This is a genomic window from Microbispora sp. NPDC046933 (assembly GCF_040644635.1).
Classification (GTDB): Bacteria; Actinomycetota; Actinomycetes; order Streptosporangiales; family Streptosporangiaceae; genus Microbispora.
In genome coordinates this window covers 171762-228865 of record NZ_JBEYWW010000010.1, presented here as the reverse complement: position 1 = coordinate 228865, position 57104 = coordinate 171762, and the positions used below count along the sequence as shown (strand labels likewise).

The 57104-nt window shown below is 70.2% G+C and carries 50 protein-coding genes and 1 tRNA gene (2 of these 51 cut by a window edge); 27 read left to right on the top strand and 24 right to left on the bottom strand.

Going from position 1 to position 57104, the window contains the following annotated elements; translation table 11 throughout:
* The 3 genes in view from ABZ857_RS16230 to ABZ857_RS16220 are tightly spaced (at most 15 nt apart) and all read right to left on the bottom strand, a layout consistent with a single transcriptional unit that may run on beyond the window.
* Positions 1–129, bottom strand: the beginning of a protein-coding gene (locus ABZ857_RS16230; protein ID WP_357043538.1) for a class I SAM-dependent methyltransferase. 609 nt of this gene lie to the left of the window's left edge; the window shows 129 of its 738 coding nt (coding positions 1–129); it begins with the start codon at positions 127–129; its stop codon lies beyond the left edge, outside the window.
* Positions 130–144: 15 nt separating this feature from the next.
* Positions 145–1056, bottom strand: a complete 912-nt coding sequence (locus tag ABZ857_RS16225) for an amidohydrolase family protein (protein WP_357043536.1) — start codon at positions 1054–1056, stop codon at positions 145–147.
* A gap of 11 nt (positions 1057–1067) precedes the next feature.
* On the bottom strand, positions 1068–2024 hold the full coding sequence (locus ABZ857_RS16220; protein WP_357043534.1) for a WYL domain-containing protein: 957 nt from the start codon (positions 2022–2024) through the stop codon (positions 1068–1070).
* Between the two features lie 79 nt (positions 2025–2103).
* On the opposite strand from ABZ857_RS16220, the gene ABZ857_RS16215 reads away from it, so the two are divergent.
* Positions 2104–2511 carry a VOC family protein gene (locus ABZ857_RS16215; RefSeq protein WP_357043532.1) on the top strand — a complete coding sequence of 136 codons (408 nt, stop codon included), beginning with the start codon at positions 2104–2106 and terminating at the stop codon, positions 2509–2511.
* Positions 2512–2516: 5 nt separating this feature from the next.
* On the opposite strand, the gene ABZ857_RS16210 is transcribed toward ABZ857_RS16215, so the two are convergent.
* Complete coding sequence (locus tag ABZ857_RS16210; RefSeq protein ID WP_357043530.1) at positions 2517–3875, bottom strand: hypothetical protein; 1359 nt, start codon at positions 3873–3875, stop codon at positions 2517–2519.
* A 116-nt stretch (positions 3876–3991) separates the two neighbouring features.
* Entirely contained in the window at positions 3992–5497 is a 1506-nt protein-coding gene (locus tag ABZ857_RS16205; RefSeq protein ID WP_357043611.1) for a phospholipid carrier-dependent glycosyltransferase, read from the bottom strand.
* Between the two features lie 208 nt (positions 5498–5705).
* On the opposite strand from ABZ857_RS16205, the gene rsmI reads away from it, so the two are divergent.
* Positions 5706–6527, top strand: a complete 822-nt coding sequence (gene rsmI, locus ABZ857_RS16200) for a 16S rRNA (cytidine(1402)-2'-O)-methyltransferase (RefSeq protein ID WP_357043528.1) — start codon at positions 5706–5708, stop codon at positions 6525–6527.
* A gap of 62 nt (positions 6528–6589) precedes the next feature.
* Here the strand turns inward: rsmI and ABZ857_RS16195 are convergent, their stop codons facing one another.
* A complete protein-coding gene (locus ABZ857_RS16195) occupies positions 6590–8071 on the bottom strand; it encodes a hypothetical protein (RefSeq protein ID WP_357043526.1) in 1482 nt (493 codons plus the stop codon).
* Positions 8072–8481: 410 nt separating this feature from the next.
* Here ABZ857_RS16195 and ABZ857_RS16190 point away from each other — a divergent pair, with 410 nt between their 5' ends.
* The 8 genes from ABZ857_RS16190 (at position 8482) to ABZ857_RS16155 (ending at position 19309) form a co-directional block, all read left to right on the top strand.
* Positions 8482–9720, top strand: a complete 1239-nt coding sequence (locus ABZ857_RS16190) for a glycosyltransferase (RefSeq protein WP_357043524.1) — start codon at positions 8482–8484, stop codon at positions 9718–9720.
* 108 nt (positions 9721–9828) lie between these two features.
* Positions 9829–11415 carry a methionine--tRNA ligase gene (gene metG / locus ABZ857_RS16185; RefSeq protein WP_357043522.1) on the top strand — a complete coding sequence of 529 codons (1587 nt, stop codon included), beginning with the start codon at positions 9829–9831 and terminating at the stop codon, positions 11413–11415.
* 2 nt (positions 11416–11417) lie between these two features.
* The gene (locus ABZ857_RS16180; protein WP_357043520.1) at positions 11418–12275 is read left to right on the top strand and encodes a TatD family hydrolase; all 858 of its coding nucleotides are present in this window, start codon (positions 11418–11420) and stop codon (positions 12273–12275) included.
* A 19-nt stretch (positions 12276–12294) separates the two neighbouring features.
* Positions 12295–13152 carry a 16S rRNA (adenine(1518)-N(6)/adenine(1519)-N(6))-dimethyltransferase RsmA gene (gene rsmA, locus ABZ857_RS16175; protein WP_357043518.1) on the top strand — a complete coding sequence of 286 codons (858 nt, stop codon included), beginning with the start codon at positions 12295–12297 and terminating at the stop codon, positions 13150–13152.
* Positions 13153–13354: 202 nt separating this feature from the next.
* Positions 13355–14404 (top strand): M4 family metallopeptidase, encoded by a 1050-nt coding sequence (locus tag ABZ857_RS16170; RefSeq protein WP_357043516.1) that lies wholly within the window; start codon positions 13355–13357, stop codon positions 14402–14404.
* A gap of 394 nt (positions 14405–14798) precedes the next feature.
* Positions 14799–16331, top strand: coding sequence for a hypothetical protein (locus tag ABZ857_RS16165; RefSeq protein ID WP_357043514.1), 1533 nt, complete (start codon positions 14799–14801; stop codon positions 16329–16331).
* Between the two features lie 230 nt (positions 16332–16561).
* Positions 16562–17488 (top strand): 4-(cytidine 5'-diphospho)-2-C-methyl-D-erythritol kinase, encoded by a 927-nt coding sequence (locus ABZ857_RS16160; RefSeq protein WP_357043512.1) that lies wholly within the window; start codon positions 16562–16564, stop codon positions 17486–17488.
* A 12-nt stretch (positions 17489–17500) separates the two neighbouring features.
* Positions 17501–19309, top strand: a complete 1809-nt coding sequence (locus ABZ857_RS16155; protein WP_357043511.1) for an ABC-F family ATP-binding cassette domain-containing protein — start codon at positions 17501–17503, stop codon at positions 19307–19309.
* Positions 19310–19448: 139 nt separating this feature from the next.
* Here ABZ857_RS16155 and ABZ857_RS16150 read toward each other — a convergent pair whose 3' ends face one another.
* From ABZ857_RS16150 to ABZ857_RS16125, 6 genes are all read right to left on the bottom strand, one after another.
* Positions 19449–21026 (bottom strand): hypothetical protein, encoded by a 1578-nt coding sequence (locus ABZ857_RS16150; protein WP_357043509.1) that lies wholly within the window; start codon positions 21024–21026, stop codon positions 19449–19451.
* 319 nt (positions 21027–21345) lie between these two features.
* Positions 21346–22875 (bottom strand): hypothetical protein, encoded by a 1530-nt coding sequence (locus ABZ857_RS16145; protein WP_357043507.1) that lies wholly within the window; start codon positions 22873–22875, stop codon positions 21346–21348.
* 1008 nt (positions 22876–23883) lie between these two features.
* Positions 23884–24138 (bottom strand): hypothetical protein, encoded by a 255-nt coding sequence (locus ABZ857_RS16140; protein ID WP_357043505.1) that lies wholly within the window; start codon positions 24136–24138, stop codon positions 23884–23886.
* Positions 24139–24510: a DUF6247 family protein gene (locus ABZ857_RS16135; protein ID WP_357043503.1), complete on the bottom strand. Its 372-nt coding sequence runs from the start codon at positions 24508–24510 to the stop codon at positions 24139–24141.
* Positions 24511–25010: 500 nt separating this feature from the next.
* The gene (locus ABZ857_RS16130; protein WP_357043501.1) at positions 25011–26972 is read right to left on the bottom strand and encodes a hypothetical protein; all 1962 of its coding nucleotides are present in this window, start codon (positions 26970–26972) and stop codon (positions 25011–25013) included.
* 414 nt (positions 26973–27386) lie between these two features.
* Positions 27387–27911 (bottom strand): MarR family transcriptional regulator, encoded by a 525-nt coding sequence (locus ABZ857_RS16125; RefSeq protein ID WP_357043499.1) that lies wholly within the window; start codon positions 27909–27911, stop codon positions 27387–27389.
* Between the two features lie 81 nt (positions 27912–27992).
* Between ABZ857_RS16125 and ABZ857_RS16120 the strand changes: the two genes are divergently transcribed.
* Both ABZ857_RS16120 and ABZ857_RS16115 read left to right on the top strand, forming a co-directional pair.
* Positions 27993–28751 carry a trans-aconitate 2-methyltransferase gene (locus ABZ857_RS16120; RefSeq protein ID WP_357043497.1) on the top strand — a complete coding sequence of 253 codons (759 nt, stop codon included), beginning with the start codon at positions 27993–27995 and terminating at the stop codon, positions 28749–28751.
* Between the two features lie 58 nt (positions 28752–28809).
* Positions 28810–30267 (top strand): CYTH and CHAD domain-containing protein, encoded by a 1458-nt coding sequence (locus ABZ857_RS16115; RefSeq protein WP_357043495.1) that lies wholly within the window; start codon positions 28810–28812, stop codon positions 30265–30267.
* Positions 30268–30462: 195 nt separating this feature from the next.
* Here the strand turns inward: ABZ857_RS16115 and ABZ857_RS16110 are convergent, their stop codons facing one another.
* The 5 genes from ABZ857_RS16110 to ABZ857_RS16090 all read right to left on the bottom strand — a co-directional run bounded on the left by ABZ857_RS16110 (position 30463) and on the right by ABZ857_RS16090 (position 36634).
* Positions 30463–31386 carry an NUDIX hydrolase gene (locus ABZ857_RS16110; protein ID WP_357043493.1) on the bottom strand — a complete coding sequence of 308 codons (924 nt, stop codon included), beginning with the start codon at positions 31384–31386 and terminating at the stop codon, positions 30463–30465.
* Positions 31387–31409: 23 nt separating this feature from the next.
* Positions 31410–33506: an RNA degradosome polyphosphate kinase gene (locus ABZ857_RS16105; RefSeq protein ID WP_357043491.1), complete on the bottom strand. Its 2097-nt coding sequence runs from the start codon at positions 33504–33506 to the stop codon at positions 31410–31412.
* 292 nt (positions 33507–33798) lie between these two features.
* Positions 33799–34806, bottom strand: a complete 1008-nt coding sequence (locus ABZ857_RS16100; protein WP_357043489.1) for a TetR family transcriptional regulator — start codon at positions 34804–34806, stop codon at positions 33799–33801.
* Between the two features lie 271 nt (positions 34807–35077).
* A complete protein-coding gene (locus ABZ857_RS16095; RefSeq protein ID WP_357043487.1) occupies positions 35078–36016 on the bottom strand; it encodes an acyl-CoA desaturase in 939 nt (312 codons plus the stop codon).
* 288 nt (positions 36017–36304) lie between these two features.
* Positions 36305–36634, bottom strand: a complete 330-nt coding sequence (locus ABZ857_RS16090) for a WYL domain-containing protein (RefSeq protein WP_357043485.1) — start codon at positions 36632–36634, stop codon at positions 36305–36307.
* On the opposite strand from ABZ857_RS16090, the gene ABZ857_RS16085 reads away from it, so the two are divergent.
* The 4 genes from ABZ857_RS16085 to ABZ857_RS16070 all read left to right on the top strand — a co-directional run bounded on the left by ABZ857_RS16085 (position 36621) and on the right by ABZ857_RS16070 (position 39824).
* Entirely contained in the window at positions 36621–36824 is a 204-nt protein-coding gene (locus ABZ857_RS16085; RefSeq protein ID WP_357043483.1) for a hypothetical protein, read from the top strand. The genes ABZ857_RS16090 and ABZ857_RS16085 overlap by 14 nt on opposite strands.
* Positions 36825–36877: 53 nt before the next feature.
* Positions 36878–36948: transfer RNA gene (locus tag ABZ857_RS16080), tRNA-Gln, on the top strand.
* Between the two features lie 182 nt (positions 36949–37130).
* A complete protein-coding gene (gene glmU / locus ABZ857_RS16075) occupies positions 37131–38600 on the top strand; it encodes a bifunctional UDP-N-acetylglucosamine diphosphorylase/glucosamine-1-phosphate N-acetyltransferase GlmU (protein ID WP_357043481.1) in 1470 nt (489 codons plus the stop codon).
* A gap of 246 nt (positions 38601–38846) precedes the next feature.
* Positions 38847–39824 carry a ribose-phosphate diphosphokinase gene (locus ABZ857_RS16070; protein WP_357043479.1) on the top strand — a complete coding sequence of 326 codons (978 nt, stop codon included), beginning with the start codon at positions 38847–38849 and terminating at the stop codon, positions 39822–39824.
* 42 nt (positions 39825–39866) lie between these two features.
* Here the strand turns inward: ABZ857_RS16070 and trpS are convergent, their stop codons facing one another.
* From trpS to ABZ857_RS16055, 3 genes are all read right to left on the bottom strand, one after another.
* Positions 39867–40955 (bottom strand): tryptophan--tRNA ligase, encoded by a 1089-nt coding sequence (gene trpS, locus ABZ857_RS16065; protein WP_357043477.1) that lies wholly within the window; start codon positions 40953–40955, stop codon positions 39867–39869.
* A 308-nt stretch (positions 40956–41263) separates the two neighbouring features.
* Positions 41264–41554 carry a hypothetical protein gene (locus ABZ857_RS16060; protein WP_357043475.1) on the bottom strand — a complete coding sequence of 97 codons (291 nt, stop codon included), beginning with the start codon at positions 41552–41554 and terminating at the stop codon, positions 41264–41266.
* 96 nt (positions 41555–41650) lie between these two features.
* Entirely contained in the window at positions 41651–42859 is a 1209-nt protein-coding gene (locus ABZ857_RS16055) for a helix-turn-helix transcriptional regulator (RefSeq protein WP_357043474.1), read from the bottom strand.
* Positions 42860–43057: 198 nt separating this feature from the next.
* Between ABZ857_RS16055 and ABZ857_RS16050 the strand changes: the two genes are divergently transcribed.
* The 3 genes from ABZ857_RS16050 to pth all read left to right on the top strand — a co-directional run bounded on the left by ABZ857_RS16050 (position 43058) and on the right by pth (position 45183).
* Positions 43058–43729: an AAA family ATPase gene (locus tag ABZ857_RS16050; RefSeq protein WP_357043472.1), complete on the top strand. Its 672-nt coding sequence runs from the start codon at positions 43058–43060 to the stop codon at positions 43727–43729.
* Between the two features lie 164 nt (positions 43730–43893).
* On the top strand, positions 43894–44490 hold the full coding sequence (locus ABZ857_RS16045; RefSeq protein ID WP_357043470.1) for a 50S ribosomal protein L25/general stress protein Ctc: 597 nt from the start codon (positions 43894–43896) through the stop codon (positions 44488–44490).
* Positions 44491–44571: 81 nt separating this feature from the next.
* Complete coding sequence (gene pth, locus ABZ857_RS16040) at positions 44572–45183, top strand: aminoacyl-tRNA hydrolase (protein ID WP_357043468.1); 612 nt, start codon at positions 44572–44574, stop codon at positions 45181–45183.
* Here the strand turns inward: pth and ABZ857_RS16035 are convergent.
* Positions 45158–45781 carry an exonuclease gene (locus ABZ857_RS16035; protein ID WP_357043466.1) on the bottom strand — a complete coding sequence of 208 codons (624 nt, stop codon included), beginning with the start codon at positions 45779–45781 and terminating at the stop codon, positions 45158–45160. The genes pth and ABZ857_RS16035 overlap by 26 nt on opposite strands.
* Before the next feature lie 141 nt (positions 45782–45922).
* Here ABZ857_RS16035 and ABZ857_RS16030 point away from each other — a divergent pair, with 141 nt between their 5' ends.
* From ABZ857_RS16030 to ABZ857_RS16000, 7 genes are all read left to right on the top strand, one after another.
* A complete protein-coding gene (locus ABZ857_RS16030; protein WP_357043609.1) occupies positions 45923–47320 on the top strand; it encodes a sugar transferase in 1398 nt (465 codons plus the stop codon).
* A gap of 3 nt (positions 47321–47323) precedes the next feature.
* Positions 47324–48112: a 3'(2'),5'-bisphosphate nucleotidase CysQ gene (locus ABZ857_RS16025; RefSeq protein ID WP_357043464.1), complete on the top strand. Its 789-nt coding sequence runs from the start codon at positions 47324–47326 to the stop codon at positions 48110–48112.
* Between the two features lie 11 nt (positions 48113–48123).
* Entirely contained in the window at positions 48124–49038 is a 915-nt protein-coding gene (gene cysD / locus ABZ857_RS16020) for a sulfate adenylyltransferase subunit CysD (RefSeq protein ID WP_357043463.1), read from the top strand.
* Positions 49038–50300 (top strand): sulfate adenylyltransferase subunit CysN, encoded by a 1263-nt coding sequence (gene cysN / locus ABZ857_RS16015; protein ID WP_357043461.1) that lies wholly within the window; start codon positions 49038–49040, stop codon positions 50298–50300. The genes cysD and cysN overlap by 1 nt, the downstream gene beginning before the upstream one ends.
* A 180-nt stretch (positions 50301–50480) precedes the next feature.
* On the top strand, positions 50481–51404 hold the full coding sequence (locus tag ABZ857_RS16010; protein ID WP_357043459.1) for a sulfotransferase: 924 nt from the start codon (positions 50481–50483) through the stop codon (positions 51402–51404).
* Positions 51401–52336: a glycosyltransferase family 2 protein gene (locus ABZ857_RS16005; RefSeq protein ID WP_357043457.1), complete on the top strand. Its 936-nt coding sequence runs from the start codon at positions 51401–51403 to the stop codon at positions 52334–52336. Before ABZ857_RS16010 ends, ABZ857_RS16005 begins: the two co-directional genes overlap by 4 nt.
* A 142-nt stretch (positions 52337–52478) precedes the next feature.
* Entirely contained in the window at positions 52479–52835 is a 357-nt protein-coding gene (locus ABZ857_RS16000) for a WecB/TagA/CpsF family glycosyltransferase (RefSeq protein ID WP_357043455.1), read from the top strand.
* Here ABZ857_RS16000 and ABZ857_RS15995 read toward each other — a convergent pair.
* A complete protein-coding gene (locus ABZ857_RS15995; RefSeq protein WP_357043453.1) occupies positions 52832–53401 on the bottom strand; it encodes a hypothetical protein in 570 nt (189 codons plus the stop codon). The two genes, ABZ857_RS16000 and ABZ857_RS15995, sit on opposite strands and share 4 nt — an antisense overlap.
* A 280-nt stretch (positions 53402–53681) precedes the next feature.
* Between ABZ857_RS15995 and ABZ857_RS15990 the strand changes: the two genes are divergently transcribed.
* Positions 53682–54344 (top strand): DUF4097 family beta strand repeat-containing protein, encoded by a 663-nt coding sequence (locus ABZ857_RS15990; protein ID WP_357043451.1) that lies wholly within the window; start codon positions 53682–53684, stop codon positions 54342–54344.
* A 173-nt stretch (positions 54345–54517) separates the two neighbouring features.
* Here the strand turns inward: ABZ857_RS15990 and ABZ857_RS15985 are convergent, their stop codons facing one another.
* Both ABZ857_RS15985 and ABZ857_RS15980 read right to left on the bottom strand, forming a co-directional pair.
* A complete protein-coding gene (locus ABZ857_RS15985) occupies positions 54518–54892 on the bottom strand; it encodes a DoxX family protein (RefSeq protein WP_357043449.1) in 375 nt (124 codons plus the stop codon).
* Positions 54893–55097: 205 nt separating this feature from the next.
* Positions 55098–57104: the 3' portion of a phosphodiester glycosidase family protein gene (locus ABZ857_RS15980; protein ID WP_357043447.1), read on the bottom strand. It continues 1413 nt past the right edge of the window; only the last 2007 of its 3420 coding nucleotides appear in the window; its start codon lies off the right edge, out of view; it ends in the stop codon at positions 55098–55100.

Below are 57104 nucleotides of genomic sequence, written 5' to 3'. Positions count from 1 at the left end.
GACCCACCCGACGGCGAAGAGCACGACGGCCAGCGCCGTCTCCGCGACTCCGCCCAGCGCCAGCCCGGCCAGCACCGCCGGGGCGTCCACACCGTACTTCCCACGCGATTTCCCACGCGGCTTCGTCACTGTCACTTTCTACCGTCAGCGGCCCGCCTCGTACAGACCGAAGATCCTCGCGGCGTTGTCGTGGCAGACGGCGCGCAGCCACCCGTCCCCGAGATCCAGGCCGGCCAGGGCCGACAGCGCCTCCGTGTACGGGTAGGGGATGTTGGGGAAGTCGGTGCCGAGCAGGATGCGGTCCTGAAGCTCCAGCAGCAGCGGGACGGCCTCCCGGGGGAAGGGCGCGGTCTCCTCCGTGAAGCGGGTGAAGGCCATCGTCGTGTCCAGGCAGACCGCCGGATGACGCAGCGCCAGGGCGAGGAACTCGGCGTACTCGGGAGTGCCCATGTGGGCGATCACGAGCGGCAGCCGGGGATACCGCGCGAGCAGGGCCGCGACCGGCTCCGGCCCGGTGTGCGGCCCGGGGGCCGGGCCTGACCCGCAATGCGTCACCACCGGGATGCCGTGGTCCTCCAGCAGCCCCCAGACCTCGTCGAGCAGCGGGTCGTTCGGGTCGTACCCGCCGACCTGGAGGTGCGCCTTGAACACCCGGGCGCCCGCCTCGATCGCCTTCGCGACGTACCGCGAGGCGCCGGGTTCGGGGAAGAACGTCGCCGTGTGCAGGCAGCCGGGGACCCGGGCGGCGAACCCGGCCGCCCAGTCGTTCAGCCACTCCGCCATGCCCGGCTTGTGGGGGTAGAGCATGGAGGTGAACCCCCGCACGCCGAAGGCCCTGAGCCGTTCGACGCGGTCGTCCTCGGGCAGCCGGTAGGTGATCGGCCAGGTCCGGCCGACCAGCGGCCCGGCGGAGTCGAAGTAGGCCCACACCTTGGTCAGGACGCGTTCCGGCATGAAATGGGTGTGGACGTCGATCAGACCGGGCAGGCCCAGGCCCCGCCAGAACGCGTTCACGCTCCGGATGTCGTCGTCCACGGCAAATGTCTCGTCCGGCATGGCCTCACACGCTACTCCGCCCCCGCGGCCCGGTAGCGCTCGGCGAGCGCACGCAGATGGGCGCGCAGCTCGGGCGGGTCGAGCACGGTGAAGGGCACGTCGAGCGCGGTGAGGAAGGCCGTCAGGTTCTGGAGCGAGTCGCCGCCGGTCTCCAGCACGCACCCGTCCGCGCCGTCGGCGCGCAGCAGGCCGGCCGCCGCGGTGAGTCTCGCGCCCATGACCTCGACGGGGGCGTGCAGCCGTACGACGGCCCGGTGCCTCCAGGCGGCCGAACCCGCCCCGCGTACGACGTGGGCGGCGGCGTCGCCCTCGGGTGGTTCGCGCGGGGTGAAGCGGGGGCCGTTCGGGGTCCGGAGCCGCACGCGGTCGGCGCGGAAGGTCCGCCAGTCGCGGCGGTCGGCGTCCCAGGCCAGCAGATACCAGCGCCGCCCGGTGAACACGAGCCGGTGCGGCTCGGCCGTGCGGCGCCCCTCGTTCCCCCGGTGGTCGAGGTAGTCGAACCGCAGGGTCTCATGGTCGCGGACGGCCGCGGCGATCGAGGTCAGCGTCTCGGGGTCCACGGTGGGGCCGTGGCCAGGCACCGCGACCGTGGCCGCGCGCACGGCCTCGATCCGGTGACGCAGCCGGGACGGCAGCATGCGCTGGAGTTTGGTGAGCGCGCGCAGCGAGGTCTCCTCGATGCCGGTCACGGTGCTCCCCGCGGCGCCCTGCAGGCTGACGACCACCGCGACGACCTCCTGGTCGTCCAGCAGCAGCGGGGGCAGGGCGGACCCCGCGCCCAGCCGGTATCCGCCGGCCGTTCCGGTGGCGGAGTGGATCTCGTAGCCCAGGACGCGCAGCCGCTCGACGTCGTTGCGCACGGTCCTGGTGGTCACCCCGAGCCGGTCCGCCAGGTCGGCGCCGGACCAGCCGGGCCGCGCCTGGAGCAGCGCCAGCAACCGCAGCAGCCGTACGGAGGTTTCCAGCATGGCCACAGTCTCCCGTGCCTTGAGGAACCATACGTTCCTCAAGGCCTCCTAGTGTTCATCTCCAACGAAGGGAGCACGAATGTTGCGCGGAATGACGACCGTGAGTTTCTGGGCGGACGACGTCGAGCAGGCGAAGAGGTGGTACGCGGAACTGCTCGGCGTGGAGGCGTACTTCGAGCGCCGGGGACCGGACGGGCGGCTCGCCTACGCCGAGTTCCGCCTCGGCGACTACCAGCACGAACTGGGGCTGATCGACCGCCGCTACGCCCCGCACGACGCGGGTCGGCCGGGCGGGGCGGTCGTCTACTGGCACGTCGACGACGTGGCGGCGAGCCTGGACCGGCTGCTGTCGATGGGCGCCACGCAGCACGAGGCGCCGACGGAGCGCGGCTCCGGCTTCGTCACCGCCTCGGTCGTCGACCCGTTCGGCAACATCCTGGGGATCATGTACAACGCCCACTACCTGGAGGTCCTGCAGGCCCCCTGACAGGCCTACCCGAGGCCGGCGTACTGGCGGGGACGCAGGGCCTGGGCGCGCAGCGCGGCCAGCGCGGCGCGGCGCCCCGCGGCCGTGAGCCGCCACGGCGCGGCGCCCGCGGCACGCCTGCCGGGCTCCGGGCTCGTGGCCTCGGGCGCCGGGCCCGCCGCTTGAGGGGCCGCGGCCTCCAGGCCGAGCGCGTCGAGGCGGTGCCGGAGCCGGGCGAGCGGGCCGGTGAGGTCGGCGCCGCCGACCCGGCCGCCGTCCGTCGCGCGCCAGCCCTCGCCGTTGACCACCTCGGCGACCCGGTCGCGCAGGTCGCCGTCGCGCACCACGTCGCCGTCCACCAGGATCATCAGCGCCGACTCGCGGATGGAGACCTCGAAGTCGTGCTCCCCGGGGGCGGGGGCGAGCAGCGTGGGCGTCGCCGCCTCCCACATGGCGGCGCGGTCGTCCAGCAGGTTCCTGCCCGTGGTCGTGAGCACCAGCCTGCGTCCGCTGCGCCGCAGCGCCCCGAGGTCGTGTACGGCGATCTGCCGCAGCTCGGTGAGGGCGGGCACGTCGGCCTCGCCGCGCACCACCCCGGACCTGGCCCGATCGGCCCATCCGAACCGGTCGGCCGCCTCGACGGCCACGGCACGCCCGACGTTGAGCCGCTCGGTCAGACGGACCCCGGTGCGGGCCAGGCCGAGCAGCCAGCGCAGCGGTTCCAGGTGCGGCTCGTCCGGAGCCGCGATGGGGGCGTGCAGCCGCACCTCGAAGGGCTGGGCGAGCTCGCGGCGGGCGGTGCCGCGTCCGAGCACCCAGCGGTTCAGCCGCTCGCCGTGCACCCGGTGCAGCCAGCAGTCGCCGCCCAGCTCCGCGCGGGGCGCGGTGAGCCACCGGCGGGTCAGCTCCTCGCGGTCCACCGGGTCGCCGGTGACGATGGCCAGCTCCAGGGCGGCCGCGCACGCGACGTGCGCCCCGAGCTCCTCCGGCCCCATGATCGAGCTCCACGACAGCTCGGCGATGTCCGGGGGCAGCACACCGGTGGCCTCCAGCTCACGGTGGTAGGCCGCGGCCCCGGCCTCCTCGCCCTCCCTGGCGTACGTGAGCAGGATCCGCGCGGTGGCGGGGGAGTCGCACAGGGCGGCGTAGCGCTCCATGCCCGCGAGCCTGAGCAGCTCGCCGAGGGCTCGGGCGATGGTCGCCTGGTCGCCCGGCACCTTGATCGGCAGCGTGTACCAGAGGAACTCGCACACGTCGAACTGGCTGATGGTCTCCAGTGCCTCGCCGCCGGCGAGCCACTCGACCGCGACGCGGGCGGGCTCGGCGATGTCCGGCTCGGAGCGCTCCAGCTGGGCGAGGAGCGCGGCGACGTCAGGTGCGGGCATGACCCGCAGTCTGCCGTATCGACCCCATCGTTGACGACGACCCGGTATCACTCGCGACCACCCCCCTCTGGGCGCACCTTTGGGCCCAACGGTATGAGCCCAACGATACGGGGGTCTCAGATCCACGAGTTGAACAGCATCCTCGCGTGCCAGGAGTCGTACGGGATGGACTCGGCGGCGATCACGGGATAGAGCCAGCCGAAGTTGACCAGAGCCAGGAGCACGAACGCGCCGACCACGGCCGTGCCGACCACCCGCCGGTTGGGCCGGGCCGGGTCCTCCCTGCCGATGATCAGCCCGCAGGCCAGCACGAGCGCCAGGATCATGAACGGCACCATCGGCATCGCGTAGAACATGAACATGGTCCGGTTGTCCGCGATGGCGAAGTAGAACCACGGCAGCCAGCCGGCCGCGTAGCCGAGCAGCACCGCGCCCGCCCGCCAGTCGCGGGTGGCGACGTACCACGCGATCATGCCGATCAGCGCGATGAGGCCGGCGTACCAGATGACCGGCGTCCCGGTGCCGAGCACCGCCCACGAGCAGGAGGCCGCGCCGCAGTTCTTCGGCGACTCGTAGAAGAACGCGACCGGGCGCAGCAGCATCGGCCACTGCCAGGGCTCCGACTGGTACGGATGGCTCGTCTCCAGGCCGGTGTGGAAGGTGAGCACCTGCTTCTGGTAGTCGAACCACGACCGGAGCGAGTCGAAGACGAAGTAGACCGGGCCGTTCGAGGTGGCCTGTTCCCAGTTGCGGCCGTACCCCTTGTCGGTGACGAACCACCCTGTGAACGACACGACATAGGTGACGACGGGGGCGACCGCCATCCAGGCCGCGGCGAGCGGCAGGTCGCGGCGGATGACCGCGCCGTACGGCCGGGGCGTTCCGGCGGCCCGCCGGGCGCCCGCGTCCCACAGCAGAGACATGATCGCGAAAGCGGCGATGTAGAAGACGCCGGTCCACTTGGTGGCCAGGGCCGCGCCGAGGCACAGCCCGGCGGCCAGGCGCCAGGGTCGCAGGCCCAGCCGCGCCCCGGCCGCGGGCGACCCCGCCTCGTGCCACTCGACGAGCCGGGTGCGGACCCAGTCGCGGTCCACCACGAGGCAGGCGAACCCGGCGAGCACCCAGAACATCAGGAAGATGTCCAGCAGCGCCGTACGGGACAGCACGAAGTGGAGGGCGTCGAGGGACAGCAGCAGGCCGGCTGCGCAGCCGAGCAGCGTCGAGCGGGTCATCCTGCGGGCCGTGCGGGCGAGGATCAGGATGGACAGCGTGCCGAGCAGCGCGGCGGTGAAGCGCCAGCCGAACGGGTTCGCTCCGAAGATCATCTCGCCGAGGCCGATCAGCCACTTGCCGACCGGCGGGTGCACCACGTACGAGGCGCACTCGCTCACCGAGCCGCACTGCTTGAAGATGTTCTCGTTGCCGGCCAGCAGGAGCTTGTCCGCGCCGTCCACGAACTGCCGCTCGACGCCGTACTTGACGGTGGCGAAGGCGTCCTTGGCGTAGTACGTCTCGTCGAAGACGACCGAGTGCGGCGTGCCCAGCCGGTAGAACCGCAGGAACCCGCCGAAGAGGGCGACCAGGATGGGGCCGAGCCAGCCCCACATGGCGCCGCCGGACATGGGCGGCAGGAGCCGGTCGCGCAGGGAGACCGCGGGAGCCTCGTCCTGTGGTCCCTCTTCCGGCTGCTCGAACGCCTTGTGAGAATAGTCGGTCACGGCCACGCCGACAGATTACTGGTGCGTCCCCGCCGAGGGTACGGGTCGCGCGTGGATTGGGGCATATGGCCGCTCGTCGATGAATGTTTCACGCCCCCCATAGGCTGGACGCGTGCTCGTTCTCGCCGCAGCCCCGATCGGCCAGCCCAAAGACGCGTCCCCACGGCTGCGCGAGGTGCTCGCCGCAGCCGACGTGATCGCGGCGGAGGACACCCGCAGGCTGCGGCGGCTCGCGGCCGACCTGGACATCTCCATCGGGGGCCGCGTGGTGTCCTACTACGACGCCAACGAGAGCGCGCGGGCCGCCGAGTTGCTGGAGGCGCTGCGCGACGGGCGGACCGTGGTGGTGATCACCGATGCCGGCATGCCGGGCGTCTCCGACCCCGGATATCGGCTCACCCGCCTCGCGGTCGAGGCCGGTCTGCCCGTGACGGCGCTGCCCGGCCCGTCGGCGGTGACGACCGCCCTCGCCGTCTCCGGCCTGCCGAGCGACCGGTTCTGCTTCGAGGGCTTTCCGCCGCGCAAGCCGGGGGAGCGGGCCAGGCGGTTGGCGGCGCTGGCGGCCGAGGAGCGCACGATGGTGTTCTTCGAGGCGCCGCACCGCCTGCACGCGGCCTTGGTGGCGATGGCGGAGGCCTTCGGCCCGCAGCGGCCCGCCGCCGTCTGCCGGGAGCTCACCAAGACCTACGAGGAGGTGCGGCGCGGCGGCCTCGGCGAGCTGGCCGAATGGGCCGCCGGGGAGGTCAGGGGCGAGATCACGCTGGTGGTGGCGGGGCGGACCGCCGAGGAGGCCGCGCCGGGCATCGAGGAACTGGTCGAGGAGGTGGCCAGGCGCGAGGGTGCGGGCGTGCCGCGCAAGCAGGCCATCGCCGAGGTGGCCAAATCCGCCGGGGTTCCCAAGCGGGACCTCTACAACGCCGTCCACGGCGCCTGACCCACGCCTGACCCACGCCTGACCCACGGCGCCCGCCTTTGGGAGAGGGGCCGGGCGCCGGGTCAGCGGAGCGAGGGACGGCGCAGCGAGAGACGGCGGAACGACGAGAGGCGCAGCGAGGGACGGCGTCGCAGCAGACCGGCGGCGGTGATGCCGGCGGCGAGGCAGGCGAGCGGCGCCGCGGGCAGCAGGTAGCGGTAGTCGAACTCGGCCGTCGCCGCCGGGGCCAGGATCAGGCCCACCGCCCCAAGCCAGGGCAGCAGCGCCGGCCCGCCGAGGTCGCGCCAGCGTCGCGCCACGCCGTACAGGCCGAACAGCAGCAGCAGGCCCAGCACGAGGCCCGGCAGCCGTACGACCTTCTGGTAGCCGATCATGATGTCCGACCACGGGGAGACCACGTGCGTCGCGGCCGGGCCGTTCTCGTACGCCTCGGCGTCCTTGTCCGTGGTGCTGTGGTAGGAGCTCCACTTGGGCAGCTTGCGGGTGTACTCGTTGTCGAACTCGTACTGCAGGAAGGTCTTGGCGTCGGGGAACCGCGGGCGGCCCCACTGGAAGGCGCGGAAGAAGTCCTTGGCCACCGCGGCCAGGTAGTCGCCCGGCTGGGACAGGATCGCCTTCTTGGCGAACGCGCTGGCGTTCGCGTTGATCTCGGGGGTGAACTTCATGCCCGAGCCGAAGACGTGGAGCTGGTTCTGGTCGTCCCACCACAGGTACGCCTGCGCCGACAGGCCGCGCTTGGCGGGCGGCGTGTTGATGCACAGCAGCGCCAGCTCCAGCTCGCGGCGCTCGTCGATGTTCATCTTGTGGCAGTCGGCGAACAGCGACGTCCTCATGTAGAGGATCACCCCGTCGCTGTTGGTCATCGCGAACTGGCCGTTCACCGCCTTGAACCAGCCCATGTACGCGAGCACGGGCAGGGCGCACGCGGCGACCATGGCGGCGATCGGCTTCCAGCCCGCCCGCTTGATCACCAGATAGGCCACGACCAGGGCGAGGATGGGCAGGCCGATGCTCCGGGTCAGCGCCGTCAGCGCGAGCAGCAGCCCGACCACGGTCCCGCCGCGCCAGGTCATCCGCTCCCGCCACAGCACGAGCGTCACCACGCCCACCACGAGCAGGATGAACATGGTGTCCGACATGATCAGCTGTTCGAGCTGGATCTGGTAGGCGTCGAACATCACGGGGGCGGCGGCCAGCGTCGCCCCCCAGCCTGGCATCCCAAATCTTCTGGTCAGCAGCGCGTAGATAAGGACCGCCGCCGCCAGGCCCATCAGGTGCTGGGTCAGCACCACGAGCGAGAAACTGTGGAACGGCTTGAGCAGCAGCAGCCAGAAGCTGTACCCGTCCGGGCGGATCGGGTGCGGACGCGGGCGCAGCGCCACCGACACGTAGTCGTAGGAGTCGTTGAACCACATGGCCGGGCCGAAGCCCAGCATCGTGACGATCCGCAGCACGAAGGCGACGCCGAGCGCGACCGCGAAGACCCGGTGCCTGCGCAGCACGGCGACCGGACGGCCCCATCCCCCGGCCGGGGAGGCGTCCACCGAGGGAGGATCCGCGATCGCGACCATCAAAGTCGCGCGGAGCCGACCGCCTGCTTCATCCGGCGGATGAGTCCGCGCTTCCTCCCCTCGGATTTCGCCGGTGCCTTCCAATCGACCCCCGCCCAATCGACCCCCGCGGGTCCATGGCGGAGAACCGCGCCACCCGGGCGGAGTTCCCGCGCCGCACGTGCGGAAATGCCGCGCACGCCGACGTCGCCGGCGTGCTGGAAATTCTCCGGGCCGGGCTCGTCCTCTGCGACGCCGCTTGGCCGGCGACGCGGGAAGCCCGCCGCTCCAGCGGTGGGTGGAGTCACGGTTACAGAATGCCAGCCGTTTCGCGGACTTGACTCGGACGCTACTGGGAAGCGGGCATCATTGGTGTCCTGCCGTCATATGCGAGGAGTTGCGACGTGGAACTTACCGTTGTCATGCCATGCCTCAATGAGGCCGAGACCGTTGAGATCTGTGTTCGCAAGGCTCTCACCTGCATGCGCGAGAACGGAATCGACGGCGAGGTGGTCATCGCCGACAACGGCAGCACCGACGGCTCGCAACAGCTGGCCCGTGACGCGGGCGCCCGGGTTGTCCACATTGACGAGAAGGGCTACGGCAACGCCCTGATCGGCGGCATCCGGGCCGCCCGTGGCAAGTACGTCATCATGGGCGACGCCGACGACTCCTACGACTTCACCAACCTGATGCCCTTCGTCGAGCAGCTCCGGGACGGCGCCGAGCTGGTCATGGGCAACAGGTTCCGCGGCGGCATCGCCCCGGGCGCCATGCCTCCGCTCCACCGCTACCTGGGCAACCCGGTCCTGTCGTTCATCGGCCGGCTGTTCTTCCCCAGCGAGATCGGCGACTTCCACTGCGGCCTGCGGGGCTTCCGCCGCGACTCGATCCTGCGGCTGGGGCTCCAGACCGGCGGCATGGAGTTCGCCTCCGAGATGGTCGTCAAGGCGACTCTGCAGGGGCTCGACGTCCGCGAGGTGCCCACCACCCTGTCGCCCGACGGCCGCTCCCGCCCGCCGCACCTGCGCTCGTGGCGGGACGGCTGGCGCCACCTGCGCTTCCTGATGCTCTACAGCCCGCGCTGGCTGTTCTTCATCCCGGGCCTGGTCCTGATGAGCCTCGGCCTCGTCGCCGGGGCCGCGCTGACGTTCGGCCCGGTCTACATCGGCAAGCTCGCCTTCGACGTCGACACGCTGGTCGGCGCGGCCGCGATGGTGGTCATCGGCTTCCAGGCCGTGCTGTTCGCGCTGTTCACCAAGGTGTACGCGGCCGAGGAGGGCTTCCTCCCCGAAGACCGGCGGGTCCGCTGGCTGGTGGACGTCGTGACGCTGGAGAAGGGCCTGCTCGCGGGCGGCGCCCTGGCCGTGGCCGGTCTGGCCGGTCTGGTGGCCTCGCTCGCCCACTGGGGCGGCCGCGGCTTCGGCGAGCTGATCCCGGCCGAGTCGCTGCGCCTCGTCGTGCCGTCGGCGATGGCGTTCATCATGAGCTTCCAGACGATCTTCGCGTCGCTGTTCATCAGCATCCTCGGCATCCGCCGTACGCGGGAGAACCCGGTCGACATCGCGGCGTCCGCCGCCGAGGAGGCCGCCGAGGCCGTCAGCCGCGACTCCGAGACCGCCGGCCGCGAGTCCGTCGCCTGACGCACGGCGCTTGAATCGCGTCTCCGACGCGCGGCGCTTGAATCGCGTCTCCGACGCGCGGCGTTTTAACCCGGGGAGTCATCTCCCCGGGGCCGATAGGATTCGCACATGGCGGCTACAGGAACGACTGCATCAGGGGAGTCGGCGTTCTACGTCACGACGCCGATCTACTACGTCAACGACGCCCCGCACCTGGGCCACGCCTACACGACCGTCGCGGGCGACGTGCTCACCCGCTGGCACCGCCAGCGTGGCGAGAAGGTGTGGTACCTCACGGGCACGGACGAGCACGGTCAGAAGATCATGCGTACGGCCGAGGCGAACGGCGTGTCGCCCCAGGAGTGGTGCGACAAGCTCGTCGAGGACGCCTGGAAGCCGCTCTGGGAGCACCTCCAGATCGCCAACGACGACTTCATCCGCACCACCGAGCCGCGCCACACCGACCGCGTCCAGGAGTTCGTGCAGGACCTGTACGACAAGGGCGAGATCTACAAGGGCGGTTACGAGGGGCCCTACTGCGTCGGCTGTGAGGAGTACAAGTCGCCCGGCGACCTGCTGGAGGGCGACCTGTGCCCGATCCACAAGCGCCCGGTGGAGTGGCTGAAGGAGGAGAACTACTTCTTCAGGCTCTCGGCGTACGGCCCGCGCCTGCTGGAGTTCTACGAGCAGAACCCCGACTTCGTCCAGCCCGCCTCGGCGCGCAACGAGGTCGTGCAGTTCGTGAAGCAGGGCCTGCAGGACCTGTCGATCTCGCGGTCGACCTTCGACTGGGGCGTCCCGATCCCCTGGGACCCCAAGCACGTCATCTACGTCTGGATCGACGCGCTGCTCAACTACGCCACGGCCGTCGGCTACGGCTCCGACCAGGCGAAGTTCGACGCCACCTGGCCGGCGAACGTGCACCTGGTCGGCAAGGACATCCTCCGGTTCCACGCGATCATCTGGCCCGCCATGCTCATGGCGAACGGCCTGCCGCTGCCGGGGCGCGTGTTCGCCAACGGCTGGCTGATGGTCGGCGGCGAGAAGATGAGCAAGTCCAACCTCACCGGCATCTCGCCGCGCGACCTGACCAGCCACTTCGGCGTGGACGCCTACCGCTACTACTTCCTGCGGGCGATCCCGTTCGGCCAGGACGGCTCGTTCTCCTGGGAGGACTTCTCCGCCCGCTACACCTCCGAGCTCGCCAACGACTTCGGCAACCTCGCGTCGCGGGTCGCGGCGATGATCGGCAAGTACTTCGACGGAAGCCTTCCCGAGGCGACGGACGCGGGCCCGGCCGAGCAGGCGGTCGCGGACGGGCTCGCCACGGCGGCGGCCCAGGCGGACACCATGATCGGTGACAACCTGGACTTCGCTGGCGGCATCGGCGCCGTCTTCGACTTCGTCAAGCAGGTCAACGGCTACCTGAGCGACCAGGCGCCGTGGAAGGTGGCCAAGGACGACTCGCCCGAGGGGCAGGCGCGGCTCGCGACGATCCTCTACACGGCGGCCGAGTCGCTGCGGGCGATCGCGGTGCTGCTGCACCCGGTCATGCCGGCCACGAGCGCCAAGCTGTGGGCGTCCCTCGGGGCGGAGCCGCACCTGGGCGCGCTCGCCGACCAGCGGATCGCCGACGTCGTCACCTGGGGCAGGCTGCCCGCCGGGGCCCAGGTCGTCAAGGGCGAGATCCTCTTCCCGCGGCTGGAGAACGCCTGACCATGTCGCGTGAGCGTCCCGCGCCGCCCGAGGCGCTGCCGGCCGAGGTGTTCGACAGCCACTGCCACCTGGACATCATGGTCGGCAACCGGCAGGCGTCCTCGGGCGACCCGGTCGCGCTGGCCGCTCAGGCGGCCGGGGCGAGCGTCGCGTCGATCCTCGCCGAGGCGAAGTCGGTGGGCGTGACGCGCCTGGTGACGGTGGGATACGACCTGCCGTCCTCGCGGTGGAACGCCGAGGTGGCCGGCGAGCACCGGGACGTCTACGCGGCCGTGGCCATCCACCCGAACGAGGCGCACGCCTCCACGCCCGAGGTCCTCGCCGAGATCGAGGACCTCGCGCGGCGGCCGCACGTGCGGGCGGTGGGGGAGACCGGCCTCGACTACTTCCGCGACTGGGCGTCCAAGGACGACCAGCACGCCAGCTTCCGGGCGCACATCGAGATCGCCAAGCGGACCGGCAAGGCCCTGGTCATCCACGACCGCGACGCGCACGACGACGTGCTCGCCGTGCTCGCCGACCAGGGCGCCCCCGACGTGGTGGTCTTCCACAGCTTCTCGGGCGACGCCGAGATGGCCAAGCGGTGTGTGGACGCCGGTTACTTCATGTCGTTCTCCGGCCCGGTGACGTACAAGAACGCCGGATATCTGCGCGAGGCGGCGGCGGTGGCCCCGCCCGAGCTGATGCTGGTCGAGACCGACGCGCCCTACCTGCCGCCGACGCCGCACCGGGGCAAGCCCAACGCGCCCTACCTGATCCCGCTCACGCTCCGCTGCCTCGCGGAGGTCAAGGGCATGGACGTCGCCGACCTCGCCGCCCGGATCGCGGCGAACGGCGAGACCGTCTTCGGCGCCTGGTAGCGCGGGAGACACTGGAGGCATGAGTCTGCTCGGGCCGGTCGAAGTGCGCACGCTCGCGGAGAAGCTGAACATCCGGCCGACGAAGAAGCTGGGGCAGAACTTCGTGATCGACGGCGGCACCGTCCGCCGGATCGTCCGGCTCGCCGAGGTCACCCAGGAGGATGTGGCGATCGAGGTCGGGCCGGGGCTCGGCTCGCTCACCCTCGCCCTGCTCCCGGAGGTCGCCGAGGTCGTCGCCGTGGAGATCGACCCGGTGCTGGCGGAGCAGTTGCCATTGACGGTCGCCGAACGGGCCCCCGAGGTGGCCGGCCGGCTGACCGTGGTGCACGCCGACGCGCTCAAGGTCGGGCCCGCCGAGCTCGGGACCGAGCCGACCGCGCTGGTCGCCAACCTGCCCTACAACGTGTCCGTGCCGGTCGTGCTGCACCTGCTGGAGGTGCTGCCGTCGCTACGGCGCGGGCTGGTGATGGTGCAGTCGGAGGTCGCCGACCGGCTCGCCGCGGCGCCGGGGTCGCGCATCTACGGCGTGCCCTCGGTGAAGGCCGCCTGGTACGCCGACGTGCGCCGGGCCGGTCCGGTCGGGCGCAACGTCTTCTGGCCCGCGCCGAACGTCGACTCCGGCCTGGTCTCGCTCGTACGGCGGGAGCCGCCGGCGACGACGGCGACTCGCGAGGAGGTCTTCGCCGCCGTCGACGCGGCGTTCGCCCAGCGCCGCAAGACGCTGCGCGCCGCGCTCGCCTCCTGGGCCGGCACGGCGGCCGCCGCCGAGGAGGCCCTGGTCGGGGCCGGGATCGACCCTTCGGCGCGCGGGGAGCAGCTGAGGATCGAGGACTTCGCCCGCATCGCCGAGCAGCGGGCCGCGGCGGCGACGACCTAGCTCTGGTCAGATCGGCCGGCGGCCGGACGGTTGCGCCGCGACGTGGCCGCCGACGACATCGGTCTCGTGTTGGAAGGCTGCGCCGGTCGGGTTAGACAGATCTGACCGAATTGGATCATTACGGACAAGCATCGGCACTTGCCGCCGATCTTGGGAGAAGACGACGATCTCCGGTACTTGTGCACTTTTCTCCGGAGGACTCATGTTCCCCACTCGTTCCGCCGTCCTGGCCGCCGGTCTGGCCGCCGGTCTGGCAGGCGCTCTCGCCGCCGCGGTCGCGAGCGTGGCCGCCACGCCCGCGCAGGCCGGTGCCTACACCGCCACGGCGACCGCGACCGTGTTCGCCCCGAATCCCGTGCAGCAGCTCGGCCTGCAGGACCTCGCCGACGCCAAAGACGCCGACTTGCCGGCGTTCGGCCCGGCCTACACGAAGGTAACGCTGACCGACCTGGACGGCTCCGGCACGCTCACCGGCCGGTACGTCCGGGTGAAGAGCTCGACCGGCGCGGCGGCGAAGGCCGCCGGTGGCGCCTTCCCCGCCTACCACCGCGACGTGGACCAGTTCGAGCAGGTCATGGGGTACCACTGGGTGACCACCGCCCAGCACTACATCCAGTCGCTCGGCTTCGGCAGCACGCTGCGGCCGGTGAACCAGCGGCAGATCGAGCTGCGCATCAACCAGTACGGCAGCGACAACTCCTTCTTCCGCGAGGACAAGGCCAACATCACTCTCGGCAAGGGCGGCATCGACGACGGCGAGGACGCCGAGGTGATCGTCCACGAGTACGGCCACAGCGTCCAGGACGGGCAGGTGCCCGGATTCGGCACGACGCCGGAGTCCGGCGCGATCGGCGAGGCGTTCGGCGACTACCTGGCCGTGGCGGTGAGCAGCTGGGCGACCGGGGTTCCCACCAGGACTGACGAGGCCTGCGTGGCCGACTGGGACTCGGTGAGTTACACGTCCGCGCCGCACTGCCTGCGCCGCCTGGACGGGACCAAGCACTACCCCGAGGACGTCAGGGGCGAGGTCCACGCCGACGGCGAGATCTGGTCCCGCGCCCTGTGGGACATCCGTCAGGCGCTCGGTGACCGGAAGGCAAGCACGCTGATCATCGAGGCGCAGTTCGACTTCGCTCCCGACACCACGTTCAAGGCGGCCGCCGAGGCGACCGTCGCCGCCGCCCGACGCCTGTACGGCGCGAGCGCGGCGAGCATCGCCACCAGGGCTTTCACCGACCGCGGCATTCTCTGAACGGCTCGCCCCGCCCGGCGGGACGGCCGGGCGGGGCGAGCTCCCCGCCGCGCACGCCGTACGGGTCTGTGGACCGGTCCGAGTGGATCATCTTTGACGTGATCGACATCCCTCTTCGTTCCATCAGTTCGATGTGATTTAGGTCACATTGGGTGCTTGTGTCGATCAGTGACGCTGCGTCACGGCATGGCGACGGCAGCCCGCGTGATCAGCGAAAACCCGGCGATCTTCCCCGTGTCGACGGCGAAGACGCAGGTAGCGATCTTGACGGTGCGGTCAGACTGAAAGCCACTAAGGCGGTCACAACTCGCAAATCCTTCGATAGCTTTTAGGCGTCCTTTACTGACGGATGGGGCGCAGATGGCGCCCGACGATCAGACCAGGGAGTAGTAAGTTGAAGCGCACCCTCACCCTCGGCGGCATCGCGGTCGGCCTGCTGGCCACCGCCGTTGTCGCCTCCCCGGCCCACGCCGACTCCGACGTCGCGCCGCCGGTCAACCTGGCCAACACGAACTTCGCCGCGAAGCAGGTGGCCGCGTTCTGGTACGGCCAGAACATGGCCAACCTGGTCAACGCCACCCCGTACGCCGTCGAGACGACGCTGCCCACCAAGCACGTCTCCAAGGGTGGTGCCTCCGCTGACAGCAAGCCCGGCATCGTCGGGTCCAGCGGTGACAAGAAGGCGTCGACCGGCACCTCGAAGAACGTCAACCTGCCCCGCACGGTGGGCAAGGTGTTCTTCATCGGCGCCGACAAGAAGCCCCACTGGTGCTCGGCCACCGCCGTGCAGAGCCAGTACAAGAACCTGGTGGCGACCGCCGGCCATTGCGTGTACGACACCAAGTCCAACAAGGCGACCCTGGACAACTGGGTCTTCATCCCCGGTTACTACCAGGGCAAGGCTCCGTGGGGCATCTACGTCGGTAAGACCGCCTACACCCACGACGACTTCAGCGTCTTCGAGGACGGCGACAAGAACTACGCGTTCGTCACCGTCTACAACGGCGTCCAGGTCACCGGTGGGTCGGTGGACAAGGTCAAGAACTGGGTCGACAACCGCACGTTCGAGACCAAGGCCGACGCCGAGAAGGCTCGCAAGGAGCTCGAGACCAAGGAGACCGGCTTCGCGGGCCGGATCGTCAGCCGGATCGACTGGGCCCACAAGGTGCCGCTGCGCACCCCGGACTCGACGAAGGTCGACGCCAGCGTCGCCCAGATCGCGGTCGACCCGACGACCGTGAACTCGGCCCGCGCCACCCTGGAGGCCCAGGCCAAGAAGGGCACGTCCACCTACGACGACAAGACGTGGGGCGTCGTTGTCTCCCGTACTTCGAGGACGGAGTTCGAGAAGTACCAGGCGAACGGTGGCTGGAACTCCGCCGACGCCAAGGAGCAGACGGCCTACTACTTCGCCAAGGACAACGCCTGGTACAAGGCCACCTTCTGGGGCAACTTCGATGTCGACTACCGCCTCAAGGGCAAGATCGTCAACATCTCCCTGAAGGACGTCGGCACCCTCGGCTCCAACGTCGGCGGTCAGGGCCTGGCCTACAACCAGAAGATCGGCAGCCCGGTCTTCGTGTTCGGCTACCCGAGCGGGGCGCACCTGGACGGCAACTACGCCTTCACCGGCAAGACCCTCAAGTGGAGCTACGGCAAGACCTTCAAGGCGGCCGTGCCGTCCATGAAGGCCGAGGAGGTCATCGGCGTCAAGTCCTCCTTCACCGGCGAGGGCTCGCTCGGCTCGGCGTGGCTCTACCGCTACAGCAGCGCCAAGCGTCTCGGTTACCTGAACGGTGTGACCATCACGGTCTCCGACACCGACGGCAACAAGCGCATCGACACCAGCGTCTCCCCGTACTTCGACGGTGAGACCTACGCGGTCTACAAGGCCGCCGCCGGCAACTGGTCCGGCAAGATCGTCTGAGCCGTTCTCGGCGATCGCCTGAATTAAGGAAGGGCCCGGCCGTACGGCCGGGCCCTTTCCGCGCGCCCGGACCGCCCTCATGCCGGGAAACTCGCTCAATCTTCGCAACGACATGTGACGCTAAGCTCGCATGCCATGTGCAGGCACATCGGAGAGCGACGACATGGGATCGGCCGCGGTGGGCGGCCCTCCGCCCGTTATCCCGTGCGACGAGAGGCGGTGAGCGGGCGATGAGCGCGATCACGGTGCGCGTGCCGGCGAAGGTCAACCTCCAGCTCGCGGTCGGCCCGCTGCGCGAGGACGGCTACCACGACCTGGTGAACGTCTTCCACGCGGTCTCGCTGTTCGACGAGGTCACCGCCGCCGAACCGGTCGACGGTGACGCCTCCGCGCCCCCGCTCAGGGTCAGGGTCGAGGGGGACCACACCGGAGAGGTTCCGGTGAGCGACGACAACCTCGCCGTACGGGCCGCCAGGGCGCTGGCCGAAAGGGCGGGCCGTTCCTACCGGGCCGACCTGCTGATCCGCAAGTCGATCCCGGTGGCGGGCGGCATGGCCGGGGGAAGCGCCGACGCCGCCGCGGCGCTGGTGGCCTGCAACGAGCTGTGGGGCCTCGGCCTGCCCGTCGAGGACCTGATGGAGATCGCCGCCGACATCGGCAGCGACGTGCCGTTCGCGCTGCTCGGCGGCACCGCCGTGGGCACCGGACGCGGTGAGCGGCTCGCCCCGCTGGAGACCGCCGGGGTCTTCCACTGGGTCTTCGCGCTCGCCGACGGCGGCCTGTCGACCCCCAGGGTGTACGGCGAGTGCGACCGGCTGCGCGAGGAGGCGGGGGTGGCCGCGCCCTGCCCCGAGGTGAGCGAGGCCCTGCTCGCCGCCCTGCGTGCGGGCGACGCGAAGGCGCTCGGGCAGGCGCTGTCCAACGACCTGCAGCCCGCCGCGCTGGCGCTGCGCCCCTCGCTCGCGGACACGCTCGCCGCCGGCCGCGATCACGGTGCGCTCGGAGCGATCGTCTCCGGATCGGGCCCCACCTGCGCTTTCCTGGCCGAGTCGGCCGAGCGGGCGCACGAGCTGGCCGCCCTGATCAAGGACGTGGACGGCTGCCGGGCCGTCGTCACCGCCCACGGGCCCGTCCCCGGGGCCACCGTGGCCGGATAAGCTTTACGAGCGATGAATCTGGTCAATCTGGAGTCCGTCTCCCACGCCTTCGGGCCCAAGCCGCTGCTCGCCGACGTCTCCCTCGGATTGGAGCAGGGCGACCGGATCGGCGTCGTCGGCCGCAACGGCGGCGGCAAGACCACACTCATCTCGATCATCGCCGGGACGCTGAAGCCCGACAGTGGCCGGGTCACCCACACCCGTGGCCTGCGCGTCGGCACGCTCTCCCAGCGTGACCAGTTCGACCCGGACGCCGCGGTGAAGGACATCGTCCTGGCCGGCCGGGCCGAGCACGAGTGGGCCGGCGACGCCGCGATCAGGGAGATCCTCGCCAACCTGCTGGCCGACATCGACCTCGCGGCTCCCGCGGGCGCGCTGTCCGGCGGTGAGCGGCGCCGTACGGCCCTGGCGCGGCTGCTGATCGAGGAGCACGACCTGCTGATCCTCGACGAGCCCACGAACCACCTCGACATCGAGGCCATCGCCTGGCTGGCCGGGCACCTCGTCCAGCGCAAGTCGGCGCTGCTCGTCGTCACCCACGACCGGTGGTTCCTCGACGCGGTCTCGACCCGCACGTGGGAGGTCGTGGACGGTGCGGTCGAGCGCTACGAGGGCGGCTACGCGGCGTACGTGCTGGCCAAGGCCGAGCGGGCGCGGATCGCGCAGGCCGCGGAGGAACGCCGGCAGAACCTCATGCGCAAGGAGATCGCCTGGCTGCGGCGCGGACCGCCGGCCCGGACCTCCAAGCCCAAGTTCCGGATCAACGCGGCCGAGGCGCTGATCGCGAACGAGCCGCCGCCGCGGGAGACCGTCGAGCTGCTGAACTTCGCCTCGGCACGGCTCGGCAAGACCGTCGCGGACCTGGAGGACGTGACGCTCCACGCGGGCGGTCCGGCGTCGGGCCCGCTGGTGCTCGACCACTGCACGTACCAGTTCGGCCCGGGAGACCGGATCGGCCTGATCGGTGTGAACGGCTCGGGCAAGTCGTCGGTGCTGCGCCTGCTGTCCGGCACGGTCGAGCCCGACTCCGGCCGGGTCGTACGCGGCAAGACGGTCCGGCTCGCGCACCTGTCGCAGGAGCTCGCCGAGCTGGACCCCACGCGGCGGGTGCTGGAGACGGTCGAGGAGATCCGCAAGTACGTCCAGGTGGGCAAGAAGGAGTGGTCGGCCTCCCAGCTGCTCGAACGTCTCGGCTTCCGGGGCGAGGCCCAGTGGAAGGTCGTCGGCGACCTGTCGGGCGGCGAGCGCCGGCGGCTCCAGCTCCTCAGGCTGATCATGGACGAGCCCAACGTGCTGCTGCTCGACGAGCCGACCAACGACCTGGACATCGAGACGCTCACCGAGCTGGAGGACCTTCTCGACGCCTGGCCGGGCACGCTGGTGGTGGTCAGCCACGACCGGTACTTCCTGGAGAGGGTGGCGGACCGCTGCGTCGCGCTGCTGGGCGACGGCAGGCTGTCGATGCTGCCCGGCGGTGTGGACGAGTACCTGGAACGCCGTGCGTCGGGCGCCGCGTTGTCGGCCCGCGCGGCCTCCGCCGCGGGCACTCCCGAGCGAACCGTCCAGGACGACCGGCCGGCGCCTGCGGGCGGGCTGTCCGCCAAGGAGCTGCGGGAGCTGCAGAAGGAGCTCAACCGGCTGGAACGGCAGATCGACAGGTTCGGCGAGCGCGAGGCGAAGCTGCACGCCGAGATGGCCGAGGCGGCGAGCGACTTCGAGCGTCTGGCCAAGCTCGACGCCGAGCTGCGGGAGATCGCCACGCAGAAGGAGTCGGCCGAGCTCGAGTGGATGACGCTCGCCGAGCGCCTCGAAGCGCAGTAGAGCAGCGTCGTCCGGCCGCGCCTTCGGTGTGCGCCGATGCGACGAGAGGTCGCGACGCGATGAGAGGTCGCCGACGCGATGAGAAACGGGAGAGGGGCCCGGCCGTAGACGGCCGGGCCCCTCTCGTGAGATCGGGTGCTCAGATGATGCTGCCGGAGTCGGTGGCCGCGGCCGCCTTGTAGACCTCGTAGGTCTCACCGTCGAAGTACGGCGAGAGGCTGGTGTCGTACCGGTCGTTGCCGTCGGTGTCCGAGACGCTGATGGTCACGCCGTTCAGGTAGCCGAACCTCTTGCTGTTGTTGTACTTGAACAGCCAGCCCGAACCGAGGGCGCCCTCGCCGGTGAAGGACGACTTGATGCCCTGGAGGGCCTCGCCCTTGATGGACGGCGCCTCGGCGGGGAAGGTCTTGCCGTAGGTCCACTTGAGGGTCTTGCCGGTGAAGGCGAAGTTGCCGTCCTTGTGGGCCCCGCTCGGGTAGCCGAACACGTAGGTCGGCTGCCCGACCTTCTGGTTGTACGCGAGACCCTGGCCGGACACGTTGTCACCCAGGCGGCCGACGTCCTTCAGCGTGATTTCGACGATCTTGCCGGTCAGCTTGTAGTCCAGGTCGTACTTCGCCCAGAAGTTGGCCTTGTAGTAGCCGTGGTCGTAGACGAAGTAGACGCTCTTCTTGTCCTCCGAGACCCGGAACTCGACGTCGCCGATCTTCACCTCGTCCTTGGCCGAGTTGTAGTCGGTGAGCGAGACGCGGGTGACCTTGATCCCGGTGCCGGGGGCGGTCTTGAAGTCCGTCGTCTGGCCGCGGCCCTTGTTCAGGAGCTCCAGGGCCTCTTTGAGTGTGGGCGCCTTCTTGTCGTCGGCGAGAGCGGGCGCCTCGGTGTTCTGCCAGTACGCCCAGGTGGAGACGTCGATCCAGGTCTGCTGGTATTCCTTGTTCTTCTTGTCCCTGACGACCGTCTCGGGGGTGGACACGAACGGCACGATCCTGCCGGCCCAGCCGGTGGTCTTGGTCTCGACCTCCTGCTGCGCCTTCTCGGCCTCCGCCCGGGTCTTGAAGATCCGGTTGTCGACCCAGTTCTTGACCTTGTCGGTCTTCACGTCGGTGACCTGGATGCCCTTGTAGACGGCGACGAACGCGTAGTTGTGGTCGCCGTCGGCGAAGGCGTCGTAGTCGGAGTGCGTGAAGGCGATCTTGCCCACGTAGATGCCCCAGGGGGCCTTGCCCTCGTAGTAGCCCGGGATGAAGACCCACTTGTTCATCGTGGTCTTCCCCTTCACCGTGTCGAAGACACAGTGACCGGCCGTGGCCACGAGGTTCTTGTGCAGCGACTGCACCGCCGTGGCGGAGCACCAGTGTGGCTTGTTGTCCGCGCCGACGAAGAACACCTTGCCGGAGGACCGGGGCAGGTTGACGTTCTTCGACGTGCCCGTGGGCTTCTGCTCGGCGCTGGACCCGACGACACCCGGCTTGGAGGTGGGCGCCTTGGGCATGTGGGCGACGACCTTGGAGGAGACCTTGGTCTCGACGTTGTACGGGGTGGCGTGGATCAGGTTGGCCATCTTCTCGCCGAACCAGAACGCGGCCACCTGCTTGGCGGCGAAGTTGGTCTCGGCCAGGGGCTTGGCCGGAATCTTCTCCGCGTGAGCGGGGGAGGCGACGACGGCGGAAGCCAGCAGGCCGGCCGCCACGCCACCAAGAGCGAGGGTGCGTTTCACTTTTTCTCCCAGGTCTGGCGTGAGACGGGATTACGCCCCATGCGTCAGTAAAGGATGAGAAATAAGTTATAGGAAAATGTCAGGAGGTGTAAGGAATCGTTACTGGAGTGACATGCCGACGGCGCGCCGCGCCCAGTCGGTCCAGTTCGGAGGGCATTCCGGTGCCCGCGCCGCCTGCCCGCGTTCCTCCTGTTCGAGGTGCCGGCCGGTTCCGGATCGGACCGCTGCGGCACTGCTGGGGGAATTCCGGGGAAATAGAAAAAGGACCCGGCTGGATGCCGGGCCCTTTTTCTTACTTCACGAGATCACTGAGATCAGCTCAGACGATCTTGCCGGACCAGTTGCCCGCGGCCGCCTTGTAGACCTCGTAGGTCTCACCGTCGAAGTACGGGGAGACGCTCAGGTCGTAACGGTCGTTGCCGTCGGTGTCGGCGACACCGGTGGTAACACCGTTCAGGTAGCCGAGACGCTTGGTGTTGCTGTACTTGAGCAGCCAGGCCGAGCCCAGAGCGCCCTCACCCGTGAAGGAGGTCTTGACGCCCTGCAGGGCCTCCGCCTTCTTCGACGAGTCCGCGTAGGCGCCCGGCTTGCCGTACGCCCACTTGAGGGTCTTGCCGGTGAAGGCGTAGTTGCCGTCCTTGTGGGCCCCGCTCGGGTAACCGAAGATGAAGACCGGCTGAGCGCCGAACTTCTGGTTGTAAGCCAGGCCCTGGCCGCCAACGTTGCTGCCGAGGCTGCCCTTGTCCTTCAGCGTCACGTCCACGATGTGGCCGGTCAGCTTGTAGTCCAGGTCGTACAGCGCCCAGAAGGTGGCCTTGTAGAAGCCGTTGTCCTTCTTGAAGTAGAGCGCCTTGCCGTCCTCGGACCAGAAGTAGTCGTCCTGGGTGTTGCCGTACGCCTCGCGGTTGATCCGCTCGATGACGATGCCGGCGGTGCCCTGACGGTTGGTCCACTCGGTGCTCGTCCCGCGGACCAGCGTCACGAGCTCGTTCTTGCTCGCGAGGCGGGCGAAGGTCCAGAAGTTGGACTCGTCAACCGAGACGAACTTCTTCCAGGACTCGTTCTTGTCCGTCGCCAGGTTGTGCCAGTCCTTGACCTCGACGATCTCGCCGGACCAGCCGGTTTCCTTCGTCTCGAGGTCCTTCTTGGCCTTCTCGGCGAGGGCCTTGGTCTCGAACCGGCGGTTGTCCACCCAGTTCCTGACCTTGTCGCTCTTGATGTTGGTGACCTCGACGCCGTTGTAGACGGTGACGAACGCGTAGTTCTTGTCGCCGTCCTCGAAGACGCTGAAGTCGTCGTGGGTGTAGGCGGTCTTACCGACGTAGATGCCCCACGGAGCCTTGCCCTCGTAGTAGCCGGGGATGAAGACCCAGTTGTCGAGGGTGCCCTTGTTGGCCACCGTGTCGTAGACGCAGTGACCGGCGGTCGCCACCAGGTTCTTGTACTGGTTCTGCACCGAGGTGGCCGTGCACCAGTGGTTCTTGCCGTCGGCGCCGACGAAGAACACCTTACCCACGGTCCGGGGCAGGTTGATGTTCTTGATCTTGCCGGTGGCGGCCTTCTGGTCACCGCTCGACCCCACGACGCCGGGCTTGTCGGTAGCCGCGGTCGGGTACTTGCCCACGTTCTTGGCGGCGACCTTGGTCTCAACCGCGTACGGCGTGGCGCCGACGAGGTTGGCGAAGTGCTCGCCGATCCAGTACTGGACAACCTGCTTGGCAGCGAAGTTGGTCTGCGCCAGCGTCGTGGTCTCCACGTCCTTGGGCGTGTCAGCCTGAGCCGGCGCAGCGATGGCCGCGGAGGCCAGCAGGCCCGCCGCGATCCCGCCGAGAGCGAGAGTGCGCTTCATTACTTTCTCCCTGGTCTGTCGTGGGACGTCACTTGCGCCCCATCCGTCAGTGAAGGAACGAGGAGAAAGCTATAGGAGAAGTAAGTGAGTCGTAAGGGGAATCATCACCTTGGTCCCCGGGCCTCCGCCGGTCCTACGGCCTTGCGTTCCCAGGGTTCTCTCAAGTTTTCGCTGATCATGGGCCGAGCGATTCGATCTTGCTCACGCTCCGTGATGGAGCGGTACACGCACAATGTGACCTAAATCACATGTTTGAAGCGAAACCGGATAAGGTCCCGATCCCGTCAAAGTGGTCACATTTGGGCGGTGGGCCCTGGAGACGCTCGCTCCCTCGACAGGGATGCGAGGCGGAACTCACGCCGCGCGGGCGGTCTACGCCGACGGTGGGAGACGGTTGCGCGACAGGTTCCGGCGGCGAGCGCGGGTCGATGCGGCCGAGGACGCCGCCGAGGACGCCGCCGAGGACGTGGTCAAGGGCTGTGTGCGATCACCGAGCTCGGAGGTTCCGGGCAGTGGGTCGGCAAGGTGTGGGCGGTCGAAAGTCACCTTCAACGCGATCAACCGCGTGAATCGAACGGCTCACGGTGCGGCTGGAGCGGCTTCTCACACGGATCACGGCCCCCTCAGGCTCGCTCAGGCCGGCTCGGGGCACGGCCGGTGCCAGGGCATCCCACGGTCCCGGCGGGGCGGAGTGGGCGGCTATGGACTGCCGGGAGGAGGAATGCCACCGGCCGGTCGCGCCGATCGTGCGTCCTGTTGTGGAACGTCTCGATGAGGTCCCCGGCACCGGCGCTCTGACCGCCCAGGCGATCCTTGCGGAGACGCGGCTGGACATGGGGGCCGGTTTCCCGCCCCCGATCGCCTCGTGTCGTGGGCCACGCTGCCCCGCCGATCATCCAGTCACGTTCCCGAGCTGTGACGAAAGTGACGGTTTTCGGCTGTGACAGCGATCGGCCGGTACGAGGAGCTCGCCATCGCGCGAACGGGCATACCGGTTTTGTGCAGTGCTCAGCCGCACCAGGCGACGTCGATGATCTCCACCAGGCGTCGGTACTCGACGATCAGGTAGGTAACCATGCCGGCACCGCCGTCACCGAACGTCTGTGTCCGCATCGGGGCGTCCGGTCGTTCGCTCACGAAGGGATTGCCGTTCCACGGTGCGACGTGAAGGAACACGATCACCTCGTGGAACGCCGCGAGCGCTTCTGCGGGGAGGGCGGCGATTTGCTCATCTACCTGCTTGCTCTGGCCGACGGTATACATCTAGAGCTCAAGTTTCACGCCGAGTTCGGATGCTCGTTCGGCAAGGACCTCCTGTAACGGTCTCCCCGGGACGTATTCGCCACGTTCTATCTGCTCGTGGACGCGAGCGCCCTGGTCCAGAACCGTTTCGTAGTCCCCGGTCGCCTTCATCCTGGCGATGTGCCACCAGTGAGCGAGCAAGGCATTGACGGGCGCGAGGTCCAGTTCCTCGGTGGCCTTGGCCATGGCCCGCCGGTAGTCCCTGTCGAAGTAGTCGCGATCAGCAGGAGGAAGACAGGCACGGATGTTGCGCGGAGTCCTGTCGGTTTTGAGGGACTCCACGATCTGTTCGGGCGTCCGAACGTTGATCAGGTCGTGCGGCTCTGCGGTCATGCCGCTACCTCCTCACGCTCTCCGCTGCTCCGGGTCGGTAAGCGAGTCGGAGCAGCTCGCATCGAGTTTAGCCGTCTAGGGCGGACAGAACGGTGGCCATCCAGATGGGTTCGGAGGTCCGCGAAGCCACCGTTTCACGGTGCCGGACGTCCTGGCCGGCTTGGAACGCGTGTACATCCCCGACCGCACCCGGAAGGCCAAGATCGGCCCGTACACGCGGCCACAGACCATCCAGGGCCGTGTTTGACGCTGTTCCATCCCATCTGGCGCAGCCGTGTCCCTGGCGGCATTCCACGCCCGCCGCGACGCGTGGCAGCGACCACGGCACCCCTTCGGCAGCTCAGGGACCGCCCGCGCCCGTACCGCCGGTAGGACGGCGGCGGTGGCGCAGGAGGCCACTTCCGTCCTCACGCGATCGTCCATGCCGGGCACGCAACAGGAAAGGGCCCGGATGGACATGCCACCCGGGCCCTTCCTGAGGTCGTCAGGAGTCAGGAGACTCAGACGATCTTGCCAGACCAGTTCTTCTCGGCGGCCTTGTAGACGGCCAGGGTCTCACCGTCGAAGTACGGGGAGACGCTGGTGTCGATCCGGTCGTTCTTGTCGGTGTCCGCGAGGCCGATGGTCACACCGTTGAGGTAGCCGAGCCGCTTGGCGTTGCTGTAGCGGTACAGCCACGGGGAACCGATCGAGCCCTCACCGGTGAAGGAGGACTTGACACCCACGAGCTCCTCGCCCTTGATGGCCGCGGCGCTCGTACGGAAGGTCTTGCCGTAAGCCCACTTCATCGTCTGGCCGGTGAACTGGTAGTTGCCGTCCGGCTCCGACCCGCTCGGGTAACCGAACATGAAGATGTTGGTGCCGGTCTTCTGGTTGTAGGCCAGACCCTGACCACCGACGTTGGCGCCCAGCGCGCCGACGTCCTTCAGGCCGATCTTCAGCGTGCCGTGCGGCCTGTGGCCGTGGACCCGCTTCGCCCAGAAGGTCCGGGCGTAGTACTTGTACTTCGGCCGGTTGTGGTCGTCGTCGCAGTGGTCCTTGCCGCCGCCCCAGCGCTTGTCGTCGTTCGCGCGGGGGGTGCGGTCGTCGTCGCACCAGTCGGGCTTGCCGCTGGGCGAGGGGCTCGGGCTGGGCGACGGGCTCGGGCTCGGGCTCGGCGACGGGCTCGGAGAGGGGCTCGGGCTCGGGCTCGGCGACGGGCTCGGGCTCTTGCTCGGCCTGGGGTGGTGGTTGCCGCCCTGCTGGCCGCCGTTGCCCTCGTGGTCGCCCCGTCCCCGCTCGTCGTCGTTGCCGCCCTTGTAGGGGCTCATCGCGGCCGCGGCGGGCTGCGCGAGGTCGCCGTTGCCGGGACCGTCGTAGTGCCCGGGACCGCCGTGCCCGGGACCACCGTGGCCGGGACCGCCGTGCCCGGGACCGTTGTGGTCGTCGCGGTCCCAGACCTTCTTACGGAAGTAGAGGGTCTTGCCGTCGCGGCTGACGTACGAGTCCTCGTTGCGGTAGTAGGCGTCCTTGCTGATCTCGCGGGTCTCGACGCCCGTGCCCTTGGCCCAGGGGCCGTCGCCGGTGAGGTCCCTGCGCCCGTTCAGAGCCTGGAACTCACGCACGGAGATGCGCTGCGTGTACCAGTCGCGGTCGTCGTGGTGGCGTCCGCCACGGCCCTTGCCGTCGCGGTCGCGCCAGTCGTAACCCTTGTCGTCGCGGCCGTCGTGGTCCTTGCCGTCGCGGTCGCGCCAGTCGCCGTCACGGTCACGCCAGTCGCCGTCACGTCCGTCGCGGCCCTTGTGGTCGCGGTCGCGCCAGCGGCCGTCACGGCCGTACCTGTCGTAGCTGACGCTGGTGACCTGGACGCCGTTGTAGACGGTGACGAACGCGTAGTTCTTGTCGCCGTCCTCGAAGACGCTGAAGTCGTCGTGGGTGTAGGCGGTCTTACCGACGTAGATGCCCCACGGAGCCTTGCCCTGGTAGTAACCCGGGATGAAGACCCACCTGTCCAGCGTGCCCTTGTTGGACACGGTGTCGTAGACACAGTGACCGGCGGTGGCCACCAGGTTCTTGTAGTGGCTCTGCACGGAGGTCGCGGAGCACCAGTGCGGCCTGTGGTCGGCACCGATGAAGAACACCTTGCCCACCGTGCGGGGCAGGTTCACGTTCTTCAGCCTGCCCGTGGAGGCCTTCTGGTCACCGCTCGATCCCACGACGCCGGGCTTGGTGGAAGCCGGCGCCGACGGAGTGAGGCCCTTGACCTTGGCGGTGATGACCTTGGTCTCAACCCCGTACGGCGTGGCCGCGATCAGGTTGGCGGCACGCTCGCCGAACCAGTAGGCAGCCACCTCCTGAGCGGCGAAGTTGGTCTTGGCCAGGTTGATGGACGGAATTTGGTCGGCGGCTTGCGCCGGGGAGGCGACGGCAGCGGAGGCCAGCAGGCCGGCCGCGACCCCGCCGAGAGCGAGAGTGCGCTTCAAGAGGATCTCCCTGGTCTGTCGTGGGGCGTCACTCGCACCCCATGCGTCAGTGAAGGAACTGAGGGAAGTTATAACGAAGAAAGCCTCTGAAAACAGAAATTTCAGAAATAGCTCTCTGTGTCCACAGGGTCTTCGCAGAGGTAGGGCCGCGGGCGGCCCGTCTCGTCTCTGCTGATCATGCGGCTTGCGCATGACCCGGCTCAGGGGTCGTGCTGGATCGCTCCAAGAAGTCAATGTGACGAAAATCACACCCGGTGGGCGTGTTGAGATGGAGTCAATGGCTTCCGACTGCCTCCGTCGAAAGCGTCAAAAGCGACAAATGTAAATTTGAGGCATTTCTATGCCGTTGCGAGGGCGTTTGTCGTCCTCGGATCAATCCGTGTCCGCGGGCTTTCCCGCGGTGCCGGTTCGGGCTCAGTGGGCGGCCGCGTCGGAGGTGTCGAAGGGGACCAGAAGTGTGCGCAGCAGGGCGGCGAGGGCCTGCTGCTCGTGCTGTTCGAGACCGGCGAGCAGTTCGCGTTCGCGGCGCAGCAGGTCGGCGAAGGCGGCGTCCACACGGTGCATCCCCGCGGGGGTCAGCCGCACCAGCACGCCGCGCCGGTCCTCCGGGTCGGGTCGCCGGGTGACCAGTCCGGCGGCGGCCAGCCTGTCGATGCGGTTCGTCATCGTGCCCGAGGTCACCAGGGTGGCGCGCAGCAGCGCCCCCGGGCTCAGTTCGTACGGCTCGCCCGCGCGGCGCAGGGCCGTCAGCACGTCGAACTCCCACGATTCGATGTCGTGGGACGCGAAGGCCGCGCGGCGCTCGCGCTCCAGGTGCCGGCTCAACCGGGAGACCCGGCTCAGCACCTCGAGAGGTGTCACGTCCAGGTCCGGGCGCTCCTGCTTCCAGGCCGCGACCAGCCGGTCCACCTCGTCCTCGACGGGCCTCGAGAAGGTCATGGGCCGAGTCTAGCTTCTCTTGACATCGAGATATCTCCCGCGATTCGATTTATCTCGACGTCAAGATAATGGAGGGCGGTCATGGGTGCCGACATCTGGGATCCGCAGGTCTACGAGCGTTTCGCGGCCGAGCGCGGCCGTCCCTTCCACGAGCTCCTGGCCCGGGTGGGCGCCAGGTCGCCCGAGTACGTCGTCGATCTCGGCTGCGGCACCGGGGAGCTCACGGCGACCCTCCGCGACCGCTGGCCCGGGGCCCATGTGCACGGCGTCGACTCCTCGCCCGCGATGATCGCCAAGGCGCCGCCGGGGCCGACCTTCGAGGTGGCGGACGTCCGCGACTGGCGCCCGCCGCGCCCGGTCGACGTGATCGTCTCGAACGCGCTCCTGCAGTGGATCCCGGAGCACCCCGACCTGCTGCGCCGGTGGAGGAGTCACCTGACCGAGGACGGCTGGCTCGCCTTCCAGGTGCCCGGCAACTTCCACGCGCCGAGCCACGCCGTCGTGCGCGAGCTGTGCCGTACGACCTGGCGGGAGGAACTGGGCGACGTGCCGCGGGGCGTGCCGGTCGGGGAACCCGCCGACTACGTGGAGCTGCTCGCCGGTCTCGGCTTCACCGTGGACGCGTGGGAGACCACCTACGTGCATGTCCTGCCCGGGGAGGACCCGGTGCTCGGCTGGATCAAGGGCACGGCCCTGCGGCCCATGCTCGACCGGCTGCCCGCCGAGCGGCACGCCGACTTCCTCGCCGACTGCGCGCGGGCCCTGCGTGCCGCCTACCCGCCCAGGCCGTACGGCACGCCGTTCCCCTTCCGGCGGATCTTCGTCGCCGCACACCTGTGAGATTTGTTCACCTTCGAGTGGCAGTATGACCGCCAACCGGGACACACTTGGGGGAACGGTGCCGCTTGAGATAGAGGACAAGTTCGACGTTCCGGAGGGCTTCGCTCTGCCCGACCTTGGCGGCGTGCCGGGGTGCGAAGGGGTGTCCGAGCCGCTCTCACACCGGCTGACGGCGGTCTACTTCGACACTCCCGACCTGCGGCTGGCGGGCCGGGGCGTCACCCTGCGCCGGCGGCGCGGCGGAGACGACGAGGGCTGGCACCTCAAGCTGCCCAAGGCCAAGGGCGCCCGCCAGGAGATCACCCGGCCGCTCACCCGCAGCGCCAAGGTGGTGCCCGCCGAGCTGGCGAGCCTCGTCCTCGCCTACACGCGGGGCGCCCCGCTCGCGCCGGTGGCCCAGCTGGAGACCCGCCGCGGGGTCACCCGGCTGCTCGGTCCGGGCGGCACGGTGCTCGTGGAGATCGCCGACGACCGGGTGAAGGGCACGGTGCTCGGTGGCGAGCCGGTGGTGCGGCGCTGGCGCGAGGTCGAGGCCGAGCTCAAGGAGGGCGAACGCGACCTTCTCAAGAAGGTGGCCAAGCGCCTGCGCAAGGCGGGCGCCGCTCCCGCGGACAGCGCGAGCAAGCTCGCCCGCGTTCTGGGTGACCGCATACCCGCGCAGCGACCGAGGACCCGGCCCGAGCCCGGTTCGGCGGGAGAGGTGGTCGTCACCTACCTCCGCGCTCACGCCGACGCGCTGATCGCGCAGGACCCGCACGTGCGGCTGGCCGAGGAGGACGCCGTCCACAAGGCCAGGGTCGCCTGCCGCCGTCTGCGCAGCGCGCTCAAGGCGTTCAAGCGGATCGTCGCCGGCACGGAGGACCTCCAGGAGGAGCTCAAGTGGCTCGGCGAGGTGCTGGGCGAGGCCCGTGACCTGGAGGTCATCCGGGCCCGCTTCGCCGCCCGCCTCGACGGCCTCGACCCCCGGCTGGTCAGCGGGGAGGTGCGCCGCAGGCTGGGCGACGACCTGCTGGCCAGGGAACACGACGCGTACGACCGCATCCGGCGCACGCTCAGCGAGGAGCGCTACTTCGCGCTGCTCGACGCCCTCGACGCGCTGGCCGCCGACCCGCCGCTGACGGCCATGGCGGCCAAGGACGCGGACAAGGCGCTGCCGAAGATCGCGGACAGGAACTGGCGGCGGGTGACCGACGCCTACGACGCGGCACGGCGCATGGAGGAGGGCGAGGAGCGGGAGACGGCCATGCACGACGTGCGCAAGGCCGCCAAGCGCGCCCGTTACACGGCGGAGGCCGTCGGCATGTCCGGCGCGGCCGAGCGCGCCAAGCAGGTGCAGGAGGTGCTCGGACGGCACCAGGACGGGGTCATCGCCCAGGATGTGCTGCTGGAGGAGGCGGAAAGGGCCCGGCAGGCCGGGGAGGACACCTTCACCTTCGGCGTGCTCGCGGGCATCGAGAGCGCCGAGGCGGCCCGGGCCCAGGAGGAGTTCCCCGCCGTCTGGTCCCGCCTCGCCTGACCGCCGCCGGTCGTCCGCATCGCGGTCGCGTCCCGCGCTCTGGTCTCAGGTCGCGTCCGGCGCTCTGGTCTCAGGTCGCGTCCCGCGCTCTGGTCTCAGGTCGCGTCCCGCGCTCTGGTCTCAGGTCGCGTCCCGCGCTCTGGTCTCAGGTCGCGTCCCGCGCTCCGGTCTCAGGTCGCGTCCCGCGCTCCGGTCTCAGGTCGCGTACCGCTCCAGGCTCACCACGCGCTCGCCCGCGCCGGCGCGGTCTCGGTCGGTGGCGCGGTCTCTGTCGGCGGCGCGGTGCAGTACGGCGAAGCCGCCCTTGGCGAGGGCGTGGTCGGCGGTCCGCACGCCACGCAGCGCCTCGCCGGTCATGGCCAGCAGCTCGGGCAGGATCTTGCCGTGGCTGCACAGCACCGCCGGCCCGGTCGCGGTCAGCAGGTCGCGCACGATCCGTTCCGCCGCGCGCGGGTCGTAGCCGCTCTCCGACAGCGCCGTCTCCTCGCGCACCTCCAGCCCGTGCCGCTCGGCGTACGGCTTGAGCGTCTGCGTGCAGCGCCTGCTGTGCGAGCTGACCAGGACGGCCGGGCGGTAGGCCCCCAGCACCGTGGCCAGGATCTCGGCCTGGGCGCGGCCCCGCTCGTCCAGCGGGCGCCGGTCGTCGTCGCCCTTCCACTCCTGCCGGGAGCCCGCCAGCGCGTGCCGCAGCAGGATCAGCGGCGTGGTGACGAGGGGAGCGGCGCCGACGGCGCGCAGCAGGCTGCGGTCCCACGTGTAGGTGAGGCGCCGCCGTGCCTCCTCCATCGGCAGCCACGCGACCTCGTCGACCTCGTGACCGTCGCCGTCGAACGGATGCTGGTGGCCCGGGGCGTGGGCGAGCCAGTAGTCCACCCGCTTGAGCCGGCCGTCGTGCATGTAGTGCACGGGCGGGAGCGCGCGGCCGAGCACGACCCGCAGGCCGGTCTCCTCCCGCACTTCACGCAGGGCCGCCGCGATCACGTGCTCGCCGTGCTTGAGCTTCCCCTTGGGCAGGCTCCAGTCGTCGTACGCCGGGCGGTGCACGAGGGCGACCTCCGGGTCGTCCTCGTTGCCTCGCCAGACGACCGCCCCGGCCGCCCTGATCATGCCCTTCGCCATGCCCCTGACCATGCCCTCGGCCGTCACTCCGTCCCGTCGTCCACGGTCCGCCAGCGGCGGCTCGCGATGAGGTGGTGCTGGAGGTCGACCTCGCCCCGGTGCCGCAGCCATTTGCCGTCGGAGTGCAGCGTCCACGCGGTGGTGGTGTCCTCGAACGCCATGTCCAACAGGTGGGACAGGTATCTGCGGTGCTCCGGGCTGGCGACCTTGACCAGCGCCTCGACCCGGCGGTCCAGGTTGCGGCGCATCAGGTCGGCGCTGCCGATCCAGATCTCCGGCCGCCGTCCCCCGCCGAACTCGTAGATCCGGGAGTGCTCCAGGAAACGGCCGAGCACGCTGCGGACGCGGATGTTGTCCGACAGGCCGGGCACGCCCGGGCGGAGGGTGCAGATGCCGCGCACCCACAGGTCCACCGGCACTCCCGCCTGCGACGCGCGATACAGCGCGTCGATCAACGGCTCGTCCACCATCGAGTTGGTCTTGATCCGGATCCGGGCCTGGCGGCCCGCGTCGCGGTGGGCGATCTCCTGCTCGATCCGGGCGATCAGGCCCTGGCGCAGCGAGTCGGGCGCGACCAGCAGCCGGCGATAGTCGGACTGGTGGGAGTAGCCGGTCAGGTGGATGAACAGGTCCGTGACGTCCTCGCCCACCTGCGGATCGGCGGTGAGCAGGCCGAAGTCCTCGTACTGCCGGGCCGTCTTCGGGTTGTAGTTGCCGGTGCCGATGTGGCAGTAGCGCCGCAGCTCGCCGCCCGCCTCCTGGCGGACCACCATCGACAGCTTGCAGTGTGTCTTGAGGCCGAGCACGCCGTACACCACGTGGCACCCGGCCGTCTCCAGCTTGCGGGCCCAGGAGATGTTCGCGTGCTCGTCGAACCTCGCCTTGATCTCCACCACGACCACGACCTGCTTGCCCGCCTCGGCCGCGTCGATCAGCGCGTCCACGATCGGTGAGTCGCCGCTGGTGCGGTAGAGGGTCTGCTTGATCGCCAGCACGTCCGGATCGGCCGCCGCGTCCTCCACGAACCGCTGCACGCTCGTCGCGAACGAGTCGTACGGGTGGTGGATGAGGATGTCGCGCTCGCGCAGGATGGCGAACAGGTCGTCCTCGGCGCTGATCGCCTCCGCCGGGACGAACGGCCGGTAGTGCAGCTCCGGGCGGTCGAGGTCGGCGATGGCGTGCAGCCCGGTCAAGTCGAGCGGCCCGGGCAGGCGGTAGATCTCGTTGTCGGACACGCCGAGCTCGTCCACGAGCAGTTCCAGCACCTGGGGGGTGATGGTGTCCTCGACCTCCAGGCGCACCGGCGGCCCGAACCGGCGGCGCAGCAGCTCGCGTTCCAGCGCCTTCATGAGGTTCTCCGTGACGTCCTCGTCGACCTCCAGGTCCTCGTTCCTGGTCACCCGGAAGACGTGGTGCTGCACGATCTGCATGCCCTTGAACAGCTCGCCCAGATGGGCCGCGATCACGTCCTCCAGCGGGACGAACCGGTCCGGCGAGGCGGTCACGAACCGGGGGAGCTGCGAGGGGACCTTCACCCGCGCGAACACCGTGTGGCCGTCCTCCGGGTTCCGCACCGTCACGGCCAGGTTCAGTGAAAGGCCCGAGATGTACGGGAACGGGTGGGCGGGATCGACGGCCAGCGGCGTCAGGACCGGCCGGATCCGCTCACGGAAGAGCTTGCGCAGCGCCGTCCGCTCGTCCCTGGCGAGGTCGTCCCAGCGGACGATCGCGATGCCCTCCTCCGCGAGCTCCGGGCAGATGCGGTCGTGGAAGACCGCCGCGTGCCTGCGCGCGAGCTCGTCGGCGACCGTCGCGATCCGCGACAGCGCCTCGCTCGGCTTCAGCCCGCCCGTCGTCCGCAGCAGCAGGCCGGTCGCCATCCGCCGTTTGAGCCCGGCCACCCGTACGCGGAAGAACTCGTCCAGGTTGCTCGCGAAGATGGCGAGGAACCGGACGCGTTCGAGCAGCGGCACTGAGGAGTCCTCCGCCAGCTCCAGGACGCGCTCGTTGAACTGGAGCCAGCTCTCCTCCCGGTTGAGGAATCGATCGTGGGGCAGGGGAGCCTGCGCGGGGAGGTCGGCCTCCTCCGGCTCATGGGCGGGGGAACTTTGGGCGGACATATAACGAAATATGCCCCAACTCGTTGAACGGAACGTTAACTTCGTAGCAACGAAAGCGTCAGGCCGGTTTCCGCAGGCCAGGTTCTTCCTGCTCGCCGCTCCACCCCCGATGTCGCCGGTGACCGCTCACAGCTTCCCGGCGCCCGCCTGCAGTGTTCCGCCGACCCCGTGCAGTGTTCCGGCGACGGCGTGCAGCGTCCCGGCGCCCCGTGCAGTGTTCCGCCGACCCCGTGCAGTGTTCCGGCGACGTCCCAAAGGCGTCCCGGCAGCCCCCGAGCCGTCGGAGGGATCGTCAGATCTCGCCGTGCTGCTGCCGGTCGAATCCCTTGGCCCGCTCGCGCTGCAGGCGTTCCAGTTCCTTGGCCCGCTCGCGCTGACGGCGTTCGAGTTCCTTGGCGCGTTCGCGCTGCTCCCGCTCCTGCGCCTTCTCCTGCTCGCGGCGGAGCTTCTCCTGCTCCTTCATCTGCCGTTCGAGCTCCTTGGCGCGTTCGCGCTGCTCGCGCTCCTTGGCCTTCTCCAGCTCGCGCTGCTGGCGTTCGAGCAGCTTGGCGCGTTCGCGCTGCTCCCGCTCGCGTGCCTTCTCCTGCTCGCGGCGGAGCTTCTCCTGCTCCTTCGACTCGCGCTCGGCGGGTCTCGCCGTACGGCTCTCCGCGGCGGGGGACAGGACCAGCCCGCGTGTCGCGGCGGTGAGCACGGGATTGGGATCGAGGCCCGTCAGGCCGTTCCAGGACAGGTTCACCAGGTGGGCGGCGACCTCCTCGCGGCGCGGCTTGCGCACCTCGAGCCACCACTGGCCGGTGAGGGCGGTCATCCCCACGAGCATCTGGGCGTACATCGGCGCGAGCTTGGGGTCGTAACCGCGTTCCTTGAACTCGTCCGCCAGCACGTCCTCCACCTGGCTGGCGATGTCGCTGATCAGGCTGGCGAAGGTGCCCGTGCCCGAGGCGGCGTGGGAGTCGCGGACCAGGATGCGGAAGCCCTCGCTGCTCTCCTCGATGTACTGGAGGAGCGCGAGCGCGGCCCGCTCCAGCTTGATGCGGGCGTGCGAGGCCGACAGGGCCTGGGTGACCAGGCTGAGCAGGCGCTGCATCTCCCGGTCGATGACGACGGCGTAGATGCCTTCCTTGCCGCCGAAGTGCTCGTACACCACGGGCTTGGACACCTTGGCGCTGGCCGCGATCTCCTCGACCGAGGTGCCGTCGAAGCCCTTGTCCGCGAACAGGGCACGGCCGACCTGGATCAGCTGCTCGCGCCGTTCCGCGCCGGTCATGCGTCTTCGGGATCGGGAGGACTCGCTCACGGGTTCCATCATGGCGGGTGCGGCGGCGCGGACCCGGCTCGGGCCGGTCCGCGTTCCCCCGGAGGAAGTCGCCCGACGTGCCGGTACGGCCACCGCGGAGGCGGGGGCCGTACGAGTGCCGGTGCCGGTCGGTGCCGGGAGGGCGGGTGTGGAGGGCGCCGCCGGAGAAGAAGGCACTGGAGCAGGGGGCGCCGATGCGGGGGAGGTCGGTGTGAGGGACAGGGCCGCCGCGTTCCGTAGAGCGGCCCTGCCGTCAACGCTGACTGGGTCGTCAGCCAAGTCGCTTCGCCGCCAGCCGCTCGGGGGTCGGCCAGCGCACGTCGTAGGCCCATCCGGCCTTCTCGAACCAGCGGATCAGGCCCGCGCTGAGGTCGATCTGGCCCTTCAGAGCGCCGTGCCGGGCGCAGGTGGGGTCGGAGTGGTGCAGGTTGTGCCACGACTCGCCGAACGACGGGATGGCCAGCCACCACACGTTGCGGGACTTGTCTCGCGACTCGAACACCTCCTCGCCGAACACGTGGCAGATGGAGTTGATCGACCAGGTCACGTGGTGCAGCAGCCCGATCCGGATCAGCGTGCCCCAGAAGAAGGCGGTCAGCGCGCCCTGCCAGGACCAGGTGACGAGGCCGCCCAGGACCGGCGGGAGCAGCAGGGAGGTGATGGCCATCGTCGGGAACCACCGGTGCAGCTTCATGATGTCCGGGTCCTTCAGCAGGTCCGGGGCGTACTTGGCGCGGTTGACGCGCTCGACCTCGAAGAGCCAGCCCACGTGCGCGTACAGCAGGCCCTTGCACATCGACTTGAAGCCGGGCCCGAAGCGCCACGGCGAGTGCGGGTCGCCTTCCTTGTCGGAGAACTTGTGGTGCTTGCGGTGGGCGGCCACCCAGTCCACCACCGACATCTCCAGCGAGAGGCTGCCGGCGATCCCGAGGGCGATCTTCAAAGGCCGGTTGGCCTTGAACGAGCCGTGGGTGAAATAGCGGTGGAACCCGACCGTGACCCCCAAGCCGGACACGACGTAGAACACGGCGGCGATCGCGACGTCCGTCCAGCCCAGGCCCCATCCCCAGGCGAACGGCACCGCGGCGATGACCGCGAGGATCGGAAGACCGACGACGAGCGCGAAGACGACCAGATCGGCTTTGCTCTTGCCTTCCGGCTCGAACTCCGGCTTCGGCTGTGGTGAGGGACGTTCGGTCAGGACGGTCATGGGCTACCTCACGAGATGGGGAAGATTGTCTGGCTACGCAACCGTAACCTACGCCATCGTAAGTTAGGAATACCTAAGAGCGAATGTGTGGAAGGTGACGCTCCGGGCCACATCTGGTGGCGAATCCATGCCTTGCACCAACGGTCGGCCATCTGGTAATGCCTCGTGCTCGCTCCCGGCCGCGCCGCCGATGCCGCGGCGTCCACGGCGACTTGCCCGCAATGTCCTCTCGGTAACATCCCGGATCGCCGTACTTCCGGCCACATGGGTTGACCGGGTGCGGGCTTGTCAGGTGGGCGTGTGACGCCGGGCCGCGTCGGTGAGGCGGGCGCCGAGCGCGCGGATGTGCTCGACGAGTTCGGGCGGTTCGTGCACCTCGAACGGGACGCCGAGTCGCGCGACCCACATGGCCGGCTCGTCGAGGGAGTTCGATCCGGCGCTGAGGACGCACGCGCTGTCGCCGGGCGGCTCGCGGGGCGTGAAGCGGGGCCCGTTCGGGCTGCGCAGGCGCAGCCGGTCGACGCGGAACGCGCGCCAGTCGCCCCGGCCGCGGACCGTCGCGTTCGGGCTGCACGACTCGCCCGCGGCGCGACTGGCGTGGATCGTGGAGAAGTTCAAGGAGTGGACCGACCCGGCCCGCGAACTGCCCGAGGACGCGGTGGACCTCGACCAGATGCTCACCGACGTGAGCATCTACTGGTTCACCGAGACCGCCGCCTCGGCAGGGCCGGCCGGTGGGCGGCCTCGTGGCGGGGCCGACGTGCCTGATTTTGGGGGCGCGCGCCAGGGGGTGCGCTCTGTATCCTGAGTGCGCGGATTCCGGCGGCTGCTGGAATCCGACAAAACGGCACGTTGCGCCCTTCCCGGGTCGTCTAGGGGCAAGACTACAGATTTTGGTTCTGTCAACGGAGGTTCGAATCCTCCCCCGGGAGCCTGTTCATCCAGTCGTTCCAGCCCAGGGGGGCTGGTTCCCTCCCGGGGTACGGCAGGTAAGCTCACCTTGTCGAGCGGGTGACCGTGCGGTTCCTGGGTACTGGACGCGCGTGGAAGCCGCAGCCGATCCATACAGGCACGATCCGTGTAGTAAGCCGCGACGCCGAGGGAGCCTCAGTCCGTGAGTGTGCCGCGCCCGGCAGCCGTGATCGTCCTCGCCGCCGGCGAGGGCACCCGGATGAAATCGAAAACCCCCAAAGTCCTCCACGAGGTCTGCGGCCGAGCGCTCGTCGACCACATGCTCGCCGCCGCCCGCGGCCTCTCGCCCGAGCGGCTGATCGTGGTCATCGGGCACGCGCGCGAGCGGGTCGGCGCCCATCTCGCGACGACCGCCCCGGACGCCCGTACGGTCGTCCAGGACAAGCAGAACGGCACCGGCCACGCCGTGCGCACCGCGCTCGAGGCCGAGGGCCCGATCGACGGCACCGTCCTGGTGACGTACGGCGACACGCCGCTGCTGCGCACCGAGACCCTGGCGGCCCTGCTCGAACGGCACGCCGCCGACGGCAACGCGGTCACGGTGCTGACCGCCGTCGTCCCCGACCCGACCGGCTACGGCCGCATCGTGCGCGACGAGGACGGCGCGGTGCTGGAGATCGTCGAGGAGAAGGACGCGACCCCCGAGCAGCGCGCGATCGCCGAGATGAACTCGGGCGTGTACGCCTTCGACGGCGCGCTACTGGCCGACGGCCTGAAGCGGATCGGCGCCGCCAACGCCCAGGGCGAGGAATACCTGACCGACGTGCTGGCCATCCTCCGCGAGGACGGCCACCGGGTGGGCGCGCACGTGGCCGCCGACCACGCCGAGGTCGAGGGCGTCAACGACCGTGTCCAGCTCGCCTTCGTCCGGCGCGTGCTCAACGACCGCATCCTGGAGGCGCACATGCGCGCCGGGGTGACCGTCGTCGACCCGGCCGGCACGTGGGTCGACGCCGGGGTCACGCTGGAGCCCGACGCCGTGGTCCATCCCGGCACCCAGCTCAAGGGCGCCACCAGGATCGGGGCGGGAGCCGAGGTGGGGCCGGGCTGCACGCTGACCGACACGGTCGTCGGCGAGGAGGCCGTCGTGCGCAACACCGTCGCCGACGGCGCAGAGATCGGTCCCGGCGCCGTCGTGGGCCCCTTCGCCTATCTGCGTCCCGGCACCGTGCTCGGCCCCAAGGGCAAGATCGGCGCGTACGTCGAGACCAAGAACGCGCGGATCGGCGAGGGCTCCAAGGTTCCCCACCTGACGTACGTCGGCGACGCGACGATCGGGGTCGGCTCCAACATCGGCGCCGCGTGCGTCTTCGTCAACTACGACGGCGTCTCCAAGCACCACACGGTCGTGGGCGACCACGTGCGCGTGGGCAGCGACAACATGCTCGTCGCGCCGGTCACGATCGGCGACGGGGCCTACACGGCCGCCGGATCCGTGATCACGTCCGACGTGCCGCCCGGGGCGATGGCGGTCGCCCGCGGCAAACAGCGCAACGTCGAGGGCTGGGTGACGCGCCGCCGCGCCGGCACCAAGTCGGCGGAGGCGGCCCAGCGGGCGATCGAAGCCCGCGACGCGGCCGCGGCGAACGGCGCGGACCCTGCCGGTGACTAGGGCCGGCGATTAGGACCACCTGCGGCCCGCCTCCCCGCGGGCCGTACGGGGACAGGTAAGAGTACGAGGCGCGGTCTGACCGCGTAGCGCCGAAGGGCCAGGCCAGGAGGACACCGTGACCGACCACATCGACCGGGCGAAGGGGTTTGCGGGCCCCGGGCGAGGCGAGGGAACGGCGTTACGGCCGGCCCGCCCCCAGAACCAGGCCCGGTACGGCGAACAGGCTCGACACGCGAGGAGCGCGGCATGAGCGGCAAGAAGACGACCGGTGAGCGGAACCTCATGTTCTTCTCCGGCCGGTCCCACCCCGAGCTGGCCGAAGAGGTCGCGAACGCCCTCGGCGTCGAGATCACCCCGACGGCGCTGCGTGACTTCGCCAACGGCGAGATCTACGTGCGATACCTGGAGTCCGTGCGCGGCTGCGACGCCTTCGTCATGCAGAGCCACACCGCGCCGATCAACCAGTGGATCATGGAACAGCTGATCATGGTGGACGCCCTCAAGCGGGCCTCCGCCAAACGGGTGACTGTGATCATGCCGTTCTACGGCTACAGCCGGCAGGACAAGAAGGGCCGCGGCCGCGAGCCGATCACCGCCAGGCTGATGGCCGACCTGTTCAAGCAGGCGGGCGCCGACCGGATGATGTCCATCGACCTGCACACCTCGCAGATCCAGGGCTTCTTCGACGGCCCGGTGGACCACCTGTTCGCTCTGCCGGTCTTGATCAAGTATCTGCGCGGCAAGCTCGACCCCGCGACCACCACGATCGTCTCCCCCGACACCGGCCGCGTACGGCTGGCCGAGCGCTGGTCCGACAGCCTGGGCACGCCGGTGGCGTTCATCCACAAGCGGCGCGACCTCGACGTGGCCAACCAGGTGAAGGTGCACGAGGTGGTCGGCAAGGTGCGGGGCAGGACCTGCGTGCTGATCGACGACATGATCGACACGGGCGGCTCGATCTGCAAGGCGGCCGACGCGCTGTACGAGCACGGCGCGACCGACGTCGTCGTGGCCGCCACGCACGCCATCTTCTCCGACCCGGCCGTGGACCGGCTGAAGAACTCCCGCATCTCCGAGGTGGTCGTGACCAACACGCTGCCCATCCCGGAGGAGAAGAGGTTCGACAGCCTCACGGTCCTGTCGATCGCCCCGCTGATCGCCCGGGCCATCGAGCAGGTCTTCACCGACGGCTCCGTCACCAGCCTCTTCGAAGGCGACAGCTGAATCGCCGGGCCCCCGGGGTCGTCCGGGGGCCCGTTTCCGTAGTCAGTACAGAGAGTTCATCGCCTCCCGCACCTCCTTGAGAGTGTCGTCGGCGATGGCGTTGGCCCACTCGTTCCCGTCGCGGAGCACCCGGCGGATGTGGGCGCGGTCCCGGGCAAGCTCGGCGCGCCGCGCGCGGATGGGTGCGAAGTGGTCGTTGACCGCGTCGGTGACGGCGGCCTTCAGCGCGGCGGCCCCCCGGCCGCCGATCTCGCCGGCCACCTCGTGCGGGTCCCGCTCCAGGCACAGCGCGGCCAGGAGGACCAGGCTGGAGACCTCCGGCCGGGCCACCGGGTCGTACGTGATGTGGCGGTCCGCGTCGGTCTTGGCGCCGCGGATCATCCGGGCGGTCTCGTCGGCGGTCGCGGCCAGGGCGATGGCGTTGCCCCGGCTCTTGCTCATCTTGCCTCCGTCGGTGCCGAGCAGCAGCGGGGCCGCGGACAGCAGGGCCTCGGGCTCGGGGAACACGGGGTTCGACGGGGTGCCGTAGCGGTTGTTGAAGCGGCGCGCGACGGTGCGGGCGACCTCCAGGTGGGGCAGCTGGTCCTGCCCGACCGGGACGAGGCTCGCCTTGCAGAACAGGATGTCGGCCGCCTGGTGGACCGGATAGGTGAACATCAGCCCGCTGACCGCCGACTGGCTCGAGTGGGCGATCTCGTCCTTGACCGTGGGGTTGCGGCCCAGCTCCGCGACCGACACCAGGCTGAGGAACGGCAGGAGCAACTGGTTGAGCGCGGGTATCGCGCTGTGCGTGAAGATGGTGGCCCGGTCCGGGTCGATGCCCGCGGCCAGGTAGTCGAGCACCAGGTCCTCCACGTGCTCCGTCAGCCGGTCGGCGACGTCGCGATCGGTCAGGACCTGGTAGTCCGCGATCAGCACCATCATGTCCACACCCAGGTTCTGGAGGCGGACGCGGTTGTGCAGGGTGCCGAAGTAGTGCCCCAGGTGCAGCCGGCCGGTCGGGCGGTCCCCGGTCAGCGCGCGGAATCTTCCCGGCCGCTCCCGGATCGATCTCTCCAGCTCGGCGCTGCGCCGTTGCGCGGCCGGCACGCCGAGGTCGTCGATTGCAGTGGTGTCGAGGGTCGTGCTCATGTGGTGTCTCCCTTGGCAGGTGGTCCGCCGTTCCGACGGCGACCCCTCGTCCAGGGAGCACGAAAAAGGGCCGTCCATCCGAACGGCCCGGTCGTACGCGTGTGAGATGGCCGCTCCTACGTGGAGCGCCACCAGCCCTGACACAACGTACGAATCATGCGGGCCAGTGTAACGGCCACCAAGGGATGGCGGGAGACCCCGAGCGAGCAGGACAGGCGCTGGGGGACGACCCCTCCTCAGACGGAGGACGGGGCGCTCTCATGTGACCGCTTCACCGTGTTCACCCTGTTCACCGCGCGTCGGCCAGTTCAGGCCAGCCGTGCAGCCCGATAGGGTGAGGCGGCGAGCTCCTGCTGGCGGATCAGCAGCTGCTCCAGTTCGGTGCTGCTGTTGGCGTCGATCGTGCGGTAGAGCCCGGCAGCGAACTGCTCGCTGGTCAGGTCCTGGGTGCGGGTGGCGTACCATCCGGTGGGCTCCTGGTGGTCGCTGCGGCTGCGCCAGATTCGCCAGCCGGCATACCGCTCGCGGATGCGGTGCAGCTCCTCCTCGTCCGGGCCCTCGAAGTAGTGGAGGCTACTCGCGTCCCTGTAACTGCTCATGGAGTGACCGTACGGCGACGGACGGTCGTGCCCCAGGGACGTGATGTCCGATCTCGCGGCGACGCCGGTCGCCAATCCGGACGCTGCGTACGGGCGTCAGCTCAGGTGCCCGAGAGTCTGTACGAGGCCGCGCAGCGGCGCGTTGAGCCGGGTCTTGCGTGTGACGAGGTCGGTGACGAGCGACCGGGCGAACCCCTGGTGACGGAACCACTCCGGTGACAGGTCCCGGGCCCTCGTGGTGACCTCGACCGCCTCGTCGGTGTGCCGCTGCTCCAGCAGCGACCGGCCGACGTTCAGCAGATGCCGGCCGTACTGCACCTTGAACAGCCCACGCGGGTCCACCTTGCGGGAGGCGTCCAGGGCCGCGTCCGGACGATGCAGCGCGGTCATGATGTGCGCCCGTTGGATCGCCACGTGCGTTGGCCCGAACGAGGTCCAGTAGTCATGCCGGTCCCGGCCGAGCCGGGCCGCGCCGGCGGCCGCGACGCGTAGATACTCCTCCGCCCGGTCGGCGTGCCCGGCCGCACCGGACGCGACGGCCGCGTGCAGCATGAGCCCGCCCCACGCCGCGATCTGCTCCGGCGGTGCCTTCGAGCGGAATAAACACCAGATCGAGGGCTCGATGTCCTCGCCCGCGGTGACCGCGAGCCGCTCGGACTCCTCCAGCCGCCCCTGGTGCAGCATGACCCAGCAGTACACGCCGTACTGTGTCGCCAGGCGCCACGGGTCGTTGCCGTGCTTCGCGGCGAGCACGGCTCGCTCGGCCGCGATCGCCGCCGCGTCGTCCCGGCCGGTGTGCACGAGCACTGAGCCCGCCAGCTGCCAAGCGTGCGACAGCGGCCCGGCGGCCGCGACCGGGTCGGCCGTCTGCAGTAGCCGGCACTCATTGATGAGGTTCGGCAGTTCGGCGGCCAGCACGCCGAATTCCCCGTCGAAGTACGCGCCGTACGCCCGCTCGACCAGGTGCCAGATGTCGCCCTCACTGGCGGGCTCGCCATCGTGATCGGCCTGCAGGCCGGGCAGCAGGCCGGGGTTGATGACTGCGTCCCGTACGGTGAGTACCGCGGCGCCAGGCACGGGATCGAGCTGCGGGGCCTTCCCGGCGATGACACCGGGGTCGACGTCGAGCGCACGGGCCAGCTTCACCATGGACGCCCACGACATGGACTCGCGCAGGTCGCGCTCCAACAGGGAGACGAGGTCGACGCTGACCCCGGCCCGGTCGGCGAGCTGGGCCTGGCTATAGCCGCGTTCGAGACGGAGCGATCGGAGACGTCTTCCGATGGTCGTGCTCGCGTCGTTCATGGTCCTGCCCTTCCGGAAGGGTCGCAACTTCAGGCTATGGTGCAGGGCCTACGCATGCGAGCAGTGTGACGGTACGCAGCCCGAGATCTACACGAACCTCGTCCACCTGATCCGAGCCGCAGAGAGGCGACAGCCATGCTCCTCACCCGGCTACACATCCGTCAGGCTCCCACAGGCTGGCCCGCTACACTGCCGGCAGTGTCCCACCTGGCAAAACACGGACTCACCCTGACCGCTCCCGTCGCTTTCCTCATCGGAGAAAACGGGTCAGGCAAGTCCAGCATCATCGAGGCGATCGCGGATGCCTGCGGCATCAACTCAGCCGGAGGCAAGGCTGGCACCAAGTACGCAAGCACCGGCCCCGCCACACCCCTCGGCGAAGTCATAGAGACCGAACTCACCACCACAGGGCTCCGTCTTCTCCACGGCCCGCGCACCAAGCGGCGAGCATTCTTCTTCCGCGCGGAGACCCTCTTCAACCTCGCTCAGAACGTCTCAGGACGACACGGATTCTGGGAAGAGGACCTGACCGAACAATCCCACGGGGAGGGGTTCATCACCGTCCTGGAGCGCATGGTGTCTGGCCCAGGGCTCTATCTCATGGACGAGCCCGAAGCCGCTCTGTCGTTCCAATCATGCTTGAGCCTGGTCGGCCTCATGAACCGCGTCGCTCGCCAAGGCGGACAGATCATCTGCGCCACACATTCCCCGATCCTGGCCAGCCTGCCCGCTGCCCAGATCCTCGAACTCGGAGACCACGGCATCCGCACATCCGAGTGGGACAAGCTCCAGTTGATCGACCACTGGCGACGCTTCCTCGCCAAACCCCACTTCTACTTGCGGTACGCGCTCGACGAAGACACGAACTGATCCAGGACGCTCCGCCTCCGGCACGACCAGTGGCTATGAGCGCCCCGGCGGGCGAAGCGCGGAGACACGGTAGGGTGGTTGGGTTGCGCTCGTAACGCCTTCCGCTAGGGCGGGTGAGGGGGAGCGCGTCAATCCGCCGATCGAGCATCCCTAGGAGATGTGCCGTGTCCGAAGTACTCATCGCCGCCGAGCTTCGCAACGAGTTCGGCAAGGGCGCCGCCCGCAAGATCCGCCGGGCGAACAAGGTCCCCGCTGTCCTGTACGGCCACGGCACCGAGCCCAAGCATCTGACCCTCCCCGGCCACGACCTGCTGCTCGCGCTGCGCACGCCGAACGTGCTCATCCGCCTGCGGGGCGAGGGCGTGGACGAGATCGCGCTGCCCAAGGGCGTCCAGCGTGACCCGATCAAGGGCTTCCTCGAGCACGTCGACCTGCTGCTGGTCAAGCGCGGCGAGAAGGTCACCGTCGAGATCCCGGTCACCGTCACCGGCGACCCGATCGGCAGCGCCATGGTCGAGCAGCAGCTCGTCACGATCTCCGTCGAGACCGAGGCGACTCACATCCCGACCGGTGTCGAGGTGGACGTGGACGGCAAGGACGCCGGCTTCGCGGTGCACGCGAGCGACCTGAAGCTGCCTAGCGGCACCACGCTCGCCGGCGACCCCGAGGCCCTGGTGCTGCAGGTGATCGGCGCCCCGGCCGCCGAGCTGCCCGAGGAGGGCGAGGTCGCCGAGGGCGAGAGCGCCGAGGCCGCCGAGTAGGACTTCGTTCGTGAGAGAGTCCTCCACAGGGTGTCCTGTGGAGGACTCTTCCATGTGGCACAGACAGCGGAGGAGACAGCGATGTCCGACGCGTCCGCGCAGCGGTGGCTGGTGGCAGGCCTGGGCAACCCCGGGCCGGAGTACGCCGGGAACCGGCACAATGCGGGCTTCATGGTGCTCGACGAGCTGGCGGCCCGGGTGGGCGGGCGGTTCAAGGCGCACAGGTCGCGGGCCGAGGTGGTCGAGGGCCGCCTGGCCGCGCTCCCGGTCGTGCTGGCCAAGCCGCTGTCGTTCATGAACCTGTCGGGCGGCCCGGTGAAGGCGCTGGCCGACTTCTACAAGGTCACTCCCGACCGGGTGATCGTGGTGCACGACGAGCTGGACATCCCGTACGGCGCGCTGCGCGCGAAGACCGGCGGCGGGGACAACGGCCACAACGGCCTGAAGTCGATCACGAAGTCCCTCGGCACGCGCGACTACCCGCGGATCAGGTTCGGCATCGGCCGTCCGCCGGGCCGCATGGACCCGGCGACGTTCGTGCTGCGCGACTTCGCCACGGCCGAGCGCAAGGACCTGCCGTTCCTCGTGGACCGGGCGGCCGACATGGTGGAGTCGCTGATGACCGCCGGTCTGGAGGCCACGCAGAACCGCTTCCACGCCGCCGACCTCAATCCGGCGAAGCCGCCCCGCTGACGTCGCCGGCGTCGCGCTCGCGCGTGGCGCCCGGCCACTCCATGAGGTTCTGCAGCAGTTCCGCCTGCTCGATCGCGTCGTCGAGCGCGTTGTGGGTGTGCGGGCGCCGCGATCGCACCTCGCGCGGCATCTGGCGCTTGGTCGCCCAGGCCACCGGCACCACGGCCTTGGCGGCGTACAGCGTCTTGATATCGATGCACCGGGAGTGGCCGAAGGGTGACTGCCCGGTGAAGCGGAGGAAGTACCAGTACATCCACATCCAGTCGTACGACAGCGGGAAGGCTGCCAGCACCGGCAGGTCGTCGCCGCACACCTCGCGCACCCAGGAGGCCGCCGCCGTCATCGCCTCGGCCGGGTCGCGTCCCTCACGCAGCAGCGTCGCCCGGTCCAGGCCGCTCACCGCCAGCGCCTCCGCCACCCAGTCGTCGCTGATCGGCCGTAACTCCGCGTAGAACGTCAGGGACTCCGGGTCGGTCCGCTCGAACCGCCGCCCGGTCATGCGGCCGGCCACGGTCATGCCGAAGCTGACCATCGAGTACGGCCCGGGAATCGGGCCGTCCGCCTCGACATCAACCGATATGTACGTTTCGGCTTTCAACGAATCTCCCTGAGACGCCGGGGTGAGGCCGCTAGCATTCCATCACCGTCGGTATTGACAGGATCACGGGGGGCGACAGTGCTGGACGGCGACATGTCCTCGGTCGCCGTCGGCGCGTCCCGGGACTCGCCCGCCCATCCGATGCCCCGGCCGCCCGCGTGGGCCGTCCGGTATCGGCTCACGGCGGCCGTCTGCGACATCGTGAGCGCCCTTCTCGCGGGGGTCACCGCCGTGGTGATCCGGTTCGGCGAGGTTACTCCGTACGTGATGCCGTATGTGATGGCGAGCGCCGCCCTGCCCGCCCTCTGGGCGGTGATCCTGGTCCTGAGCCGGGCGTACGAGCCGCGCCTGATCGGCGTGGGGGCCGAGGAGTTCCGCCGGGTCGCACAGGGCGGCTTCACGTTGATCGCGGGTGTCGCGATCGCCGCGTACGCGTCGAAGACCGAAATCGCCCGGGGCTACCTGCTGATCGCGCTGCCGCTGGCCACCGCGCTCACCCTCGGGGCCAGGTACGGCCTGCGGCGACGGCTGCACCGCAGGCGGGCCAGGGGCGAGGGCTGCATGCGCAGGGTGGTGGCGGTGGGCCACCGGGCGGCGATCGCCGAGTTGGTCGGTACCTTCCGCCGGGAGCGTTACCACGGGATGGAGGTGGTGGCCGCCTGCGTGCCCGCCCACGCCGCCGGCCGGGTCGCGGACGTGCCGGTGCTGGGCGACTTCACCGACGTGCCGCTGGTGGTCGAGCAGGTCCGGGCGGACACGGTGGCGGTGCTCGCCTGCCCCGAGCTGGACGGCACGGCGCTGCGCAGGCTGGCCTGGCGGCTGGAGCGCAGGCGCACCGATCTCGTGGTGGCGCCCGCGCTGATGGAGGTGGCCGGCCCGCGGATCGCGATCAGGCCCGTCGCCGGGCTCCCGCTGCTGCACGTGGAGCATCCCGAGCTGGCGGGCGGGCGCCGGCTGGTCAAGGACGTGTTCGACCGGCTGGTCGCCGCCGCGGCGCTGGTCGTGCTCGCCCCGCTGCTGGCCGCCGTCGCCGTGGCCGTACGGGCGACCAGCCCGGGGCCCGCCCTGTTCCGCCAGCGGCGGGTCGGCAGGGACGGCGCGGAGTTCACCATCTTGAAGTTCCGCACCATGCGGCGGGACGCGGAGGCCCGCAAGGTCGAGCTGGTCAGCGACGCCGACGGCGTGCTGTTCAAGGTGCGCAGGGATCCGCGGGTGACCGCGCTCGGCGCGGCACTGCGGCGTTACTCGCTCGACGAGCTGCCGCAGCTCATCAACGTGCTGCGGGGCGACATGTCGCTCGTCGGGCCACGCCCGCCGCTGCCGGAGGAGGTGGCGCGGTATGGCGACGACGTGCGCCGCAGGCTCGTGGTCCGGCCCGGCATGACGGGGCTCTGGCAGGTCAACGGCCGGTCTGACCTCTCTTGGGAGGAATCGGTACGGTTGGACCTGCGTTATGTCGAGAACTGGTCTCTCATGCTGGATCTGCAGATCCTATGGAAGACGTGGTCTGCGGTCGCACGCGGGGCGGGAGCGTACTGAGAAATGACGATGCGGGACGACCATTCCCTCGCCGGTGAGCTGGCGACGGAGGCAGGGGAGCGGCTCCTGGAGTTGCGCGCCCGTCTCGGGTTCGAGGATGGCCGGGCGCTGAAGGACGCCGGAGACCGCGCGTCCCACGACTTCCTCATGGACGCCCTGAAGCGGCTGCGACCGGACGACTCCGTGCTGTCCGAGGAGGCGACCCGCGAGGAGCGGATGGACCCCCGTCGGCTGTCGGCCGAGCGCGTCTGGATCGTCGACCCGCTCGACGGCACCCGCGAGTTCTCCGAGCAGGGCCGCGCCGACTGGGCCGTCCACGTGGCCCTGTGGGAGCGCGGCGCCCTCACCGCCGGAGCGGTCGCCCTGCCCGCATGGCCGGGATCAGCACAGGGTCGTACGCTCACGACGGCGGCGCCGCCCGAGCTGCCGGAGAAGGTGCGCGAGCCGTTCCGCATCGCGGTCAGCCGCACCCGGCCGCCCGAGTTCGTCCGCGAGCTGGCCGCCCGCCTCGGCGGGGAGCTCGTCCCCATCGGTTCGGCCGGTGCCAAGATCGCCGCGGTCCTCACCGGAGAGGTCGAGGCGTACGTGCACGCCGGGGGACAGTACGAGTGGGACTCGGCCGCGCCGGTCGCGGTGGCGGTCGCGGCGGGGGCCCACGCGAGCAGGATCGACGGCTCACCCCTGACCTACAACCAGGGGGACCCCTGGCTGCCGGATATCCTGGTCTCCCTACCGGATCTGGCGCCAACGTTGCTCGCCGGAATCCGTGACCTGCATCGCCAGACTCCGTGAAGGAAGTCCCCATGCTTCAGCGTGACTACACCACGTCGCAGCTCGACGTGCTCGAGGCCGAGGCGATCCACATCATGCGTGAGGTCGCGGCCGAGTTCGAGCGCCCCTGTCTGCTCTTCTCCGGCGGCAAGGACTCCATCGTCATGCTGCGGGTCGCCGAGAAGGCCTTCTGGCCGGCGCCGATCCCCTTCCCCCTGATGCACGTCGACACCGGGCACAACTTCCCCGAGGTCATCGACTTCCGCGACCGGCGGGTCGCCGAGCTGGGCGCGCGGCTGGTGGTCGCGTCGGTCCAGGCGTCGATCGACGCCGGGCGGGTGGTCGAGCAGACCGGGCGGCGGGCCTCCCGCAACCGGCTGCAGACCACGACGCTGCTGGACGCCATCGAGGAGCACGAGTTCGACGCGGTGTTCGGCGGGGCCCGGCGCGACGAGGAGAAGGCCCGGGCCAAGGAGCGGGTGTTCTCCTTCCGCGACGAGTTCGGCCAGTGGGACCCGAAGAACCAGCGCCCCGAGCTCTGGAACCTCTACAACACCAAGATCAGCAGGGGTGAGCACATCCGCGTGTTCCCGCTGTCGAACTGGACCGAGCTGGACGTGTGGCACTACATCCGGCGTGAGGGCATCGAGATCCCGTCGATCTACTTCTCCCACACCCGGACGGTCTTCGAGCGCGACGGCATGCTGCTGGCCGACTCCGAGGTGGTCCAGCGGGGCGAGGACGAGCCCACGTTCGAGGCCGTCGTCCGCTACCGCACGGTCGGCGACATGACCTGCACCGGCGCGGTCGCCTCCACCGCCACGACGGTGGAGCAGATCATCGACGAGATCGCCGCCACCCGGATCACCGAGCGCGGCGCCACCCGCGCCGACGACCGGGCCTCCGAGGCCGCCATGGAAGATCGCAAGAAGGAAGGCTACTTCTGATGGACATCCTTCGTTTCGCGACGGCGGGCAGCGTCGACGACGGCAAGTCGACGCTGATCGGGCGGCTGCTGTTCGACTCCAAGGCGATCTTCGAAGACCAGTTGGAGGCGGTCGAGCGCACCTCCCGCGACCGGGGCACGGAGTACACCGACCTGTCGCTGCTGACCGACGGCCTGCGGGCCGAGCGCGAGCAGGGCATCACGATCGACGTGGCCTACCGCTACTTCGCCACGCCCAAGCGGAAGTTCATCATCGCCGACACCCCGGGGCACATCCAGTACACCCGGAACATGGTCACCGGCGCCTCCACCGCCGACCTGGCGATCATCCTGATCGACGCGCGCAAGGGCGTGCTGGAGCAGTCGCGGCGGCACGCCTTCCTGACCACGCTGCTGCGGGTGCCGCACCTGGTGCTGGCGGTCAACAAGATGGACCTCGTCGACTACTCCGAGGCCCGGTTCGAGGAGATCCGCGAGGAGTTCACCTCGTTCGCCAGCAAGCTGAACGCGACCGACCTCACGTTCATCCCGATCTCGGCGCTGCACGGCGACAACGTGGTCTCCCGCTCGGAGAACATGCCGTGGTACGAGGGCTCCTCGCTGCTGCACCACCTGGAGAACGTGCACATCGCCTCCGACCGCAACCTGGTCGACGTGCGCTTCCCCGTGCAGTACGTCATCCGCCCGCACAGCGCGACCAGCCAGGAGCTGCACGACTACCGCGGGTACGCCGGGCAGGTCGCGGGCGGCGTGCTCAAGCCCGGCGACGAGGTGCTGCACCTGCCCTCCGGCCTGACCACGACGATCACCGGGATCGACACCTTCGACGGCCCGGTGGAGGAGGCGTTCGCGCCGATGTCGGTCACGCTGCGCCTGGGCGACGACATCGACATCTCCCGGGGCGACATGATCTGCCGGCCGAACAACCAGCCGCAGGCCGCCCAGGAGATCGACGCGATGATCTGCTGGATGGCCGACGGCCTGAAGCTCCAGCCGCGCTCCAAGCTGATCATCAAGCACACCACCCGTACGGCCAGGGCCCTCGTGCGGGACCTGCACTACCGGCTCGACGTCAACACCCTGCACCGGGACGAGTCGGCCACCGCCCTCGGCCTGAACGAGATCGGCCGGGTGTCGCTGCGGACGACCCAGCCGTTGTTCGTGGACGACTACGCCCGCAACCGCCTCACCGGCGGCTTCATCCTGATCGACGAGGCCACCAACGGCACCGTCGGCGCCGGGGTGATCGTCGACGCGCGCTGACCCATCACCTCTGACCCGCTGATCGGCCTCCGGCACGGCCCTCCCTGCCGGGGGCCGTACGCGTCTGCCGGGGTCTGACGGGGCGCCCCGCCCGCCGGTAGATCGTTTGGTGATTACCGGCCACGCCGATTACGCTCCGCGCTAGGGTCGTCACGTTTCGCATCCATCCGTGGAGGACACGTGGCCGACGCTCAGCCGGTGATCTTCGTGGGCGGTCTGGGACGCAGCGGCAGCACTCTGCTCGAACGCCTCCTCGGTGAGGTGCCCGGCGTGGCGCCGCTCGGCGAGGTCGTCCACCTGTGGGACCGCGGCGTACGGGCCGACGAGCCCTGCGGCTGCGGGCAGCGGTTCTCCCAGTGCCCCTTCTGGACCAAGGTGGGCGCCCGAGCCTTCGGGCAGTGGCGGCAGAGCCAGGCGGGATGGCTGCCCGGCCTGCGCGCCCGCGTCGACCGGACCCGGCGCCTGCCCGTCCTGGCCCTCGGGCTGGCGAGCCGTGAGGCCGAACTGGCCGAGTACGTCCGGTCGTACTCCCGCATCTACGCGGCGGCGGCGGAGGTGGCCGACGCCCGGGTGGTCGTCGACTCCAGCAAGCACGCCTCCCTGGCGTACTGCCTGTCGGCGATCATGGAGGTGCGGGTCGTGCAGGTGGTGCGCGACCCGCGGGCGGTGGCGGCGTCGTGGCGGCGCAGGGTGCGCAGGCCCGAGGATGGACGGCCGATGACCCGCTGGACGCCCGCGCGCACCGCCGTCCACTGGCTGGCCCAGAACCTCGCCTTCGAGCTGCTGCGCCGCAAGGGCGTGGATGTCGTCCGGGTGCGCCACGAAGACCTGGTGCGCGATCCGCGGGCGACCCTGGGACGCCTGGCCACGCGGCTCGGCCTTCCCACCGGTGACCTCGCCTTCCTGGACGACCGCGAAGCGCTGCTCGGCGTCGCGCACACCGTCTCAGGCAACCCGATGCGCTTCTCGGTGGGCCCGATCGAGATACGCGACCGTCCGGCGCTCCTGCCGCGGTCCCAGCGGTGGCTGGTCACCGCGATCACCCTCCCTCTTCTGCCCTGGTACGGCTATCGCCTCGCCTACCGCCCGGGAGCCCGGCGATGAGGCCGTCCGTCGGCGTGGTCATCCCCACCCGGGGCGACCGGCCCGGCCCGCTGCCGGCCGCGTTGACCGGCGTGCTCGCCCAGGAGTACGCCGGCCGGGTCGAGGTGGTGGTCGTGGCCGACGGCGTCCCCGCATCCGTGGTCGCCCAGCAGGTGTCCGGCGTCGCCGGTTACGCGGCCGGCTCGGATGCGGGGGGAGACCTCCGGACCGTCCGCGTGCTGGGCAACAGGCGGGCCGCCGGCCTGCCGGGGGCGCGCAACACCGGGATCTCGGTGCTCGGCACGGATTACGTCGCCTTCTGCGACGACGACGACCTCTGGCTGCCCGGCAAGCTGGCCGCCCAGGTCGCCGCGCTGGAGGAGGAGCCCGACGCGGGCTTCGCGAGCTGCGCCGTCGAGGTCGAGTACGGCGACCGCCGGGTGCCGCGGCTGGCCGGCACCGGCCGGGTGACCCACCGGCACCTCACCCGCTCGCGCATGATGATGGTGCACTCCTCGACGTTCCTGTTCCGGCGGGGCTGGACGTGGGTGGACGAGAGCGCGCCGGCCGGCCAGAACGAGGACTGGGACCTCGCGCTGCGGGCCGCCTGGCGGCATCCGATCGTCCACGTCGACCGGCCGCTCGTGCGGGTGCGCTGGGGCTCCTCGCACTACGTGGGGCGCTGGGCCGACCGGATCGCGGGGCTGGAGTGGATGCTCGCCCGGCATCCCGGGCTGGCCGCGGAACCGCGGGGCGCGGCCCGCGTCTACGGGCAGCTCGCCTTCTGCCACGCCGCCCTCGGCCGGCGTCGCGAGGCCGCCCGCTGGTCACTGCGCGCCTTCTCCGCCCGGCCGGGCGAACCGCGGGCGGCGGTGGCGCTGGCGGTCGCCGGAGGGCTGGTCAGCCCGCGCGCCGTGCTGCACGCCCTCCACCTTCGCGGCCACGGCATCTGAGGGCCGAGCCCGCGCCGGCGCGTACGGCGGCAGTGGACCCGGCGACACCGGGGGGCGGCGAGCCGGGGTCGGGGTGGCCGGGGTTGGGGCTGCGGCCGCACGTCTGGCCGGGGCACGAGCGGACGGGGCACGAGTCGGCGGAGTGCTGGCGGGCGGGGCACGGGCGGGCGGGGTTCGCGTGGGCGGCGTGCTGCTCGACCCGCTCACCGAGGTCTTCGTGGGTCTCGGGTTCCCCCGGCAGGACCGGCTCATCGCGGAGTTGCGGGCCGACCTGCCGGGCGCCTGGTTCGTGGGTGCGGCGCGGCCATCGCGTTCGCCGCCGGATCGGTGCGCCGCCCCCGGCTGGATGGGCGACCGCGGGCTGGAGTGGCTGTTCCGCCTGATCAGCGAGCCCCAGCGGCTCGCGCGCCGCTACCTGGTCGACGACCTCCCCTTCGCCCTCCGCCTCCTGTCGGGGGCCCTGCTGCACAGGGCCCTCGGGACGCGAAACAAGGGTTAGTTGGTGCAGTCCTGGTTCTTCAGAGCCAGAGCCAACTCGTAGACCTTGCCTCGGTTCGACAGGAAGTAGTACAGGGCCTTCGGGTTACCGGGAACGACAGCGACGGGGTAGTTGCCCGTGGTGTCGAGTCGGGGGTAGGCCTTCTTGACCTGCTTCATAGTGGAGCCGACCTTGATGCCCTCGGGCGTCGTGACGCCCTTGGGCGCTTCGATGAGGGCAACCCCCAGATTCTTGGAGATGTAGAGGCCGACACCGTCGCGGCCGGTCGGGTGCGCCTTGAGATCCCACCCCGAGCATTGACCCCCGTCGAGCTTTTTCACGATCGTGCGAGTCGACTTGGCCTGCTTGAGAGTCATCCCGAGGCGGACCCCTCCGTAGCCGTACGGGCCGAACTCGCCGCCCCCACTGGTGGTGGTGGCGTCGGCGGCTGCGTCGGCGGACGTCGCGGACGCGCTCGCCGCCGTGACGCCGGTCAATGCGATCCCCGCGGCGAGCGCCGCCGCAATGGCCGGGCGTCCCAGCCGGATCACCTTGTGCTTGCGGATTCCCCTGTGACCATTGTTCATGCCGTATAGGACTGCCGCCCGGCCGGGAAAGTTCGCCGCAGGTCACCAACTGGTCGTCTCAGCAGTCCGCCACCAGCTCACGCCGACGTGCGGCCACCCTGACACCACTGGCGAGGGCCAGGCGCCGGCCTCGCTGTGAACGCAAGAGGCCGACCGGGCCGGGACCCCCGGCCGGCTACTTCCCGCGACATGTCAGCGGCGGCGTCAGGACGGCGACAGCCCGGTATCAGAGCGGTTGGCGATGGTGGATATCGAAAGAACCCGGCACAAGGAGCACATGATGCAGAAGTTCGACACCCCCGCCCCGATCTCCGCCGTCCTGGACATCCCCGCGGGACGCGTCCAGTTCATCGCCGCCGACCGGGCCGACACCGCGGTCGAGGTCCGGCCCACGAACGGCTCGAAGAGCCGCGACGTGAAGGCGGCCGAGCAGACCACGGTCGAGTACGCCGACGGCGTCCTGCGGATCGAGACTGCGGTGAAGAACCAGTACCTCGGCCCCTCCGGATCCATCGACGTGACGGTCGAGCTGCCCGCCGGTTCCCAGGTCGAGGCGAAGACGGCCGGCGCCGAGCTCCGGACCGTCGGCCGCCTCGGCGACGTCGCCTTCGAAGGCGCGTACCGCCAGATCAGGCTCGACGAGACCGCGAGGCTCCGCCTCACCGCGACCGACGGCGACGTCGAGGTCGGCCGCCTGGGCGGCCCCGCGGAGATCAGCACCGCACGGGGCGACATCCGCATCGCCGAGGCCACCGGCGGCAAGGTCGTGCTCCGCACCCAGTCCGGCGACATCTCGATCGCCGCTGCCGGCGGTGTCTCGGCCGCCCTGGACGCCGGCACCACCCACGGCCGCATCACCAACGCCCTCAAGAACGACGGCACCGCCGGGCTCGACATCCACGCCACCACCTCCAACGGCGACATCACCGCCAGCAGCCTGTGACCCGCAGCCTCCAAAGGAGCGCCTCTGCGCCGCCATCGTCGACCGGCTCACCTTCGGCGGCCGGCGCTCGGCCGGTGAACCCGCTCAGGCGTGAGGGCGCAGGCCGTTGAGGATGACGCGCAGGAGGTGGTGGGCAGGCTTACGAACCTCTGCAGGAAGGTGCATTCCCACTGCTAGAAGGCGTACGGACCGAAGCGGCCCCAGGCGACCACGGCGGCCAGCACGAGGAGCACCAGGTTGACGACGATCACCTGGGATTCCCCACGCCGGGCGTGGACGACGACCGCTCCGGCCATGGTCAGGGCGATGCCGAGCGCGGCGAGCGGCGTCAGCACCGGGACGATGCCGGTGACGGCGGGCAGGACGAGGCCGAAGGCGCCCAGCACCTCAAGAGCGCCGATGCCCTTGACCGCGCCCGCGGAGAAGTCCTCGGTCCAGGCCATGCCGGACACGGCCAGCCTGTCCTTCGGCTGGGCGAGTTTCATCACCCCGGCGACGAGGAAGGTGAGGGTGAGCAGGCCGGCGACGACCCACAGGACGACGTTCATGGGGAGTCCGTTCTCGCAGCGTCACGCGGAATCTAGCGGATGGGCGAGCCGGCCGTCGCCGAGGGATCGCCGTCACGCCTCGTGGCCGGACGGCCGGAGAAGCAGACCCACCCCCCGGGTCTGCGGTGAAGCGGCGGATGCGGACGCGGGAACGGCGGGCCGGTCGCTCTGAGATGATGGCCCGCCGCTCCTGACTGCTCCGCGTCTACCGGGCCGCCGATCCGGAGGCCACGGTGATCGTGGCCGAGGCGGTCTGCCCTCCCGACGTGACCGTGAGGGTGGCCTGCCCGGGCCGTACGCCGGTCAGCGTGCGCGTGGACAGGTCGAGAACGGCGACGACGCCGTGGCGGCGTGCCGCCTTTTTCGCGTCGCCGGCCGACTCGGCCACTACGAGGGCGTGGTCGCCGCTCCACGTCACGCTCGCCGGGTACGCCAGCGGGAACGTCAGGTTGGCGCCGCTGGTGCTGCCCGTCGCCGAGACCTCCGCCGAGGCGTCCGGGGCGAGCGTGCCGGGCGCCGACAGGGAGATCTTGTCGATCAGCGGGTTCGTCCGCGCCACGACCCAGTCGCGGGTCTCCGGGCTGGGCCGGCCCGCCTCGACCTTTCCCGGCCGGGGGTCGACGCCGACGAGGTCCCACCCGAAGAACCCGCCCTTGTCGGGCGAACTGTAGGGCGTCTTGCCCACCGGCGGCGTGGTGACCTCCAGCACGCCGTCCGACCTGGTGGCGGCGGCGGTGTGGGCGTGGCCGGTGAACAACGCGACCGGCTTGCCCGACGACTCGCGCCAGTCGGCGAGCCACTTCTCGACGAGGTCCGCCTCGCGCTGGTCGGAGAACTGGGACGCGCCCGCTCCCGAGGGGTCGCGGAGCGGGTGGTGGAAGACGACCGCGACGGACTTCACCGACCTGTCCTTCGCCGCGGCGTCCAGGTCCTGCCGCAGTTCCGGCACCTGCGACCAGTCGGACGCCCGCAGCCCGCCCAGGGTGGTGTTGAGCAGGACGAAGCGGGTGCCCTTGTGGTCGAACACCTGGTGGGCGTGCCGCCCGGTGGCGAGGAAGTTGTCGAGGGTTCCCGTCGCCGTGGCCCCGGACTCGTGGTTGCCCGGCGTCCAGTAGACCGGCAGGTCCGCCGGCACGTTGGCCTTGAGGACCTCCTCCGCGAGCGCGAAGTCGGCCGGCGTGTTGTTGTCCACGAAGTCGCCGTTGATCATGATGAAGTCGGGCTTCGCGGCGACGGCCTGCTTCAGCGCGGCGGCCGCCTGCTGCGCCGCGAACGACGTCGTGCCCCCGGCCGCGCCCACGTGCAGGTCGGACATGATCGCGAACCGCCAGCGCGTACGGTCGATGCCGGCCTGCTCCAGGACGAACGGATCGGGGGTCCGGGCGTCGCCGGCGGCGAGGTCCTGCCCGACCAGCGCGGTGAGCCCGTCGAACCTGAGCTGTCCCGCGTCCTTGGCGAGGTTGGACGTCTCCACCACGTACACGTTGAGCAGCGTGATCGGCTCGGTGAAGCCGGTGGGCAGGGCGCCCTCGACCCACTTCCATCCGGCCCAGTCGACGACGGTGGCGAAGGTGAAGGGGACGTTCGTCGTGCCCTGCGACCGCAGCGTGGCCCGCAGCCAGTGCCCGCGGCCGTCGCCGTACACCCACATGCCGAGCCGCCTGGTGCCGGCCGGCAGGGTGAGCGGGCCGGGCTTGGCCACCGCGTACGCCGCAGAGGTGCCGGAGGTGCCGGTGAAGTCGTAGGTGAGCGCGAGGGCCTGGTTGCCGGCCGCCGCGCCGGGACGGTCCGCGGCGTCCACGCCCGCCATCGAGGCGGTGGCCCTGGCGGTCGAGACGCCCCAGGGCTCGCCGCCGTCGAACTCGGCCAGAGACCCGCGCTTCAGTCCGACGGCGACGGGCAGGTGCGCGACCTTGCCCTGGACGGTCGCGGTGATCACGGCGCCGTGGCCGTCGGCCGCCTCCAGCCCGGTGACCGTGAACGCCCCGTCGTCCCGCGGCTCCACCTTCACCACGGCCGTGTCGTAACCGAGGTCGACGTCGCGGGCGTCGATCGGCGCGTCGAAGCCGTCGGCGTCGGTGCCGGTGACCCGTACGACGGCCGAGCCGCCGGCGTCCAGGGTCAGGCTCGTGACGCCGAACGCGACGGTGGACAGGGGGCCGAGCACGCGGACGTCCGCCGCGCCGTGCGCCCGCCCCGCGCGGGCCTCGAT

Coding starts and splice junctions, on each gene's coding strand:
- ABZ857_RS15995 (WP_357043453.1), bottom strand. CDS start 53,401: ATGAACAATGGTCACAGGGGAATCCGCAAGCACAAGGTGATCCGGCTG.
- ABZ857_RS15990 (WP_357043451.1), top strand. CDS start 53,682: ATGCAGAAGTTCGACACCCCCGCCCCGATCTCCGCCGTCCTGGACATC.
- trpS (WP_357043477.1), bottom strand. CDS start 40,955: ATGAGCACGACCCTCGACACCACTGCAATCGACGACCTCGGCGTGCCG.
- ABZ857_RS16180 (WP_357043520.1), top strand. CDS start 11,418: ATGTCGCGTGAGCGTCCCGCGCCGCCCGAGGCGCTGCCGGCCGAGGTG.
- cysD (WP_357043463.1), top strand. CDS start 48,124: ATGCTTCAGCGTGACTACACCACGTCGCAGCTCGACGTGCTCGAGGCC.
- ABZ857_RS16060 (WP_357043475.1), bottom strand. CDS start 41,554: ATGAGCAGTTACAGGGACGCGAGTAGCCTCCACTACTTCGAGGGCCCG.
- ABZ857_RS16110 (WP_357043493.1), bottom strand. CDS start 31,386: ATGGCGAAGGGCATGATCAGGGCGGCCGGGGCGGTCGTCTGGCGAGGC.
- ABZ857_RS16055 (WP_357043474.1), bottom strand. CDS start 42,859: ATGAACGACGCGAGCACGACCATCGGAAGACGTCTCCGATCGCTCCGT.
- ABZ857_RS16030 (WP_357043609.1), top strand. CDS start 45,923: ATGCCCCGGCCGCCCGCGTGGGCCGTCCGGTATCGGCTCACGGCGGCC.
- ABZ857_RS16095 (WP_357043487.1), bottom strand. CDS start 36,016: ATGACCGTCCTGACCGAACGTCCCTCACCACAGCCGAAGCCGGAGTTC.
- ABZ857_RS16215 (WP_357043532.1), top strand. CDS start 2,104: ATGTTGCGCGGAATGACGACCGTGAGTTTCTGGGCGGACGACGTCGAG.
- ABZ857_RS16170 (WP_357043516.1), top strand. CDS start 13,355: ATGTTCCCCACTCGTTCCGCCGTCCTGGCCGCCGGTCTGGCCGCCGGT.
- rsmA (WP_357043518.1), top strand. CDS start 12,295: ATGAGTCTGCTCGGGCCGGTCGAAGTGCGCACGCTCGCGGAGAAGCTG.
- ABZ857_RS16210 (WP_357043530.1), bottom strand. CDS start 3,875: ATGCCCGCACCTGACGTCGCCGCGCTCCTCGCCCAGCTGGAGCGCTCC.
- ABZ857_RS16145 (WP_357043507.1), bottom strand. CDS start 22,875: ATGAAGCGCACTCTCGCTCTCGGCGGGATCGCGGCGGGCCTGCTGGCC.
- ABZ857_RS15985 (WP_357043449.1), bottom strand. CDS start 54,892: ATGAACGTCGTCCTGTGGGTCGTCGCCGGCCTGCTCACCCTCACCTTC.
- ABZ857_RS16005 (WP_357043457.1), top strand. CDS start 51,401: ATGAGGCCGTCCGTCGGCGTGGTCATCCCCACCCGGGGCGACCGGCCC.
- ABZ857_RS16070 (WP_357043479.1), top strand. CDS start 38,847: ATGAGCGGCAAGAAGACGACCGGTGAGCGGAACCTCATGTTCTTCTCC.
- metG (WP_357043522.1), top strand. CDS start 9,829: ATGGCGGCTACAGGAACGACTGCATCAGGGGAGTCGGCGTTCTACGTC.
- ABZ857_RS16225 (WP_357043536.1), bottom strand. CDS start 1,056: ATGCCGGACGAGACATTTGCCGTGGACGACGACATCCGGAGCGTGAAC.
- ABZ857_RS16220 (WP_357043534.1), bottom strand. CDS start 2,024: ATGCTGGAAACCTCCGTACGGCTGCTGCGGTTGCTGGCGCTGCTCCAG.
- ABZ857_RS16025 (WP_357043464.1), top strand. CDS start 47,324: ATGACGATGCGGGACGACCATTCCCTCGCCGGTGAGCTGGCGACGGAG.
- ABZ857_RS16135 (WP_357043503.1), bottom strand. CDS start 24,510: ATGACCGCAGAGCCGCACGACCTGATCAACGTTCGGACGCCCGAACAG.
- ABZ857_RS16155 (WP_357043511.1), top strand. CDS start 17,501: ATGAATCTGGTCAATCTGGAGTCCGTCTCCCACGCCTTCGGGCCCAAG.
- ABZ857_RS16120 (WP_357043497.1), top strand. CDS start 27,993: ATGGGTGCCGACATCTGGGATCCGCAGGTCTACGAGCGTTTCGCGGCC.
- ABZ857_RS16125 (WP_357043499.1), bottom strand. CDS start 27,911: ATGACCTTCTCGAGGCCCGTCGAGGACGAGGTGGACCGGCTGGTCGCG.
- cysN (WP_357043461.1), top strand. CDS start 49,038: ATGGACATCCTTCGTTTCGCGACGGCGGGCAGCGTCGACGACGGCAAG.
- ABZ857_RS16105 (WP_357043491.1), bottom strand. CDS start 33,506: ATGTCCGCCCAAAGTTCCCCCGCCCATGAGCCGGAGGAGGCCGACCTC.
- ABZ857_RS16160 (WP_357043512.1), top strand. CDS start 16,562: ATGAGCGCGATCACGGTGCGCGTGCCGGCGAAGGTCAACCTCCAGCTC.
- ABZ857_RS16205 (WP_357043611.1), bottom strand. CDS start 5,497: ATGTCCGGCGGCGCCATGTGGGGCTGGCTCGGCCCCATCCTGGTCGCC.
- ABZ857_RS16140 (WP_357043505.1), bottom strand. CDS start 24,138: ATGTATACCGTCGGCCAGAGCAAGCAGGTAGATGAGCAAATCGCCGCC.
- pth (WP_357043468.1), top strand. CDS start 44,572: ATGTCCGACGCGTCCGCGCAGCGGTGGCTGGTGGCAGGCCTGGGCAAC.